Below are 42,429 nucleotides of genomic sequence, written 5' to 3' on the forward strand. Positions count from 1 at the left end.
GTCCGGCGGTCGCGGCGCCTCCAGCGCCCCGCCGCCCCCGCCCCCGGCGGGCCTGCGGCCCGGCGACGCCCCGCCCGCCCCGCCCGCCGCGCCCGCACCGGGCGCCGGTGTGGCGTACGAGCGCACCCAGCTGGCGGGCGCGATCGACCCGGCGCAACTCGGCGCCCCCGCCGACCCGGGCACCCCGCCGTCCGGCGGCCCCGCCGTCCCGCCGCCGCCCGGCGCGGGCGCGCCCGTCGACGGACCGGGGGCCGGTTACGGCTACCCGGGCGGCCCGGCCCCCGTCGGCCCCCCGGCGCCCGCCCCGGCTCCGGCCGCCCCTCCGGCGCCCGTGCCCGGGCCGCCGCCGGCCGCCCCGGTGCCGCCCGGCGTACCCGCCGTCGGCCCGGGCTACTTCGCCGCGCTCAGCTACCGGGGCCCGGACGGCTCGGAGCAGAAGCTGCTGCACCGCAGCGAGCCCGGCACCCCGCACCCGGAGTGGAAGATCCTCCAGGACCTGCGGCGGCTGAACGTGCCGCCGGAGCAGGTGCTGGAGCTCTACACCGAGCTGGAGTCGTGCGACCTGCCCGGCGGGTACTGCAACCGGATGATCGCCGCCTCCTGGCCGAACGTCCGGCTCACCCACACCGCCGACTACGGCCGCGACCACGACTCCCGGCAGGCCGGCATGGCCCAGCTGCTCGACCACCTGGACGAGCTGCACCAGCTGGCCTCCGGCCAGCAGCGGGTCCGGCCGTTCCGGGTGCCGCTGCCCGGGCCGGGCACCGTCCCGCCGCTGCCGCCGCTCGCCCCGCAGCAGCTCGCCTCGGAGCTCGGCCAGGCCTTCGGGCCGAACGTGTTCCGCTTCGAGCAGCGCGCGGTGGCCCGTCAGGGCGTGCCCGAGCCGGTGGCGCAGACGCTGATGTGGGCGGGCCTGCCGCGCGACTTCGGACCGTTCTTCTGGGCGCAGGCCCAGGAGGGCCGGCCGATCCCGACGCTCGCCGAGCTGGCCGCCGAGCGCGGTCTGCCGGGCGGCCCGGACTTCGGCGGTTACCTGGTGCTCGGCAACGACTACGGCCGGCAGCTCTGCGTGCAGTACGGCACCGCGCACGTGGTCGCGGTGGACCTGGAAGGAACCGGCGAGCCCCCCCGGTTCGTCAACACCGGTGTACCGGAGTTCGCCCGTTCGCTGGCCCTGCTGGGGCGGATGTGGCGGCTGCGGTACGGGCTGACCCCGGACCAGGCCGGTCGCTGGACGACCGACTTCCAGGCCCAGCTGGCCGCGATCGACCCGGCTGCGCTGCAGTCCGCGGACACCTGGTGGGCCGTGCTGCTGGAGCAGTTCTGGGACGGTCTGCTCTGAGCAGGCCGTGCCGGATCCGCGCAGGTGGCAGGGGGTCGTTCCGGTCTCCGGAACGGCCCCTTCGGCGTACCGGCGCGGCGGTGCCTCGTTGGGGTTTCGTCCAGATCCGCGCAAAATAGGTCAAGAGGATGGTCACTGTCGGCCATTCTCGACATGTTTCGATCCGCCCGACGCACGATTCCCGACCGGGTTCGCCGACCCGGTCCCCGAGCAGACCGATCCGTCCGATCATGGGCTCCGCAGCCCGCGACACGAGGGGAAGAGCCCATGAGCGACGCCGTCCCCCAGTACGGCTTCACCGTTGCCCGGCGCGGTTACGCGCCGGAGCAGGTCGACCGAGCCCTGACCGCGCTCACCGCGCAGCGCGACGAGGGGTGGGAACGGCTGAGCGTGCTCGGTGCCGGCCTCCGGGAGATGGAGCGCCGGCTGGCCGAGATCCAGCAGGCCGCCGCCGACGCCCCCGAGCCCGACTACCAGGTGCTCAGCGACGAGGCCGCCGGCCTGGCCCGGATGGCCGAGAACGAGGCCCGCGCCGTCCGCGACAAGGCCGAGCGGTTCGCCGAGGACCTCCGCGACGAGGTGTACGAGGCCGGCCAGGCACTCGACCGCGCCGCCAAGGAGTACGCCACCACCACCCGCACCGAGGCCGACGCCGCCGTGCGCCGCACCGACGAGCGCACCCGGGCCGAGGCGGAGACCATCCGGGCCGAGACCGACCGCGAGGTCCGGTCCGTCCGGGACGCCGCCACCGGGCACGCCGCCAAGGTCCGGGTCGCGGCCGCCGAGGCCTCCGAGCGGGCCGAGGCCAAGCTGGCCGAGCTGCGCCGCAAGGCCGACGAGATGTTCGCCGAGGCGCAGGCCGCGGCCGACGCCGAGGACTCGACGGTCTCCGCCACCGCCGAGCGGCGGGTCAAGGAGGCCGAGCAGTTCCGCGAGACGGTGCTCGGCCAGATCAAGCAGAGCGACGCCGAGGCGCAGGCCCGGGCGGACCAGCTGGTCGAGCAGGCCCGGCGCGAGGCCGAGCGGATCAACGCGGCCACCGAGCGCGAGCAGCGCGAGTACGCGACCAGGCTGGAGACGGTGCAGCAGCACCTCGACCACATCAAGGCGACGCTGGCCTCGCTCACCGGTGCCGCGGTCGGCGCGATCGAGCCCGCGGCGCTCGCGGCGGCCACCGCCGTCCCGGCCGAGGCCGTCCCGGCCGACCGCGCGCCGGCCGTCGGCGCGCCGGTGGACCGGGCGCCGGTGGTGGGCCGGGCACCGGTCGTGGACTCGGAGGCGGACACCGGGGAGATCCCGCTGCCGGTCCTCGCGGACCCGCGGGCCGACCTCCGCAAGGAGGCGCTCCCGGCGCCGGCGAGCGAGGCGGCCACGGCCGTGCTGCGGGTCACCCCGGGGCGGATCTCCCCGGCCCCGGCGGCCGCGGTCGCCACCGGCCCGGTGCCGCCGCGGCCGGCCACCCCGCCCCCGGCGCCGACGGACGCCGGGGAGGGCCCGGCCGCCCCGGCCGAGCGGCCGGCCGAGGAGGAGACCCGGATCATCCCGAAGATCGTGATCATCGACGACGGCAGTGACTACGCCACTCCGAACACGGTCGGCTACCACCGCCGCTGATCCGTTCCGCGGCCCGTCGGGCCCCGGGTGCCCTCCGGCGCCCGCGGCCCGACCCGTTCGCGACGGGTCCGTCCGGCGCCCCGGGGCTCACGGGGTGGGCCCGGCGTCCCCTTCGGCGAGCAGTCGGGTGAGCTTGGCGTCCTGGGCCCGGACGGCCTCGCGGTGGGCGTTCAGGGCCGGGCCGTTGCGGTCGATCTGCTGGCGCTGGTAGCCCGCCAGGACGGTGAACCAGATCCCGGCCAGGTTGCTGTCGGCGGTGCAGTCGGCGTCGGCCCGGGCGGCGGTCAGCTCGGCCGGGGTGGTCTCCGCCGCGGCGCGGAAGCGGTCCGGGAAGGTCGCCGGGTCGTCGGTCCGGAAGCCCGCGGCCGTCATGCAGGCGGCCCACCGCGCGGTCGCCGCCGTGACCCGTCCGTCCCGCCCGGTGGCGGCCATGGAGTCGGCGAAGAGCCGGCCGAGGAGGTCGGCCCCCGGCCCGGGCGGCGAGCCGATCCGTTCGGCGGCCTGCCGGTCGCAGTCGACCCGGGCGGTGTCGTAGGCCTCGCCGGCCCCGGCCGCCGGTCCGGTCACGACGCCGGGGACGTTCCGCCGGGGCGCGTGGAACCCCTGGGTGCCCGCGGCCTGCGCGCCGAGGTACCCCCAGGCGCCGGCCGGCAGGGCGGTGGCGTTGTCCGGCGGCCGGGCCTCCTGCAGACCGTCGCCGCCGAAGCCGGTGTAACCGGCCCGGCGCATGCACGAGACGACCAGCGCATTGCGGACCCGAATCTCCTTGACGGAGGCTTCGTCGTCGGCCTGATAAGCGGAAAGCGGAAGTCCGGTCATTCCGGCCCGGCCGGATTCCGGGGCTTTCGGTGCGTCGATCGCCGGCGGGGTCATGGTGGAATCCGCAGAACCTCCTCCGGAGGGTCCGGCGCAGCCTGTGAAAAAGGCCGATAAAACGACCGCCGTGGCGGTGGCGGTGAATCGTCCGAAATGCGGCGGGCGGGCCAAGCGGAAGCTCCGATCCTCAGGAACGGCAGGACTATTCGGACCCTAGCGCATGCCTGTGCGGAGCGGCCTGCCGGGTGTCGCGGCCGTGCGGCTTGGCCGGAAAAGAACTGTTCGGTCGTGCGGCGTCATGTCAGCCTCTGGAGTCGCAGCCGCTACCCCTTCGGAGGGTTTCCATGATTCGCCGCACAAGTCTTTCGGAACGTTCTTCCGGGCATCGTCCCGGAAATGTCCTGAGCCGCCGGATCGGCGCACTCGCCGTGCTCACCGCGGCGGCCGCGACGTTACTGCCGGCCGCGAATGCCGAGGCCATCAACCGGATCGATTGTGGAAACCGCAACGATTTCGCGAAGGTCTACAACTACGGTTACGGCGGCTCGCTCTGTTTCGCGAACGACGGGTGGATGGCGGTGCGCATCTACAACGTCGACCGGATCGACGCCGGGAACAACAAGGTCATCACGTACCTGGGCAGCGGCATGGGATCGTGGACCGTCTTCAACTGGGAGCAGTACGACTTCAACGGCCACGTGGGCCACGAGGTGACGATGTACGACATCAACCTCTCCCGCTGGTAGCGGCCGGGGGACGGGCCCCGCGGGGCCGCGCGGGCGAGGAGGCCCGCTGACCCGCGGTGCCGGGCGGGTGCGGTCGCCCGGCACCGTTCCGACGGGTCAGAGCACCTCGACCGAGGCCCCCGGGGCCAGCCGGCGCCGGCAGTCCAGTACGTACCGGGAATGGGCGGTGACCGCCTCGTAGTCGAAGTCGTCGTGGTCGGCGAGCAGCACCACCGCGTCCGCCGCCGCCAGCTCCTCCGGGCTCGCCTCCACCCGGCGGACCGCGCCGAACGGGTCCCCGTGCGGGTCGTGCTCGGCGGCGCGCTGGCCGGGGATCACCGGCTCGGGCACGTGCACCCCGACCACCACGTGCGGATCGGCGGCCCGGACCTCGGCGCCCATCCGGACCAGCAGCTCGGCGACCCGGGCGGCCGGCGTCTCCCGGGCGTCGCCGGTGTTCTTCTTGTACGCCAGCCCGAGCAGCAGTATCCGCGAGCCCTTGACCGAGCGCTGCCGCTCGTTCAGCGCCTCGGCGAGCCGGCGCACCACGTAGTCGGGCATGTGGCTGTTGACGTCGTTGGCCAGCTCGACGAACCGGAACGACTGGCCGAGCGCCCGCTCGACCCGCCAGGACAGGTAGGACGGGTCGATCGGCAGGCAGTGCCCGCCCACCCCCGGGCCGGGGGTGAACCGCAGATAGCCGAACGGCTTGGTGGAGGCCGCGTCGATGGCCTCCCAGACGTCGATGCCGAGGTCGTGCGCGAACATCGCCAGCTCGTTGACCAGCGCGATGTTCACATGACGGAAGGTGTTCTCCAGCAGCTTGGTGAGCTCGGCCTCCTTGCAGGAGGAGACCGGGACGGTCCGCTCGACCAGCCCGCCGTAGAAGCCCTCCACCGCCGCCAGCGACGCCGGGTCGACCCCGGAGACCACCTTCGGGGTGTTCTCCAGCCGCCAGGTCGGGTTGCCCGGGTCGATCCGCTCCGGGCTGTAGCCGAGGTGGAAGTCCCGCCCGGCGGTCAGCCCGGACCCCTGCTCCAGCAGCGGCGCGAGCAGTTCCTCGGTGGTGCCCGGGTAGGTGGTCGACTCCAGGACGACGCTCGCCCCGGGCCGCAGGTGCTGGGCGAGCAGGGCGGCCGAGGCCTCGATGAACGACAGGTCGGGCACGCCCTCGCGCAGCGGCGTCGGCACGGTGATCACCGCGATGTCGAAGCCCGCCACGTCGGACGGCTCGGCGGACGGCAGGTAGCTCCCGTTCTCCAGCAGCGGCCGCAGCCGCTCGGCCGGGATGTCCTCGACGTACGACTCGCCGACGGCCAGCCGTTTGATCCGGCGCTCGTCCACGTCGTAGCCGACCACCCGGTGCCCCACCTCGGCCGCGCGGACCGCGAGCGGCAGCCCCACGTAGCCCTGGCCTGCGATGACAACGCGCATGACGAAGAACCCCCTCCATCGCGACGCCCCCTGGCCCCTCCGGGCGTCCCCCACACGGTCTTCACATCAGGGTAGGGAGCGGGGCCCGACCGCGCGGGTTTTCCCGGGATTGCGCAAGCCGGGAGGCGCCGGGGAAGGGCCGGGGCGGGACCTTGGTGAGGGCGGCGGAGAGTCCGGACGCCGGCCGGGGAAGGAGCGCCGGGGAAGGAGCGCCGGGGAAAGAATGAGGCCGAGACCCGTGGCGTCCTCCAGGAAAGGACGCCACGGTTCCCGGCGCGTGGGCGGGCGCCCCCACCCAGGGTCGCCCGGCCTCGCACCCCCGACCCCCATCGGGTGTGCGACCGTGCCTTCCGCAGCCATCCCCCACGGTTGGGTGCGGCGGGCACATTCACCATGGTGCGCGATCTCCATGGACGGGCAGTGACAGGAGTATGTCCAGTTCGTGGCAGAACGCGACGGTCGGGAAACGGTCCGGCGAAACGAGCGGAGCGGCAGGCCGCGGCCGGTGGTTCGCCTGCGCCTGACCGCACCCCGCCCCGCCCCGGCCGTGTGCCGGGTGCGCGTCAGCCCCGCGGCGTACCCTGGAGACCCCCGGCCGCTCGGCGTGCCGGGCCGTTCGCGTTGCCCGGACGGGCCCCCGGCCCCAGGGCAGCACCAGCCACGGGACGAAGAAGAGACTCCAGATGAGCCTGACCGGACTGCTCGATGTCGTCGCGCGGGACGCGGCCCTCGCCGAGGCGATCGAGGCCGCGACCGCCACCGGTGCCGCGGCCGGCGGCCGCCGGCACCTCGACCTGGTCGGACCGCCCGCCGCCCGGCCGTTCGCGATCGCCGCGCTGGCCCGTGCGCTCGCCGGGCAGGCGGCCGGGGAGCGGGGCCGTCCGGTGCTGGCCGTCACCGCCACCGGCCGGGAGGCCGAGGACCTCGCCGCCTCGCTCCGTTCGCTGCTGCCGCCGGACGCGGTCGCCGAGTTCCCGGCCTGGGAGACGCTGCCGCACGAGCGGCTCTCGCCGCGCTCCGACACGGTCGGCCGTCGGCTGGCGGTGCTGCGCCGGATCGTCCACCCGCGCGCCGACGACGCCGCGGCCGGGCCGGTCCAGGTGATCGTGGCGCCGGTGCGCTCGGTGCTCCAGCCGCAGGTGAAGGGGCTGGCCGAGCTGGAGCCGGTGGCCGTCCAGCGGGGCGAGTCGCACGATCTTGAGGAGATCGCCCGCAAGCTTGCCGCCGCCGCCTACTCGCGGGTCGAACTGGTCGAGAAGCGCGGCGAGTTCGCGGTGCGCGGCGGCATTCTGGACGTCTTCCCGCCGACCGAGGAGCACCCGCTGCGGGTGGAGTTCTGGGGCGACGACGTCGAGGAGATCCGGTACTTCAAGGTGGCCGACCAGCGCTCGCTGGAGATCGCCGAGCACGGTCTGTGGGCGCCGCCCTGTCGGGAGCTGCTGCTGACCGACGAGGTGCGGGCCCGGGCCGCCGAGCTGGCCGCCGAGCACCCGGGGCTGGCCGAGATCCTGGACAAGATCGCCGAGGGCATCGCGGTCGAGGGCATGGAGTCCCTCGCGCCCGTCCTGGTCGACGACATGGAGCTGCTGCTGGACGTGCTTCCGCTCGGCTCGGTCGCCGTGGTCTGCGACCCCGAGCGGGTCCGCACCCGGGCCGCCGACCTGGTGGCGACCAGCCAGGAGTTCCTGCACGCCTCCTGGGTGGCGGCCGCGGCCGGCGGCGACCGCCCGATCGACCTGGAGGCGATCGACGTCTCGGCCGCCTCGCTGCGCTCGCTCGCCGAGGTGCGCGAGCACGCCGCCGAGATCGGCCTGCCGTGGTGGTCGGTCAGCCCGTTCGCGACCAGCGACGCCGCGGTCCACGAGGTGCTGGAGTTCGACGCCAACACGCTGACCCTCGGCATGCACGCGGTCGAGGCGTACCGGGGCGACACCGCGCGGGCGATCGCCGACGCCAAGGAGCGGCTGGCCGCCGACTGGCGGGTCGTCATGGTCACCGAGGGGCACGGCCCGGCCTCGCGCCTCGCCGAGGTGCTCGGCAACGAGGGCATCCCGGCCCGGCTGGTCGCCGACCTGTCCGAGGCACCGACCCGGGACGTCGTGCACGTCTCCTGCGGCTCGATCGAGCACGGCTTCGTCGACGAGGCGCTCAAGCTGACCGTGATCACCGAGACCGATCTGTCCGGCCAGAAGTCCTCCACCAAGGACATGCGGCGGATGCCGTCCCGGCGCCGCAACGCGATCGACCCGCTGGCGCTGGTGGCCGGCGACTACGTGGTGCACGAGGCGCACGGCGTCGGCCGGTACGTGGAGATGGTGCAGCGCACCGTGCAGGGCGCCACCCGCGAGTACCTGGTGCTGGAGTACGCGCCGGCCAAGCGCGGGCACCCCGGCGACCGGCTGTTCGTGCCGACCGACCAGCTCGACCAGGTCACCAAGTACGTCGGCGGGGAGGCCCCGACGCTGCACCGGCTCGGCGGCGCGGACTGGGCGAAGACCAAGCAGCGGGCCAAGAAGGCGGTCAAGGAGATCGCCGCCGACCTCATCAAGCTGTACTCGGCGCGGATGGCCGCGCCGGGCCACACCTTCGGCCCGGACACGCCGTGGCAGCGCGAGCTGGAGGACGCCTTCCCCTACGCGGAGACGCCGGACCAGCTGACCACCATCGCCGAGGTCAAGTCGGACATGGAGAAGTCCGTCCCGATGGACCGGCTGATCTGTGGCGACGTCGGCTACGGCAAGACCGAGATCGCGGTGCGCGCGGCCTTCAAGGCGGTGCAGGACGGCAAGCAGGTGGCGGTGCTGGTGCCGACCACGCTGCTGGTGCAGCAGCACTTCTCGACCTTCGCCGAGCGCTACGCCAACTTCCCGGTGAACGTGCGGGCGCTGTCCCGGTTCCAGACCGACAGCGAGGCCAAGGCCGTGTTGGAGGGGCTGTTCGAGGGCTCGGTGGACGTCGTCATCGGCACCCACCGGCTGTTCTCCTCGGAGACCCGTTTCAAGGACCTCGGGCTGGTCATCGTCGACGAGGAGCAGCGCTTCGGCGTCGAGCACAAGGAGCAGCTGAAGAAGCTGCGGGCCAACGTGGACGTGCTCACCATGTCCGCGACCCCGATCCCGCGCACCCTGGAGATGGCCGTCACCGGCATCCGCGAGATGTCCACCATCACCACCCCGCCGGAGGAGCGGCACCCGGTGCTGACCTTCGTCGGACCGTACGACGAGAAGCAGATCTCGGCGGCGATCCGGCGTGAACTCCTGCGCGAGGGCCAGGTGTTCTACATCCACAACCGGGTCGAGTCGATCGACAAGGCGGCCGCCCGGCTGAAGGACCTGGTGCCCGAGGCGCGGATCGCCACCGCGCACGGGCAGATGGGCGAGACCCAGCTGGAGAAGGTGGTCGTCGACTTCTGGGAGAAGGAGTTCGACGTCCTGGTGTCGACCACGATCGTGGAGTCCGGCATCGACATCTCCAATGCCAACACGCTCATCGTCGAGCGCGGTGACACCTTCGGCCTCTCCCAGCTGCACCAGCTGCGCGGCCGGGTGGGCCGGGGGCGGGAGCGCGGGTACGCGTACATGCTGTACCCGCCGGAGAAGCCGCTGACCGAGACGGCCCACGAGCGGCTGGCCACCATCGCCCAGCACACCGAGATGGGCGCCGGTATGTACGTAGCGATGAAGGACCTGGAGATCCGCGGCGCGGGCAACCTGCTCGGCGGCGAGCAGTCCGGGCACATCGCGGGCGTCGGCTTCGACCTCTACATGCGGATGGTCGGCGAGGCGGTGGCCGAGTTCCGGGAGTCGCTGGCGGGCGGCGGCGAGCCGGAGGAGGAGCCGCTGGAGGTGAAGATCGAGCTGCCGGTCGACGCCCATGTGCCGCACGACTACGCGCCGGGGGAGCGGCTGCGGCTCCAGGCCTACCGCTCGATCGCGGCGGTCAACTCGGAGGAGGACATCACCCAGGTCCGGGACGAACTGGTCGACCGGTACGGCAAGCTGCCCGAGCCGGTGGAGAACCTGCTGCTGGTGGCCGCGCTGCGGCTGTACGCGCGGCGGTGCGGCATCGCGGACATCACCCTGCAGGGCTCCAACGTCCGGTTCGGGCCGGTCGAGCTGCGGGAGTCGCAGCAGCTGCGGCTGAACCGGCTCTACCCGCGCAGCCAGGTGAAGGCGGCGACCCAGCAGCTGCTGGTGCCGAGGCCGTCCACCGGGCGGATCGGCGGCAAGCCGCTGGTCGGGCGGGAGCTGCTGGCGTGGTGCCGGGAGTTCCTGTCGACGATGTTCGACGACCTGGCGGGGGCCAAGAAGTAGCGGGCCCCCGGGGAGGGGTACGGCGGGAGGTGCGGCGGTTCCGGGCGATGAGCCCGGGACCGCCGTTGTCGTCGGTGGGCCGGTGGGCCAGTGGGATGGTGGGCCGGCGGGGCGTGTCGGCGGGCGTGCGGGCCGTGAACAGAGCCGTCAGCCGATCTTCCACTGGCCGACCTGGTCGGCGAAGCCGTTGTCCAGGGCGAACTGGACCTTGTCGAGCTTGGTGCCGTCGGGGACCTCGAAGACCACGAAGCCCTTGCCCGAATCGCCGGCGGCGATGTTGGTCGGGGTCTGGAAGGACGGGCCGGCCTTGGTCTCGGCGAACGTCGGGCCGTACGCCTGGCCCTGGTCGTCGATCAGCTTGGCGCTGCTCCACGGCGCCTCGCCGTACGCCTTGGAGCCGGTCGCCTTGATCTGGAACTGCACGGCGACGTAGTGCTTGCCGGCCGCCGCGGTGAGGTACTCGTTGCTGCTCGCGGCGGGGTCGACCACCTTCAGCGCGCTGACGTCGGCGGTGTTGCCCTTCTCCAGGGTGCCCTTGAGGGCGATGGTGTCGCCGACCTTGGCCGGGGCCTTGGCCGCCTCGGCGGGCTTGCTCTCGGCCGGCTTGCTCTCGGCGGGCTTGGCCGGGGTGCCGTCGCCGGTGGCCGCCGCGGCCGGGGCGGCGGCGGTCTGCTTGGCCTCGGTGGAGACGGAGGTGCCGCCGGTGGAGTCGCAGGCCGTCGCGGTGAGGGCGACGAGCGCGGCGCCGGCCAGCAGGACGGCGGTGCGGCGGGTGCGGCGGATGGTGGCGGACATGGCTGTCTCCTTGGTCTCTGCGAACGCGCGGTTCCCGGTGCCGACCTGGCGTGCTGTCGACAGGAGAGATCACACCATGAGCTGTGAACCGAGTCAACAGAAATTCGTGAAACCTCTCCGTTCACGTGTGAACTGTCCGGCGGAAGGCGCTGGCTATGCTGTGTGGTCACACCGATGCCGCCGCCGCGTCGTCCGCCGCCGTCGTCGCCCGCTGCCGCCGCCGAAGGAGCACCCCATGCCGGACCGTCCCGAGGTGACCGCCGTCGAGATCGCCCGTCTCGCCGGGGTGGGCCGCGCCGCCGTCAGCAACTGGCGCCGCCGCCACCCCGACTTCCCCCGCCCGGTCGGCGGCACCGACAGCAGCCCGACCTTCGCGCTCACCGACGTCGAGTCCTGGCTCCGAGCCCAGGGCAAGATCGCCGAACTGCCGCTGCTCGAACGGGTCTGGCGGCTCGTCGAGACCCTGCGCGACCCGGGCGGCCACCCGGCCGCCCCGCTGGTCCTGGCCGGCTCCGTCCTGCTGCTGCACCACCGCGCGCCGGAGCGCTGGGGCACGCTCGCCGACCAGCCGGACACCAGGCTCGCCACCGGGCTGCCGCGGGCCCTCGCCGACACCGCCCGCGCCGCGCTCGGCCCCGACGGCCCCGACGGCGCCGCCGGCCCACGACAGCCCGGCCTGCTCGGCTCCACCGAACTGGACCTCGCCCGCCTGCTCGCCGAACTCGCCGCCGCGGCCGGCCCGGCCGGCGCCTTCGAACAGCTCCTCACCCGCTACGCCGAGGCCAACACCCGCCAGCTCAGCCCCACCCCGCCGGAGGCCGCCGAACTGCTCGCCGCCGTCGCCGGCGTCCCCGCCACCGTGCTCGACCCCGCTGCCGGCCTCGGCGCGCTGCTGCTCGCCCTGCCGCCCACCACCGACCGCTACGGCCAGGACGCCGACCCGGTCACCGCCGCGCTCGCCGGGCTCCGGCTCGCACTGCGCACGCCCGCCGCCGACCCCGCCCCGCTCCCGGTCGAGCTCCGCCCCGGCGACGCCCTGCGCGCCGACGCCTACACCGGCCACACCTTCGACGCGGTGCTCTGCCAGCCCCCCTACAACGAGCGGGACTGGGGCCACGACGAGCTGCAGTTCGACCGGCGCTGGCCCGGCGGCCTCGTCCCGCCGCGCGGCGAGTCCGAACTCGCCTGGGTGCTGCACTGCCTCGCCCACACCCGCCCCGGCGGGCTGGCCGCCCTGCTGCTCCCGCCGACCGTCGCCGCCCGCCGGGCCGGCCGCCGGGTCCGGGCCGAACTGCTGCGCTCCGGCGCGCTGCGCGCCGTCGTCGCGCTCCCGGCCGGCGCCGCGCCCCCGTACGGGGTGCCGCTCCACCTCTGGGTGCTGCGCGCCCCCCGCCCCGGCGACGACTTCCGCCAGGTCCTGATGCTGGACGCGGCCTCCGCCTCGCCCGGCTCGGCCGAGGCCGCCGAGGGCGGCCGCGACAAGGTCCGCTGGCCCGAGCTGCGCCGCACCGTCCTGGACGCCTGGCGGGCCTTCGACCTCGCCGCCCGCGAGGGCCTGCCGCTGCCCGCGGACCGCCCCGGCCGGCACCGGACCGTGGCGGCGATCGACCTGCTCGACGACGAGACCGACCTCTCGCCCGCCCGCCACGTCCCGCCGGCCGCCCCGCTCGGCGGCGCCGCCGGACTCTCCCACCTCGGCGGCCGGCTGGCCGAGCTGCTGGCCGGCCTCGCCGACCCCGCGGCACTGCTGCCCGAGCCGACCGGCGAAGCGGGTGGCGGCGCGGGCAGCGGTGGCGGCGCGGTCGTCACGCTGGGCGAACTGGTCCGCTCCGGGCTGCTGGAGGTGCACTCCTCCGGCACCGGCGCGCCCTCCCGCCCGGCCGACGCCGACCCGGGCGGCACCCCCGTCCTCACCGAGCAGGACCTGCTCACCGGCAGCGCCCCCGAGGCCGTCCTGGACCGGACCGCCGAAGCCGCCGACACCGCCCCACTGACCCGCCCCGGAGACGTCCTCGTCCCCGCCCTCGGCGGCGGCACCGCCCGCGTCGTCGGCCCGGACGGCCCGCCCGCCGGCGCCGCCCTCGGCCGCCAGCTCCACCTGCTGCGCCCCGACCCGGCCGCGCTCGACCCGGAGTTCCTGGCCGGCCACCTGCGCTCCACGGCCGCCGCCCGCCGGGCCGCCAGCCACGCCTCCACCACCACCCGCCTCGACATCCGCCGGGTCGAGCTGCCGCGCCTGCCGATCACCGAGCAGCGCAGGCTGGGCGCCGCCTTCGCCCGGCTCGCCGCCTTCGACACCGCCCTGCAGCGTGCCGCCACCCTGGGCCGCACCCTCACCCAGGCCGCCACCGACGCCCTCGCCACCGGCACCGCCGAGCCCCCGTCGATGCCCTGACGCCCGCGCCGTAGGCCGGCCCGGCGGGCGTCTTCGCGGCCGGCCCGGCGGGCTCGGCCGGTGCTTCGGCGCTCGCCCCCGGAGGACGGCCCGGCCGACGCCCCGCGTCGCCGGGGCCGCCGAGCCTCCGTCAGTGCCCTGACGACCGCGCGGTGGGCCGGTCCGGTCGACGTCCCGTGCCGGGGTCGTTCGACAGGCACGGGCGGTACGGTGTGCGGGACCGATTCGGTGATCGGGACCGCCGTCGTCCTCACCCGCTCAGGAGCGCGCATGTCAGGGCAGTACCCCGGGCAGTTCGGCCCACCGCCCGGTGGCGCGCCGGCCGGCGGCATACCCGGCGCCGGACCGCAGGCCTACGCCCCGACCGTCGCCGTCCCGCCGCAGGGCCGTGGCCGGAAGCCCGGGCCGTACGGCGTGCTCGGCCGGATCCTGGTGGTCCTCGCGCCGGTGCTCTCCTTCGGGCTGCTCGGCATGGTCCCCTCGCTGCTGCTGGCGATCCGCCGCCGTCGGGGGTACGACATCCTGGGCGCGGTGGTCTACGCCGGGCTCTTCCTCACCTTCTTCATCTCCGCGGGGGTCGCCGGGAGTTACCCCAAGGGCGACGCTCCGACCGCCGACGCGGTCGGCACCACGATGATGCTGCTGCTGGCGTTCACCCCGCCGGTGCACTTCCTGCTGATGGACCGCCGGGCGGTCTGGTCGGCGGCCCGTTCCGGCCGGCAGCCCGTCCCGGCCGGCTCCTACGCGCCGCCGCCCGCCGGGTACGGCTACCCGGCGCCCGCCGCCCCCGTCCAGCCGTACCCGGTCGCCCAGCCGTACCCGCAGCCCGCGCAGCCCTATCCCGCGGCGCAGTCGTACGGGAGCGCCGCCCCGTACCCGGAGGCGGCCCGGGCCTACCCGGCCGCCGACTCCCACCCGTCGGCCATCTCGCACCCGCCGGTCCGCGCCGCGGGCCCCGGCGCCGTCGGCCCCGCCACTCCCGTCGGCCCCGCCACTCCCGCCACTCCCGCAGGCCCCGCCACTCCCGCCGGTCCCGCCACCTCCGACGAGCTGCGCGAACTCGGCGAGCTGCTGCGCCGTCAGGCCCGCAAGGACCGCCCGTGACCGCCGCCCGGGTGATCGGCGGCCGCTACCACCTCACCGAGAAGATCGGCCACGGCGGCATGGGCCAGGTCTGGGCCGGCCGCGACGAACGGCTCGCCCGCCCGGTCGCGGTCAAGCTGCTGCGCACCGACCACCTGCTCGCCGCCACCGGCGCCACCGGCCCCGCCCGCGCCGGACACCTCGGCCCCGGCGACGAACTGCGCCACCGCTTCCTGCGCGAGTGCCGCACCACCGCCGCCCTCGACCACCCGGGCCTGGTCACCGTCTTCGACGCGGGCGAGGACGGCGGCGAGCTGTACCTCGTCATGCAGCGTGTGCCCGGCGTCAGCCTGGCCGACCTCATCGCCGAGGACGCGCCGTTCCCGGTCGATCGGGCCGTCTCGGTGGCCGCCCAGCTGTGCGCCGCGCTGGCCGCCGTCCACGCCGTGCCCGTCGTCCACCGGGACCTCAAGCCCAGCAACGTGATGGTCCGTGAGGACGGCCGGACCGTGCTGCTCGACCTCGGGATCGCCACCGCGATCGACCCGACGGCCACCCGCCTCACCCTCACCGGCGCCCCGATCGGCAGCCCCTCCTACATGGCGCCGGAACAGGCGCTGTCCGCCACCGTCGACCCGCGCAGCGACCTCTACGCGCTCGGCTGCCTGCTGCACGAGATGCTGGCCGGCGAGGGGCCGTTCCGCGCCCCCACCGCCCTGGGCCTGCTGCGCCGGCACGTCGACGACCCGCCGGTTCCACTGCGCGAGCTGCGCCCCGAGGTGCCGGCGCCGCTGGAGCGGCTGGTCCTCGACCTGCTCGCCAAGCGGCCCGAGGACCGTCCGGCCGACGCGCAGGAGGTGTACGAGCGGCTGCTGCCGCTGCTGCCCGCCGCCGTCGCGGTGCCGCAGCCCCGGTACGGGTCGCTGCCCGACCCGGCCCGCCCGTACCGGCACCCCCTCCAGCCCCAGCCCCGCCCGGCGGGCGCCGCACCGGCGGCGTCGGCCCGGGTGGCGCCGCCGCCGTTCCTGATGGCCGCGGTGCCGAACCCACCCGCCGCCGCGCCGCCTCCCGCGGTGCCCGTCGCGGCGGGGGAGGACTTCGCGGCGTCCTGTGCCCGGCTCTCCGACCTGGTCGACGCGGGCCGACGGGCCGAGGTGCTCGACCTCGCCGCCCGGCTGCTGGCCCGCGGTCGGTCCGAACTCGGCGACGGGGCGGCGATGATCCGCACCGTCCGCACCATCTACGCCCGCACGCTGCTCCAGGAACGGCGCCACCACGAGGCCCTGACGGAGTACCGGCTGCTGGCGGCCACCGCCGAGGGCGGACCGCACGGGCGTGGGGTGCTGGAGCCGCGCTACCGGGCCGCCGAGTGCCTCGAACAGCTGGGGCGGGGCGCGGAGGCGCTCGCCGAGTTCCAGTCCCTGCACGCGGTGTGGCCGGAGAGCGAACCGGAACGCCTGCTGGACCTCCGTGAGCGGATCGGCGTCCTGCTGGCCTCGCTCGGCGAGACGGAGGCGGCCTGGTCGTGGCTGCTCCAGCTCCTCTTCGACCGCGAACGCCGCGAGGGCCCCCACCACCCGGCCGTCCGCCGTCTGCGCCAAACCCTCGACACCCTCCAACCCCACCACTCCACCACCTGGCCCCCCACGGACCACCGCCAGGCCTGACCCGCTCCGCCAACCACGGCGAGCCGTCCGCCGCCCGGCTGGATTGCGGACGTGGGCGGTCGGTGGGGCCGACTTCTCGTGCTGGTCGGGGGCGCTGCCAGGGTGGGCTGCGGGTATGACTTTCGACAGATCCGCCAGGTGGACGGGGGGCCGTAGGGCCGGGTGGGTGTGGCGAGAGCAGGGTTCGACCTGGACGATCGTCAGGGTTGACGCCCATGCCGAACCGTGCGCGACACCGGCACCGGCCCGCGGACCGGTGCGGGTAGGTTCGGGGTGTGACGACGAATCCTCCGGGCGCGAAGCTGATCCTCCTCATCACCACCCACCGGGTGGCCCCCGGCCTGCTGTCCTGGCCCGCCTGGGAGGCGCTGCGCTCGGCCGGCCGGGTGCTCGCCGCCGACCCCGCCCACCCGCAGCTGCCCGCCGTGGAGCAGGCCGGGGTCGAGGTCCGGATCGTGGCCCCCGGCTCGGCCCCCGCGCTGGCCCGGCTGCTCACCGGGGCCCCGGCCGAGCCGGGCGCCGGCGCCGGCCCGACGGTCTGGCTGGGCAGCCCGGACGGCGACCCCGGGCTGACCGACGCGCTGGCCCGCCTCGCCGTCGAGCACGCCGGCGAGGTGCCGGAGATCGAGGTGCTGCCCGGCTCCTACGACCTGCCGGGCGCGCGGCTGCTGGACCTGGTCTCCGTGATGGACCGGCTCCGCTCGCCGGGCGGCTGCCCGTGGGACGCCGAGCAGACCCACGCCAGCCTGGTGAAGTACCTGGTCGAGGAGGCCTACGAACTGGTCGAGGCGATCGAGGAGGGGGACCGCGACATGCTCCGCGAGGAGCTGGGCGACGTCCTGCTCCAGGTCTTCTTCCACTCCCGGATCGCCGAGGAGCACCCCACCGGCGCCTTCTCGATCGACGACGTGGCGGGCGACATCGTCGACAAGCTGATGTACCGCCACCCGCACGTGTTCGGCGACGCCGAGGCGAGCGGTTCGGCCGAGGTGGAGGCCAGCTGGGAGGCGCTCAAGGCGGCCGAGAAGTCGGAGCGCGAATCGGTGCTGGACGGCGTGCCGGCCGGGCTGCCCTCGCTCGCGTACGCGGCGAAGCTGGTGTCCCGGGTGCGCCGGGCCGGTTTCACGGGCGTGCCGGACGAGCCGTACGAGCTGCCCGCCGACCTCACGGCGGAGTCGGCGGGCCGGCTGCTGCTCGCGGTGGCGCAGCGCGCGCACGACGCCGGGGTCGACGTCGACGCCGCCCTGCGGGCCGCGGCCCGCGGCTACCGGGACGCGGTGCGCGCCGCCGAGGGTCTGAAGCCGGAGGAGTAGCGGTCACGCCCCCGGACGGTCCCACCCCGGACGGTCCCACCCCGGACGGTCCCACCCCGGACGGTCCCACCCCGGACGGCGACGCCTCAGACGACGGCGACGTCCTCCACCGGGCGGCGCTGCGCCGGGACGACGACCTCGCCGATCGCCTCGCCGACCAGGGCGACGAGTTCGGCGAGCCGCTCCAGGTCGAGGTGGTCGGGCAGGTCGGAGAGGGAGACGATCCGCTCGCCGTCCGGCCCGGCCACGCAGAACAGGTCGATCGGGCCCAGGTGCTTCTCGGCGGTGTCGACCAGCGCGGCGACGTCACTGGGACGGCGGACGTCGCCGCAGACGCCGACGACCGGGCAGCCCGGCCGGTCGAGTTCGGTGGCGAGGTCCTCGGCGACCCCGACCCGCTGGTCGGCGATCAGCACGCCGGCGGCGCCCGCCGCGGTGAGGCGGCGGGCGAGGTCCGCCCCCGACCCGCCGTCGAGGACGGTGATCACGACGACCGAACCGGTGACCCGCATGGCCTTGCTCCTCCCTGTGGGCGGCTCCGCACCGTCGCCCACGGACATCTTGCGGAGGATCGTAGGCAGGTCCTGACCCTCCGCAACAGGAATTACCCCTCAGGTGACCAGGCTCACGCCTGCCACGCGGAAGGGCTTCGCCCGGTGCCCCGAGCGCCCGTGTGCACGCCGTGCGGTCGCCGGGACACGCCCGGGATACCGTCGAGCCATGCCAGCTCAGCCCGCCTCCGCCCGTCCGCCCCTGTTCACCTGGGAGTTCGCCGCCGATCCGTACCCCGCGTACGCGTGGCTGCGCGAGCACGAGCCGGTGCACCGGACCACCCTGCCGAGCGGGGTCGAGGCATGGCTGGTCACGCGGTACGCGGACGCCCGGCAGGCGCTCGCGGACAGCCGGCTCTCCAAGAACCCGGTGCACCACAGCGAGCAGGCCCACCGCACCGGCCGGGTCGGCATCCCGGGCGAGCGCCAGGCCGATCTGATGACGCACCTGCTGAACATCGACCCGCCGGACCACACCCGGCTGCGCCGGCTGGTGTCCAAGGCGTTCACGCCGCGCCGGGTGGCGGCCTTCGAACCGCGGGTGCAGCAGCTGACCGACCGGCTGATCGACGGCTTCGCGGCGCGCGGCTCGGCCGACCTCATCCACGAGTTCGCCTTCCCGCTCCCCATCTACGCGATCTGCGACCTGCTCGGGGTGCCGGCCGAGGACCAGGACGACTTCCGGGACTGGGCCGGGATGATGCTGCGACACACCAAGCCGGGCCACGGCGGCGGCGGCCGCGGCGGGGTGGGGCGCGCGGTGAAGCGGATGCGGGCGTACCTGGCGGAGCTGATCCACCGCAAGCGGGCGGACCTCGGCGACGACCTGATCTCGGGGCTGATCCGGGCCAGCGACCACGGCGAGCACCTGACCGAGAACGAGGCCGCGGCGATGGCCTTCATCCTGCTGTTCGCCGGCTTCGAGACGACGGTCAACCTGATCGGCAACGGCGTGTACGCGCTGCTGCGCAACCCGGGCCAGCGGGCCCTGCTCCAGGAGTCCGTGGGGCGTGGCGAGAGCGCGCTGCTGGAGACCGGGATCGAGGAGCTCCTGCGCTACGACGGGCCGGTGGAGCTGGCCACCTGGCGGTTCGCGACCAGTCCGCTGACCATCGGCGGGGTGGAGATCCCGGTCGGCGACCCGGTGCTGGTGGTGCTCGCGGCGGCGGACCGGGACCCGGCGCGGTTCGCCCACGAGAACACCCTGGACCTGGCCCGCGCGGACAATCCGCACCTGGGCTTCGGGCACGGCATCCACTACTGCATCGGCGCGCCGCTGGCGCGGCTGGAGGGGCGGGCCGCGCTGGCCACCCTGCTGACCCGGCTGCCGGACCTGCGGCTGGCCGCCGACCCCGACGACCTGCGCTGGCGCGGCGGTCTGATCATGCGTGGACTCCGTGAGCTTCCGGTGGAATTCACGCCGGAGAATGCGCAGCTCGGAGCGGTTCCGGAGGTCGGCTCGGGAAGCTGACGAGCCGGCACAACACGCTGACGGGGGCTCTCCGTTGCCCATTTTCAGGGAGTCTGAACCACCCTCAATCCGGACATACCGCCTCGGTTGGTAGGCAATCAATCACATGACGTGATGTCCATGTGATATCTGCGATATGAGCTTGTGATTGCTCTGAAGATCTGTCTACTCTCCGTGGAGTTCGCAGCTGCGAGCCCCGTGCGCGGAACGCCGAGTCCTGCCCGCCGCACCACGGGAAACCGACCAGAACCCTGGGCAGGGGCGGGGGACCCAGGTTTTGCGCCGTCTCCCACGGCTAGGGGTGAAGCCGCCTCCGCGCGGCCGGGCCACCTCCCGGTCCGAACCCGACAGCTCACCTCGCAGGCGTGCGGAGAGGGACCTCTTCATGCTGTTCGTTGGAACCGGTCGTCACCGTCGCCGTACCCAGGCCGAGAAGGCCATCGCCGTCGCCGGTGTCGCCGGCGTCGGGCTGGCGATGCCGATCCTGAGCGCCACCGGCGCCTCCGCCGCCCCGGCCTCCACCTGGGACGCGGTCGCCCAGTGCGAGAGCGGCGGCAACTGGAGCATCAACACCGGCAACGGCTTCTACGGCGGCCTCCAGTTCACCCCCAGCACCTGGAAGGCGTACGGCGGCACCGCCTACGCGCCGCAGGCCAACCAGGCCTCGAAGGGGCAGCAGATCTCGGTCGCCGAGAAGGTCCTCGCCTCGCAGGGCCCGGGCGCCTGGCCGGTCTGCTCCCAGAAGGCGGGCCTGACCAAGGGCGGCGCCCCGGCGGCGGTCGACACCTCGACGGACGCCAAGCCGGCCGCCCCGAAGCCGCAGGCCCAGCAGCAGACCCCGAAGCCCGCCGCCCCGAAGCCGGCCGCCACCCCGCAGGCCCAGCCGCAGCAGCAGGCCGCCAAGCCGCAGGCCCGGCAGTACGCGCCGCAGAGCGCCCAGCAGACCCAGCAGGCCCCGCAGCAGACCCAGCAGCAGGCCCCGCAGGCGCCGGCCTTCTCCGGCAAGGCCGGCTGGGACGCCGACGCCAAGGTGTACTGGTACCAGAACAACGGCGCCTGGTACTGGACCAGCCACCAGAGCGTCTACCAGCAGTACGCCGGCCAGCCGGCCGCCCAGCCCGTCCAGAGCGCCCCCGCCGCCCAGCAGCAGCCGGCCGGCCAGGGCTACACCGTCCGCTCCGGCGACACGCTCGCCGGGATCGCCACCGCCCAGGGCGTCTCCGGCGGCTGGCAGGCGCTGTACGACGGCAACCGCGGCACCGTCGGCGGCGACCCGAACCTGATCGTCCCGGGCCAGGTCCTGACCCTCGGCTGACGGCCGGTCCGATCCCACGGACGGGCGGAGGGGGCCGATCGGTCCCCTTCGTCCGCATCCGGCCCCCGCGGGTCGGGCAACCAGGTGAACTACCGGTGGGTAGCACGGCCACACGCTGAGACGGAACCGAGGTCGACGTGGCCCGGACAGCCCGTGCGGTTAGGCTCTGGTCGTAACGACTCCGCAATCGTCCGGCCGACTGCACCCCACCGTCAGCCGAACCTGCTTCCGCTAGGAGATGCCTCGTGCCGTCCATCGATGTCGTCGTCGCTCGTGAGATTCTCGACTCGCGCGGCAACCCCACGGTCGAGGTCGAGGTCGGCCTCGACGACGGCAGCACCGGCCGTGCCGCCGTCCCGTCGGGTGCTTCCACCGGCGCCTTCGAGGCGCTGGAGCTCCGCGACGGTGACAAGAACCGCTACTTCGGCAAGGGCGTGGAGAAGGCCGTCCTGGCCGTCATCGAGCAGATCGGCCCCGAGCTGGTCGGCTACGACGCCACCGAGCAGCGCCTGATCGACCAGGCCATGCTCGACCTGGACGCCACCCCGGACAAGTCCTCGCTCGGCGCCAACGCCATCCTGGGCGTCTCGCTGGCCGTCGCGCACGCCGCCTCCGAGGCCAGCGACCTGCCGCTGTTCCGCTACCTGGGCGGCCCGAACGCGCACGTCCTGCCGGTCCCGATGATGAACATCCTCAACGGCGGCTCGCACGCGGACTCCAACGTCGACATCCAGGAGTTCATGATCGCCCCGATCGGCGCGGAGTCCTTCTCCGAGGCCGTCCGCTGGGGCGTCGAGGTCTACCACACCCTCAAGGGCGTGCTGAAGGAGCGCGGTCTGTCGACCGGCCTGGGCGACGAGGGCGGCTTCGCCCCCAACCTGGACTCCAACCGCGAGGCCCTGGACCTCATCGTCGAGGCCATCCAGAAGGCCGGCTACGTGCCGGGCAAGGACGTCGCGCTGGCCCTGGACGTCGCCTCCTCCGAGTTCTACGAGGACGGCGCCTACCAGTTCGAGGGCAAGGCGCTCTCCTCCGCCGAGCTCATCGAGTACTACGCCGGCCTGGTCGCCGCCTACCCGCTGGTCTCCATCGAGGACCCGCTGGACGAGTCGGACTGGGACGGCTGGAAGGCCATGACCGAGAAGCTGGGCGACAAGGTCCAGCTGGTCGGCGACGACCTGTTCGTCACCAACCCGGCCCGCCTGGCCCGCGGCATCGAGAGCGGCACCGCCAACGCGCTGCTGGTGAAGGTCAACCAGATCGGCTCGCTGACCGAGACCCTGGACGCCGTCGAGCTGGCCCAGCGCAACGGCTACCGCTGCATGATGTCGCACCGCTCCGGCGAGACCGAGGACGTCACCATCGCCGACCTGGCCGTCGCCACCAACTGCGGCCAGATCAAGACCGGCGCCCCGGCCCGCTCCGAGCGCGTCGCCAAGTACAACCAGCTGCTGCGCATCGAGGAGATCCTCGACGACGCCGCCGAGTACGCCGGCCGCGGCGCGTTCCCGCGGTTCAAGCACGAGGGCTGAGCCCGACCGGCGGCGCCCGGCCGGTATCGCCGGGACGCCAGGTAGCGCACGCCTGACCGGTGCCCCGCCGTTCACCCCGTAGGGTGGACGGCGGGGCACCGTCGCGACCAGGAGGGGACACCGCAGATGGCAGGCTGGAGGATCCCGGGCTTGGCGGCCCGGCCTCGGTTCACGAGCCGGGCGACCGTCCTCGTCCTGGTGCTCTGCTCCCTGGTGGCGATCCTCGCCTACCCGACGCGGCAGTTCATCTCGCAGCGTTCGGAGATCTCGGCGCAGCGCGCCCGGGCCGAGCACGCCCGGCAGCAGGTCGAGCAGCTGCGCCGGGAGAAGGCCCGCTGGCAGGACCCGGAGTACGTCAAGGCGCAGGCCCGCACCCGGCTGCACTACGCGATGCCGGGGGAGACCCCGTACATCGCGGTGGACCCGGCGGCCCGGGACGCGGCCGGGTCCGCGCTGGGCGCTCCGGCGCCCGCGGCGGGCCCGGCGGCCGGTCCGGCCGAGGCGGCCCGGCCCTGGTACGCCAGCGTCTGGGACTCCGTGGACGCCGCCGCCGCACCCCTGGCCGCTCCCGCGCCGGTGGCCCCCGCCACCCCGGGGCAGCCCGCCCCTCCCTCACCACCCGCCCCCGCCCCCGCTGGAGACAGCTCCTCCCATGACCACTGAGAACCACCCCACCGTCTCCGACGAGGACGTCGCGGCGATCGCCGCGCAGCTCGGCCGGGTCCCGCGCGGTCTGCGCGGCGTGGCCCACCGCTGCCCGTGCGGCAACCCGGACGTCGTGGAGACGGCCCCCCGGCTGCCGGACGGCACGCCGTTCCCGACGCTGTACTACCTGACCTGCCCCAAGGCCGCCTCGCTGATCGGCACCCTGGAGGCGGACGGCGTGATGAAGGAGCAGAGCGCCCGGCTCGCCGAGGACCCCGAGCTGGCCGCGGCGTACCAGAAGGCGCACGAGGACTACATCGCCCGCCGGGACGCCATCGAGGTGCTGGAGGGCTTCCCGAGCGCCGGCGGCATGCCGGACCGGGTCAAGTGCCTGCACGTGCTGGTCGGCCACTCGCTGGCGGCCGGCGAGGGCGTCAACCCGCTCGGCGACGAGGCGCTCGGCATGCTGGAGGACTGGTGGGCCAAGGGCCCCTGCGTCTCCGCCGCCGAGGTCGCCGAGGCCGGTGAGCGGGTGGCCCGCAACCGGGCCAAGGAGCAGGACCACGCGGCCGTGATCGCGGCCAAGGAGCAGAAGACCGCCGATCGCGCCGCCAAGCGGGCCGCGCAGGAGTCGGACGAGGCGGACGAGGCGGGGGAGGCCGGCGCATGAGCACCACCCGGGTGGCGGCGATCGACTGCGGGACCAACTCGATCCGGCTGCTGGTCGCCGACCTGGACCCGCGGACCGGGGAGATCACCGATCTCGACCGGCGGATGATCATCAACCGGCTGGGCCAGGGCGTGGACCGCACCGGGCGGCTGCACCCGGACGCGCTGGAGCGCACCTTCGCCGCCTGCCGGGAGTACGCCGAGGTGATCTCCGGCTTCGGGGTGGGCCCCGAGCGGATCCGCTTCGTCGCCACCAGCGCCTCCCGGGACGCCGAGAACAGCGCCGAGTACGTCGACGGCGTGCGGGCGGCCCTGGGCGTGGAGCCCGAGGTGGTGAGCGGCGAGGAGGAGGCGCACCTGTCCTTCACCGGCGCCACCAAGGAGCTCACCGGCGGTCAGTTCCCCGCCCCCTACCTGGTCTTCGACCTGGGTGGCGGCTCGACCGAGTTCGTGCTCGGGGCCGAGGACGTCCGGGCGGCGCGCTCGGTGGACATCGGGTGCGTCCGGCTGACCGAGCGGCACTTCGGCGGCGCCGAGCTGCCGTCGGACGAGCAGGTCGCCGAGGCCCGGGCACACGTCCGGTCCGAGCTGGACCGGGCCGAGGAGGTCGTCCCGCTGACCGGCGCGGCCACCCTGGTCGGCCTGGCCGGCACGGTCACCACCATCTCGGCGATCGCCCAGGACCTGCCCCGGTACGACTCGGAGGCGATCCACCACTCCCGGATCTCCCGCGAGCGGGTCGCCGAGATCGCCGACCGGCTGCTGCACGCCACCCACGCGGAGCGGGCGGCGATCCCGTCGATGCACCCGGGCCGGGTGGACGTGATCGCGGCGGGCGCGCTGGAGCTGCTGGAGATCATGGAGCGCACCGGCGCCGCCGAGGTGGTCGTCAGCGAGCACGACATCCTGGACGGAATCGCCTGGAGTATCGCCCGCTGAGCAGGCGTGGGACTTACCGCCCCGGCCCCGGCAGCCCCCCCTGGGGCTCCGGGGCCGGGGCGCGCGCGGGCGCCGCGGGAATGTTCGTGAATTTCTTCACATGAGGATCCAGTCTTTCGGCGTGCCCGGCGGTCCGGTCCGTCCGATATGTGGGACCGAAGGCTCGCTGGGCGTGACAGCCGCTGGATCGCAGGTTCTGAGCCGCTGGAGGTTTGAAATTCGAAATCTCATGCGGGAACCGGGCCGCACCATGGATCGTTGCTGCTCAGCGGGGCCGTCCGAACGGGCGTGCCCACCGGGGGGTCGTGCCGGCCGCGAGGGGGTGGGCGGGGGGCCGAAACGGGGGCGCGCAGTGTAGCAGAAGGTCCCCATAAGCTTGTGAGTGGGCTCACGAAGACTGCTCCGAGCGGTGCTGGATACTTTCGGATATGAGCACCACGGAGCGTCCTCGCATCCTCATTGTCGGCGGTGGTTACGTCGGCCTGTATGCCGCGATGCGCATCCTCAAGAAGATGCGCTACGGCGAAGCGACCGTCACGGTCGTGGACCCGCGGTCGTACATGACGTACCTGCCCTTCCTCCCCGAGGCGGCCGGCGGCAACGTCGCGCCCCGTAACCTCGTCGCGCCCCTGCGCACCGCGCTGAAGAACGCGGAGGTGCTCACCGGTGCGGTCACCGGTGTGGACCACGAGCGCAAGATCGCCACGATCCAGCCCGCGGCCGGCGACTCGTACGAGCTGCCCTTCGACTACCTGGTCGTCGCGACCGGTTCGGTCTCCCGCACCTTCCCGATCCCGGGTCTGGCCGAGAACGGCATCGGCATGAAGACCGTGGAGGAGGCCATCGCCCTCCGCAACCACGTCATGGCGCAGCTGGACAAGGCCGAGTCCACCACGGACGAGGCGATCCGCCGCAAGGCGCTGACCTTCGTCATCATCGGCGGCGGCTTCGCCGGCGTCGAGACGATCGCCGAGATCGAGGACATGGCGCGCGACGCCTCCAAGATCTACAAGACCGTCAGCCGTGACGACATGCGCTTCGTCGTGGTCGAGGCCGCGAACCGGATCCTCCCCGAGATGGGCCCGGACCTCGGTCTGTGGACCAAGGAGAAGCTCGAGGAGCGCAACATCGAGGTCTACATCGAGACCTCGATGGACTCCTGCGTCGACGGCCACGTCGTGCTGAAGAACGGCATGGAGATGGACGCCTCCACCATCGTGTGGACGGCCGGCGTGAAGCCGAACCCGGTGCTGACCAAGTTCGGTCTGCCGCTGGGCCCGCGTGGCCACGTCGACACCGCGCCGACCCTCCAGGTCCAGGGCTTCGACTACGTCTGGGCCGCCGGCGACAACGCCCAGGTGCCGGACCTCGCCGCCGGCGAGGGCGCCTGGTGCCCGCCGAACGCGCAGCACGCCGTGCGCCAGGCCGCCGTCCTCGGCGACAACGTGATCTCCGGCATGCGCGGCTTCCCGCAGCAGGAGTACAAGCACAAGAACCTGGGTGCGGTCGCCGGTCTCGGCCTGCACAAGGGTGTCGCGATCCTCTTCGGCAAGTACAAGCTGAAGGGCCGTCCGGCCTGGTGGTTCCACCGCCTGTACCACGGCGCCATGGTCCCCACCTTCAACCGGAAGGTCCGGGTCTTCACCGACTGGACCCTCGCCATGTTCCTGAAGCGCGAGATGGTCGGCCTGTCGCAGATGGAGAACCCGTACCAGCCGATCCAGGAGGTCACGGCCCCCACCAAGCCCGCCGTCGAGGCCGCCAAGCCGGCCGCCGACAAGGAGCTCGCCAGCAAGTAAGCGACTGCGGACCCCGGTGTGGGAGCACCGGGGTATGAGTCGGAGGCCCTCCGCCCGGCAGTGCTGCCGGACCACGACCTCCGTGGTGCTCAGCCGGCTGTGCGAGTCGGGCGGAGTACAGAAGTGCGAAGAAGGCCCCTGCCGAAACCCTCCGGCAGGGGCCTTCGCTGTGACTCGCCCGCTCGCGGCGGGCGCCGTCCGACGGTCAGTCGGTCTTGATGCTGTCCAGGATGTCCAGCCTGGAGGCCCGGCGGGCGGGCCAGAAGGCGGCCACCAAGCCGACCACGCCGGCCAGGGCCAGGAAGAGCAGCAGCTGGCCGTAGGGGACGACGGTGGCCATGTCCGGGAGGCTGGACTTCAGGGTGCCGTTGATCGCCCAGGCGGTGAAGCAGCCGAGCAGGACCCCGATACCGGCGCCGAACACCGAGATCACCACGGACTCCAGACGGACCATCCGCTTGATGCCGGAGCGGTCCAGGCCGATCGCCCGCAGCATGCCGATCTCGCGCTTGCGCTCGAAGACCGACATCGCCAGGGTGTTGATCACACCGAGGACGGCGACGATCACGGACATCGCCAGCAGGCCGTACATCATGTTCAGCGCGAAGGTGATGCTCTGGCTGAAGCCGTCCCGGACCTCCTGGCGCGACTGCACCTCGATCACCGGGTTGGAGCCGGTGGCGTCCTTCAGCGCCTGCTTGAGCGCCTCGGTCTCCCCGCCGGTGCCCTTGACCAGGACCTGGTTCAGGTAGGGCTGCGGGTCGTGCTTGAGGATCTCGCTGTTGGCCAGCACCGCCCCGCCGAGCATGCCGCCCTGCTCGTAGACGCCGCCGACGGTCAGGGCGCCCTTGGAGCCGTCGCCGTAGGTGACCTCGACGGCGGAGCCGGTGGTGGCGCCCAGCTTCTTGGCGAGGTCTTCGTCGACCAGCAGCTTCCCCTGGGCGACGGAGGCCATCGAGCCGCTCTTCATGGTCACGTCGACCAGCTTGTCGAGGCTGTCCGCGTTCAGGCCGACGATGTCCCGCTTGGCGCCGTTGAGCTGCCAGGTCACGAGCGTCGCCGGCGAGGAGGCGGCGACCCCGGGGGCCTTGGCGATCGCGGCCGGGACCTCGTCGGAGAGGGTCATCCGGTTGACGGCGGCCACCCGGTAGTCGGCCTTCATCGAGCTGGTGACGGCCCGGTCCACGGTGTCGGTGAGCGAGGATCCGATCACCGTCAGACCGCTGACCAGGGTCAGGCCGATGGTGAGCGCGGCGGCGGTCGCGGCGGTGCGGCGCGGGTTGCGCACCGCGTTCTGCCGGGCCAGCTTGCCGGGCGTGCCGAACAGCCTGCCGAGCACCGGGCCGACCAGCGCGATCACCGGACGGGAGAGCAGCGGCAGCAGGACGAAGACGCCCAGGACGGCGAGCAGCGCGCCGAACGCGACCGGCATCCGGCCGTCGGAGTTGCCCTTCGAGGCACCGAAGGCGACCAGGGCGATGCCCGCGGCGGCCAGCGCCGAGCCGATCGCGTTGCGGACCATCAGGGACTTGTGGCTGGTGGGCTGGTCGCCGCTGCTCATCGCGGCGACCGGGGCGATCCGCGCGGCGCGCACGGCCGGCAGCAGGGCGGAGAGCACCGTCACCAGGACGCCGACCAGCAGGGTGACCAGCACGGTCAGCGGCTTGATGACCAGCGACCCGGTCGGCATGCCGTCGTCCAGCGAGGCGACCAGGGACTGCAGCCCGGCGCCGACGCCGACCCCGGCGGCCAGGCCTGCCCCGGCCGAGACGATGCCGACGGCGAGCGCCTCGACCAGCACCGAGCCGGTCACCTGCTTGCGGCTGGCACCGATCGCGCGGAGCAGCGCCAGCTCCTTGGTGCGCTGGGCGATCAGCATGGTGAACGTGTTGGCGATGATGAAGATGCCGACGAAGAGCGAGATCCCGGCGAACGCGAGCAGCATGGTGCGGATGTTCTCGGAGCTCTTGGTGATCAGCCGCTCGTCCTCCGCCTTCAGCTCGGCGCCGGTGCGGACCTCGATCTGCTGCTCGGGGTGGAGCTTCTGGTTCACCTGGGAGAGCAGGGTGTCCTCGCTGGTGCCGGGCTTGGCGGCGAGCACGATGCTGCTGTAGCGGCCGGGCTGCAGCAGCAGCTGCTGGGCGGTGGCGCGGTCGAACAGGGTGAGCGTGCCGCCGCTGTTGACCACCGGGTCGTCGGTGGTGAACACGCCGGTGAGCTTCGCCTCCAGGACCGGGCCGTTGGAGCCGACCCGGACGGTGTCGCCGACCTTGTAGCCGCCCTTGTCGGCGGTCTTCCGGTCGAGGGCGATCTCCTTGCCGTTCTTCGGGCCCTGGCCCTCGACCATCGGGTAGCGGGCGTCCTTGCCGTCCGGGCCGGGGGCGAAGTTGGCGCCCCGGGCCGTCCAAGCCTGGCCGATCAGACCGCCCTTCTTGTCCGCGACGCCGGTGAAGCCGCCGACCACGCCGCGGACGCTCGCGGTGCCGGGCAGCGCGGTGAGCTGCTGGACGGTGGCGTCGGTCAGGGTGATCGGGCGCTTCTCGCTCTTGGACTCGGGGGAGGCGGTGGCGCCGGCGGCGGTGTCGATGACCTGGACCGCCACGTCCGAGTAGCTCGTGGAGTTGTTCTCCCGCATGGCCTTGCCGAAGGTGTCGGAGAAGACCATGGTGCCGGCCACGAAGGCGGTGCCCAGCATGACGGCCAGCGCCGTCATCAGCAGTCGGCCCTTGTGGGCCAGCACATTGCGCAGTGCGGTGCGATACATGGGGTGTCCTGGGGTCCTTGGGTCTGCGAAGGGTCGGGCGGCGGACGCGCGGCGTCAGCTGGTGCGGCCCTTGGCGTCGAAGCGGCGCATGCGGTCCAGGACGGCGTCGGCGGTCGGCTGGGCCAGTTCGTCGACGATGCGGCCGTCGGCGAGGAAGACGACGCGGTCGGCGTAGGCGGCGGCGACGGGGTCGTGGGTGACCATGACGACGGTCTGGCCGAGTTCGCGCACGGAGTTGCGCAGGAAGGAGAGGATCTCGGCGCCGGAGCGGGAGTCGAGGTTGCCGGTCGGTTCGTCGGCGAAGATGATGTCGGGCTTTCCGGCGAGGGCGCGGGCGCAGGCGACGCGCTGCTGCTGGCCGCCGGAGAGCTGGCTGGGGCGGTGCGAGAGGCGGCCGGAGAGGCCGACGGTCTCCACCACCTTGTCCAGCCACTGCTTGTCGGCCTTGCGGCCGGCGATGTCCATCGGGAGGGTGATGTTCTCCAGGGCGGTGAGGGTGGGCAGCAGGTTGAAGGCCTGGAAGATGAAGCCGATGTGGTCCCGGCGCAGCTGGGTGAGCTGCTTGTCCTTGAGGCCGACGAGTTCGGTGTCGCCGATGGTGGAGGAGCCGGAGGAGACGGTGTCCAGGCCGGCCATGCAGTGCATGAGGGTGGACTTGCCGGAGCCGGAGGGGCCCATGATCGCGGTGAACTCGCCCTGGGGGAAGGTGACGCTGACGTTGTCGAGGGCGACGACGCGGGTCTCGCCCTCCCCGTAGACCTTGTTCAGGCCGGTGGCGCGGGCGGCCGCCCGGCCGGTGCGGACGGCGGTTGCGGTCGACGTGCTCACGGGGGTGCTCCTCGGGTTCTCGGCAGGCAGAGTGGCGCGCGCCGGTGGTGCGGCGCGGAAGGGTGTGGGACGGCCGGGCCCTTTCAAGGGGTGTCCGGACGTACCTCCATGCTCCGCCGGATGATCATGGTTTCTCGTCGCTCCGCCGGACGGTTGGCCTGACCGCCGTTGGGTGTACACCCAGGTGGCACCCTCCTCCTGCGGTATGACACCGACCCTGAACGGGAGGGCGGTGGCCGGATCGAGCGGGTTCGGTGGCCAAATCACGAACAGTTCGTCAGATGGCAAGGAAACATGACAACTTCCCCGCCTCGGAACATGCGAAAGGGGAGGCCGGGAGACTAGGCTCAGGGGTGGTCCGCACGGGCGGCGGAGCGCTGCTCTCCGCTCCGTCGGCGGGGCCGGGTCCGCAGGACGCCCAGATGGTGGAACGCAGACACGGGCAGCTTAAAACTGCTTGGCCGAAAGGCCGTGCCGGTTCGAGTCCGGCTCTGGGCACGTACTTGCCCGCGGGGACGCCCTCCGGCGTCCCCGCCGGAGGTCAGCGGCCGAATCCTTCTCGCGGCGGATGCCGATTTCTTTGCCAAGCCATTACCCTGGTGCTTCGGGCGGTGCAGTGCCGCCACGGAGGGAATGAGCAATGAGAAGCAGCAACCCGGTCTTCTCGCGGGAGGGGTCCTTCACCCGCGAGTCCGGCTACGCGGGTTTCGGGACCACCCAGACCCCGCCGGCCGGGGGCCAGTACGCCACCAACCCGTACGGCAACAACCCGTACGCCAACAGCCCCTACGCCCAGCAGCCGCAGGGCCAGCAGCCGCTGACCGACGAGCAGCTCGTCGAGATGTACAACGCGCCGTCCGCCGGTCCGCTGGCGACCGGCCGGATGACGCTCGACGACGTCGTCGCGCGCACCGCGATGACGCTGCTCACCCTGGTCGCCGCCGGCGGCCTGGCCTGGTTCGCGCTGCCGGACCGCAACTTCGGTCTGGCCCTCGGCGCCTCGCTGGTCGCCTTCGTGGTCGGCCTGGTGATCTCCTTCAAGCGGAGCGTCAGCCCGCCGCTGATCCTGCTCTACGCGGGTCTGGAGGGCTTCGCGCTCGGCGCGATCACCAAGGTGTTCAACACCATCTGGCCGGGCATCGCGATCCAGGCGGTGCTGGGGACCGCGGCGGTCTTCGCGGCGATGCTGATCGCCTACAAGACCGGCCGGATCCGGGTCACCCCGCGCTACACCCGGATCGGCATCGCGATCGCCATGGGCTTCGTGCTGCTGATGCTGGTCAACATGGTCGCCTCCATGGTCTTCGGCGCCGACATGGGGCTGCGCTCCGGCCCGCTCGGCATCGTGGTCGGCCTGGTCGGCATCGGCCTCGGCGCGTTCTTCCTCTCGCTGGACTTCGCGGCCATCGAGGAGGCGATCGCGCACGGCGCCCCGCAGAAGGAGTCCTGGCGGGCCGCCTTCGGGCTCACCCTGTCGCTGGTCTGGATCTACGTCGAGATGCTGCGGCTGATCGCGATCCTGCGCGGCGACGACTGATCCTCCGTCGCGCCATCACTGCCGCCGGGCCCCGGAGCACCTGCTCCGGGGCCCGGCGGCTTTGGCCTGCCGGTGCCCCGTATGCTCGCGGCATGTCCGAGACGCCCGATGAGAAGACCCTGGTGGAAGCCGTCGACGCGCTGGCGGACCGGTTCCGCGCGATGCCGCAGAGCCGGCTGCTGGGCGCCGTTGCCGGGCACCCCTCGCGGGCGGCGGCCGGGCTGACGCTGGCCCGCCGGCTGGCGGCCGCGGCGCAGGCGGCCGAGGCGGCGCGGTCGGGCGGCGGGGCGGGCGGGCCGCTGCGCGAGCTGCCGGACGCCGGGGCGTTCGCCGTCGGCGACCAGCTCGCGGTGGTCGGGCACGATCTGGCGGTGGCGCTGGACGCGCTGCCCGCGGACGCCGTGGTGGCGCAGGCCGACGGATCGGCGGCGACGGCGGCGGCGGTCCGGGCGCGGGCCCTGCGGTGGCTGGCGGAGACCGACGCGGCCGTCTGACCGGCCGACGGTCCGGCAATCGAGAGCCGGAGCGGTCGAGGGCCGGAGCAGCACAAAGCCCGGGGGCCGGCCGGATCGGTAACCCCTTGATCCGGCCGGCCCCCGGGCCGTTCCGCTGCTCGGGCCGGATGCCGACCGCTCAGGTACCGGCCGCTCAGATACTGGCCACCACCCGGTCGGCGAGCACGTAGACGGCGTCCTCGTCGGTGGAGAAGGTCAGCGAGTAGGAACCGGAGAACCGGGAGCCGCCGAGCAGCCGGACGTTCTCGCCGGCCCGGACGGCGTCGATCAGCCGGTACGCGGCCTCGCGGTCGCCCGGGGCCACGCAGAGCGTGGTGCCGTCGGCGAAGGCGTAGACGTCCAGGGTGCCGAGCGGGCCGGGGCGGACGTCGACCAGGGCGGTGCCCTCCTCGGCGAGCGCGCTCAGCCGGGTGTCGGTCCACTCCCGGGACGGTGCCTGGCTGGGGACGAAGTCGGGGTGCGAGGGGTGGCGGCGCGGGTCGGGCGCGGCGACCGGGGCCTCCTCGACGGCCGACTCGGCGTCGAGCAGCCCGGCCTCCAGGCCGGTGGCCAGCAGGTCGGCCTCGCGGCGGGCCCGGGCGTCGCCGGCGGTCTCGGCGGCCGGGGCACCGGCCGGGTGGCCGGGGCGCAGCGGGGCGCCGCCCTCGGGCTCCGGCTCGGCCGGGCGGACGCCGCCCTCGTTGATGAGGTCCTCCAGCGCGGAGCGCAGCGCCTCGCCGAACTCCGGGTCCATGGTGCCCGCGTTGTCGGCCGCCTCGCTCGGTCCGGTCGGGCGGGGGAAGAAGAGCGGCCACTCGTCGGTGGTGTTGAAGACACTGGCGAACGGGGAGTCGAACAGTGGGGCGTCCTCGGCCGCGCGGGCCTCCTGCTCGGCCCAGAACGCCCGGGCCTCCGTGATCTCCCGCTCGCGGTCGGCCGCGAGGGCGTCGGCGACGGCCCGGCGTATCGCCGCCTCGTCGACGGCCGGGGCGGCGGCGGCCCGCTCGTCCAGCCGGCGGGAGATTCCCCGGAGGTGGAGCAGCACGGCGGTCGACACGGCGATCAGGATCAGCAGCAGGATGGTGTAGACGGCGCTCACGGAACGTACTCCTAGCGAGGAGCGGAACGGGGTTACATCTCCACACTGCCGCATCCGGCCCCGTTACCGCAGTGGCGAATGTCCACTTTGTCGCCGACTTTCGTTCTTGTCCCCAAATTGTTAGGTAGTCCCGCTCTACGCTGCGGAGTTGATCCGCTCCGCACCGTCGATTTCCGGACCGGAAACGACGCGGAAGAGGGCCGGATCGACCTCGCGGTGTGATCCGGCCCTCAATTACGCTGCGTCACTCCAAATGGGTGGTCTGGACCCTTCGGAGTTGACGGGGGAAGGGTCGTCCGGGCTCAGCTGAGCCGCTCGATGACCATCGCCATGCCCTGGCCGCCGCCGACGCACATGGTCTCCAGGCCGAACTGCTTGTCGTGCCACTGGAGGGAGTTGATCAGGGTGGTGGTGATCCGGGCGCCGGTCATGCCGAAGGGGTGGCCGACGGCGATCGCGCCGCCGTTGACGTTCAGCCGGTCCAGGTCGACGCCGAGGTCGCGGTAGGACGGGATCACCTGGGCGGCGAAGGCCTCGTTGATCTCGACCAGGTCGATGTCGCCGATGCTCAGGCCGGCCCGCTTGAGCGCCTGCTTCGAGGCCTCGACCGGGCCGTAGCCCATGATCTCGGGGGAGAGCGCGCTGACGCCGGTGGAGACCACCCGGGCGAGCGGGGTGATGCCCAGCTCACGGGCCTTGGTGTCGGACATGACGACCAGCGCGGCGGCGCCGTCGTTCAGCGGGCAGCAGTTACCGGCGGTCACCGTGCCGTCCGGGCGGAACACCGGCTTCAGGCCGGAGACGCCCTCCAGCGTGACGCCCGCGCGCGGGCCGTCGTCCTCGCTGACCACGGTGCCGTCCGGCAGCGTGACCGGGGTGATCTCGCGCTGCCAGAAGCCGGCCTCGATGGCGGCCTCGGCGAGGTTCTGCGAGCGCACGCCGAACTCGTCCTGCTCGGCGCGGGTGATGCCCTTGAGGGCGGCCAGGTTCTCGGCGGTCTGGCCCATCGCGATGTAGGCGTCCGGCAGCAGCCCGTCCTCCCGCGGGTCGTGCCACTCGCCGCCACCTTCCTCCGCCCGCTTGGCCGTGCGGCCCCGGGCCTCGTCGAACAGCGGGTTCATGGTGCCCGGCATGCCGTCCGAGGTGCCGTGGACGCTGCGCGAGACGGTCTCCACGCCGGCCGAGACGAAGACGTCGCCCTCGCCGGCCTTGATCGCGTGCAGCGCCATCCGCGTGGTCTGCAGCGAGGAGGAGCAGTAGCGGGTGATGGTGGCGCCGGGCAGGTAGTCCATGCCCATCTGCACGGCCACGACGCGGGCCAGGTTGTGGCCCTGCTCGCCGCCGGGCAGGCCGCAGCCGAGCATCAGGTCGTCGATCTCGCGCGGGTCGAGCTGCGGCACCTTGGCGAGGGCGGCCCGGATGACGTGCGCGGTCAGGTCGTCCGGGCGGACGTCCTTCAGCGAGCCCTTGAAGGCCCGGCCGATCGGCGAACGGGTGGCGCTGACGATGACGGCTTCGGGCATGGCGGGCTCCTCGCTGAGTGGCGGCGGACAGGCGTCCGGGAGGAAAGTTACCGTCTGGTAGGTCAGTCGTCACCCGCCTCGGTGTGTGAGCTGGCCGACGTGTTCCGGGGGCCCGGAGCACCCCCCGCGGGCGGTTCCCCGGAGGCCGGGGAACCCGGCAGACCGGCCCGCAGCCGGTGTCGCAGCAGCGCCCAGCGGCCGGCCGCGCCGGCCTCGCCGCCGACCGCCGCCACCTCGGAGCCGGACCGTCCGGCCGCGGCGGCCGCGGCCACCTCCACCGGCAGCACCGCCTCGCCCGGGGCCTGCCCGTCCGGCCGGTCCTCCTGCGGCCAGAGGTCCAGCACGGTGCAGACCGAGGGCAGCACGGCCATCGCGGCCGTCGCGTAGCCCTGGGCCGAGGGGTGGTAGCGGTCGGCGGCGAACATCTCCGGCCGGGCCGCGAACTCGGGCCCGAGCAGCGAGCCGAGCGAGACGGTCCGCCCGCCCGCCTCCACCACCGCGATGGTCTGCGCGGCGGCCAGCCGGCGGCTCAGCCGGCGGGCCACCCAGCGCAGCGGCGGGCGGACCGGCTTGATCGTCCCGAGGTCGGGACAGGTGCCGACCACCACCTGGCAGCCGGCGGCGCGCAGCGCGGCGACCGTCGCGCCGAGCTGGCGCACCGCGAGCTCGGCCGGGCTGTGCCGGGTCACGTCGTTGGCGCCGACCATGATCACGGCGATGTCCGGGCGGTGCGCCAGGGCCTGGTCCAGCTGGCCGGCCAGGTCGGCGGAGCGGCCGCCGGAGAACGCCACGTTGACCAGCCGGACCGGGCGCTCGGCGACCGAGGCGAGCCCGGCGGCGAGCAGCGCGCCCGGCGTCTCGCGGGCCCGCAGCACCCCGAGGCCGGCCGCGGTGGAGTCGCCGAGGAAGGCCAGCACCAGCGGCGGCTGCGGCGCGGCGGAGGTGTCGGCGAAGGCCTCGCCGTAGACGCCGTCGGCCTTGGGCGGGTCGCCGTCCAGGATGCCGATGGCCTGGACGGCCAGCTTGCTCTCGGTCAGCAGCAGGCCCACCAGGCCCACGCCCAGTACGCCGAGTCCGCCGCCGCCGTACGCCGCGGCGGTGGCGATCCGGCGGGCCACCCGGGCCCGTGACCCCTGTGCCGTTGACATCCGGTGCCCCCTTCGCGTCCTCGTGCCACCCGGTGAAGGGCCGCTCCCGATGCGTGTACACCCCTAGTACCCGCGAACGCCCCGGCCTACGACGGGGGTGGGCCGTTCGTGGTGCGCACGGGCCCTCCGGGGCTGCTGGTACGGCCTACGCTTTGCAGTACCGAAAGCCACTGCATGCCCACAGACCGGGAGGACCCCCGTGCGGTACCACAACTCGATCATCGACCTGGTCGGCAACACGCCGCTGGTCAAGCTGAACAAGGTCACCGAGGGGATCAGCGCCACGGTGCTCGCCAAGGTCGAGTACTTCAACCCCGGTGGCTCGGTGAAGGACCGCATCGCGATGCGCATGATCGAGGCGGCCGAGGCCTCCGGCGCCCTCAAGCCCGGCGGCACCATCGTCGAGCCGACCTCCGGCAACACCGGTGTCGGGCTGGCGATCGTGGCCCAGCAGAAGGGCTACAAGTGCATCTTCGTGTGCCCCGACAAGGTCTCCACCGACAAGATCAACACGCTGCGCGCCTACGGCGCCGAGGTGGTCGTCTGTCCGACCGCCGTCGCGCCCGAGCACCCGGACTCGTACTACAACGTCTCCGACCGCCTGGTCCGCGAGACCCCGAACGCCTGGAAGCCGGACCAGTACTCCAACCCGGACAACCCGGCCTCGCACTACCACTCCACCGGTCCGGAGCTGTGGGAGCAGACCGAGGGCCGGATCACCCACTTCGTGGCGGGCGTCGGCACCGGCGGCACCATCTCCGGCACCGGCAACTACCTGAAGGAGGTCTCCGGCGGCAAGGTCAAGGTGATCGGCGCGGACCCGGAGGGCTCGGTCTACTCCGGCGGCACCGGCCGGCCGTACCTGGTCGAGGGCGTCGGTGAGGACTTCTGGCCGACCGCCTACGACCGCGGCGTCGCGGACGGGATCGTCGCCGTCTCCGACAAGGACTCCTTCCAGATGACCCGCCGCCTGGCCAAGGAGGAGGGCCTGCTGGTCGGCGGCTCCTGCGGCATGGCGGTCGTCGCCGCGCTGGAGGTCGCCCGGGGGCTCGGCCCGGACGACGTCGTCGTGGTGCTGCTGCCGGACGGCGGCCGCGGCTACCTGTCGAAGATCTTCAACGACGACTGGATGGCCGACTACGGCTTCCTGCCGTCCGCCACCGACGAGGCCCACATCGGCGAGGTGCTGGCCCGCAAGGACGCCATCGAGCACGAGGGCATCCCGCAGTTCGTCCACATGCACCCCAACGAGACGGTCTCCGAGGCGGTCCGGGTGCTGCGCGAGTACGGCGTCTCGCAGATGCCGGTGGTCTCGCCGGGCGCCGGCCACCCCGACATCATGGCCGGCGAGGTGATCGGCTCGGTGGTGGAGAAGCTGCTGCTGGAGGGCGTCTTCGCGGGCGACATCCAGCTGACCGACACGCTGGACAAGGTGATGTCCAAGCCGCTGCCGGTGGTCGGCTCGGGCGAGACCGTCACCAACCTGATGACGGTGCTGGAGAAGGCCGACGCCGCGGTGGTGCTGGTGGAGGGCAAGCCGGAGGGCATCGTGACCCGCCAGGACCTGCTGGGCTTCCTGACCGGCAGCCGCGCCGGTCACTGAGTCCGGGGCACGGCCGCCGACCCCGACCCGGCGGCCGCGGACCTGCGGGGCGGAGGTTCCGTTTCCGGGCGAACTGGTACACCGGCGTCATCTCCGTGCAGCACGGGCTTAACACGGCTGCGGCATCGTTGTGCTCACGGCAAGACGCCGAGCGAGACGGCGGTGACCGACCGGGAGCGGCTCCCCGGCGGCGCGGCCCGTCTCGGGCACGACGGCCGGTCCTGATCCGGTCGGTGGTGTCCCTGCCCGCGGAGGCGCCGTCGTCCCGCCCCGGTCCGGCTCCGGCCGGCTGCCAGGGGGTGGCGGCTCCCGGGCGACCGCGCCGCTTGGCGCGTCTCCGCGGCTCCCGGGTGGGGGAGCCCCGCGGAGGCGGCGGGCCCGGTCCCCTCTCCGGAGGGGGCCGGGCCCGCCCACGTCCGCGCCGTCGGCAGGGCCGGTTTCCCGTAGTCTCACTGACATGACCAGCACTGACACGACCGGCCAGGACAACGCGCGCTACGTCCGGCTCAGCATCGAGCTCATCGCCGAGATCACCGACGAGGGCGCCCTCAAGACGGCGGCCCTCCAGCAGGTGGCCGATGACGAGTACCTCGACGACGAGGAGCGCGCGCAGTCCGTCGAGGCCATCGAGGTGGACCCGTCCGGCTCGCTCGCCCACTTCATCGACCCGCTGGCGCTGCTCGGCGACGTCCCGGGGGTCGAGCTCGCCTCGGCGACCTGGGAGTCGGCGAAGACCGACTTCGACCCGGAGAGCGACGAGTGGGACGAGTACGCGGTGGAGGAGTCCGCCGAGTAGGGGGCGCCCGTCACCGCCCGTGAATGCCCGGTTCCGCATGCGAACCGGGCATTTGTCCATATTTGGCGCCGCGTTTCGGATTCTCGTACGATCGCAAGCCGTTGGTGATGGAACCGTGAACGCACAAAGTGCGTTTCTGTATCCGTAATGCCCGGATGATCAGCAGGGAGTGGGCGACGTGACGGCACGGGAAGGCCAGGGTCGAGGGACCGGCAGCAACTGGAGCCGGCGCGGTGTGCTGGCGGGCCTGATCGGCGCCCCGGTCCTGCTGCTCGCGGCCTGCAACGACACCAAGAGCACCACCACCGGCGCCGGCAGCGGCCCCGGCACCGGCGGCAATGGCGGATCGGGCGGATCGGCCGGCACTGGCGGCGACACCGGCGGTGCCGGCGGCACGGCCACCGGCAGCCCGCAGCCCACGCCCAGTGCCACCAGCACCCCCAGCTCGACCCCCACCCCGACCCCCAAGGTCTCGGCCGCCGTGATCACGGTGACCCCGGCCGACGGCGCCGGCGCCGCCAGCTTCAGCGAGCCGGTCCGGGTCGCCGTCGCCGGCGGCACCTTCAGCACGGTCAAGGTCACCGACTCCACCGGCAAGGCGCTGGCCGGCCAGCTGTCCGCCGACGGCACCCTGTGGACCTCCGCCGCCGCCCCGGCCAGCGGTACCAAGTACAGCGTGTCCGCGGTCGCCTTCGACAAGGAGAAGCTGGAGGCCGACGCCAACGCCGTCTTCACCACGGCGACCCCGGCCAACACCTTCGTCGGCTACTTCACCCCCGAGGACGGCTCGGTCGTCGGCGTGGGCATGCCCGTCTCGATCAACTTCAGCAAGCCGGTCACCGACCGCAAGGCCGTCCAGCAGGCGATCACCGTGATAGCCGAGCCGGGCGTCGAGATCGTCGGCCACTGGTTCTCCAGCACCCGCCTCGACTTCCGGCCGCAGCAGTACTGGGCCAAGGGCACCAAGGTGACCGTCAAGCTCCGGCTGAAGGACGTCCAGGGCGCCAAGGGCGTCTACGGCACCCAGTCCAAGGACGTCCGCTTCACCATCGGCCGGGCGCAGACCAGCGTCGCCGACCTCGCCGCCAAGAAGCTCACCGTCACCACGGACGGCCAGGTCAGCGCCGTCTACGCGATCTCCGGCGGCTCGCCCGAGTTCCGCACCTGGGGCGGCAAGATGGTGATCACCGAGCAGTACCAGCAGACCCGGATGAACTCGCAGACCGTCGGCCTCGGCAGCGAGTACGACATCCCCGACGTGCCGCACGCCCAGCGGCTCAGCACCTCCGGCACCTTCATCCACGGCAACTACTGGTCCCCGGCCTCGACCTTCGGCAGCCAGAACACCAGTCACGGCTGCGTCGGCCTGCGCGACGTCAAGGGCGGCCAGGACGCGAGCGCGGACGGCTACAAGTTCTTCAAGAGCTCGATGATCGGCGATGTGGTCGAGGTCGTGAACTCCGGCGACAAGACCGTGGTGCCGTCCAACGGCCTCAACGGCTGGAACATGGGCTGGGCCGACTGGAAGGCCGGCAGCGCGATCTGACGCCTCCTGCCGGGCCGCCGTGGGGTCCGGCGCGATTCCTGCTGCGGTCCCGAGCGGAACTCCCGCCGGAACTCCCGCACGGGGCGACAGAACCTCCGCCGCCCCCCGAGGAGTCAGGGGGGTGTGAAACGCGAGCAGAGAGAGCGCCTGGATGCGGAGTTCAGCGCCTTCGTGGTCGGCGTCGGACCCCAGCTGAGCAGGCTGGCCGAACTGCTGACGGGTGACCCGCACCGGGCCCGGGACATCGTGCAGTCCGCGCTGGAACGTGCCTACCTGCACTGGCCCCGGATCACCGCGAACGCGGACGACCCGGCCGCCTACGTGCGGCGGATCGTGGTCAACCAGCACCGCGACTGGTGGCGGCGGCTGCGCAACCGCGAGTTGCCCACCGACCGCGCGCCCGAGCGGCCGGAACCGGTGGACCTCGCCGAGCAGCAGGCCCAGCGGGCGCTGCTGCACCAGGCGCTCGCCACCCTGACTCGGCGCGAGCGGACCGTCGTGGTGCTGCGGTACTACGCGGACCTGAGCGAGGCCGAGACCGCCGCCGAACTGGGCATCGCGCCCGGGACGGTCAAGTCCACCCTGTACCGGGCGCTGTCGAAGCTGCGTGCACGCCCCGAGCTCGCCGACCGCACCGGCGGTCCGGCGGGCCACGACCCGAGTGACATCGAGGTGGCGGTATGAGCGACGGCACGAGTTTCGAACGGCGGCTCGACGAGCTGCTCAAGCAGGAGGGCCGGACGGCTGCTCCCGAGCCGGTGGCGGTGATCGCCGGGGCGCGCCGGCGCGGGGCCCGGCGCAGGGTCGGCGCGGGGGCGGCCGCGCTGGCCGTGGCGGTGATCGTTGGCGGCACGACGCTGACGCTGGGGGACGGTCGGCCGGGCGGGGTGGTGACGGCGGGGGCACCGACGGCCGTCGGGCTGCCTGGCGTCAGCCCTCTGCCTGACCTGGGCACCCCCATCCCGGTCGACGGGCCGGCTCCCGCACGTGTGTTGCCCGTCGCGCCGGAGGCGTCCGCGCCCGGCGAGCAGCCCGGTGCCCGGCCGAGGCGCTGGCCGGACTCGCCGGTCAAACGGGTGGCGCCCGGCGAGCAGGTCGCCATCGTCGACGACTTCCGGATGAGCGTCACCGCGACCGAGTCCTGCGTCGAGCAGGGGGAGAGTGTCGTCGGTGCGGGGGGCAGACCGATCGGCTGCCGAGACGCGACCAGTGACAACCTTGACCACAGCCGGCCCAACATCACCGCGCAGAGCGCCGGTGGCACGGAACTGACCGTGGTGACCGGAATGTACCTGGGCCCGGTGGCGCCGGCCCGGATCGTGGTCGAACTCAAGGGCACGCAGGTCACCGCCACCCTGGTCACCACTCCCGGGATGAAGGGCTGGACCGCCTACTACGCGGTTGTCCCCGGCGTCGTCCTCTCGTCCTCCGGTCCAAACGGGCCCGGCGGTTCCGCCGCCGTCGCGGCGTGGGCGGCCGACGGGACGAGGCTCGCGGACCTGACCGATCCACGCAGGCCGGACCCCTGGGCCAGCGTCGGCAGCGGGACGGGTACGCCGTCCGCGGGCTGACAGCCCGGGGCGAACGCGATGGCCGAAATCCGCCGGACTCGTGGTGGCCCGGGCGGGAGGGTGGGGGCATGACGACAACCTCCACCGCCCCGTCCGTGCTCACCGTCCGGCCGATCGACCCGGCCGTCCACCGCGATCTGCTGGAGCGCGACGACGCCGGGCGTGCGCCCGTGCGCTCCGTCGACGAGGAGGGCGGCGCCCCGCTGCGCTGCTGCCTGACCAGGGCGCGGGCCGGGGAGCGGATCGCCCTGGTGAGCTACGCGCCGCTGCGGCGCTGGGCCGCCGGGACGGGGGCCGAGCCCGGCCCGTACGACGAGGTCGGCCCGGTCTTCGTGCACGACGGGCCGTGCGCCGGCCCGGCCGCGGAGGGCTGGCCGGAGGGCTTCCACAGCGGTCGGCGGGTGGTGCGCGCGTACAGCCGGCGCGGGAACATCCTCGGCGGCGAGCTGGTCGTACCGGAGACCGCCGAGGCGGTCGCGGCGCGGCTGCTCACCGATCCGGAGGTGGCCGTGCTGCACGTCCGGGCGGTGGAGTTCGGGTGCTTCATGCACGAGGTCCGGCGGGGCTGACCGCCGCCGGCCGCGTGCTCACGAGCGCCGGGCGTAGTCGCCGAAGCCCTGCCAGTCCACGACGACCATCGGCTCGTCGCCGATCACCCAGGCGTCGTGGCCGGGCGGGCAGAGCATGAAGTCGCCGGGACCGAACTCGGCCGCCTCGCCGTCGTCCATGACGATCTTCATGCGGCCGGAGACGACGTAGCCGACGTGCGCCGCCTGGCAGCTGTCGGTCTTGGCGATCGGCTTGACGTGCTCGGACCACTTCCAGCCGGGCTGGAAGACCGCCCGGCCGACGGCTCCGCCGTCCAGGTTGACCAGGCGCAACTCGCCCTTGTCCGCCTCGAACGGGCGGATCTCCTCGGGATCGGTGTCGAAGTTCCTGCGGATGAGACCGGCCATGAGGTGCTCCTCGGGACAGGGGCGGCCGCGTCACCACGGGGGGGGGCCGGGCCGCGCGAACCGGCGGTACCGTAGGCGCCCGCGGGGGGCGGGGGGGGGGGGGGGGGGGGGGGGGCGGCGGGGGGGGGGGGGGGGGGCGGCCCGGG

The 42,429-nt window shown here is 73.6% G+C and carries 32 protein-coding genes, 1 tRNA gene, 1 pseudogene and 1 riboswitch; of the genes and pseudogenes, 24 read left to right on the plus strand and 10 right to left on the minus strand.

Features of this window, described 5'->3' with window-relative positions; translation table 11 throughout:
* A partial coding sequence (locus tag ACFVVU_RS36665; protein WP_387794154.1) for an SUKH-4 family immunity protein occupies positions 1-1,342 on the plus strand: 1,342 nt, incomplete at its 5' end.
* 267 nt (positions 1,343-1,609) lie between these two features.
* On the plus strand, positions 1,610-2,956 hold the full coding sequence (locus ACFVVU_RS36670) for a hypothetical protein (protein WP_387794155.1): 1,347 nt from the start codon (positions 1,610-1,612) through the stop codon (positions 2,954-2,956).
* Positions 2,957-3,043: 87 nt separating this feature from the next.
* On the opposite strand, the gene ACFVVU_RS36675 is transcribed toward ACFVVU_RS36670, so the two are convergent.
* Positions 3,044-3,685: a hypothetical protein gene (locus ACFVVU_RS36675; protein ID WP_380684055.1), complete on the minus strand. Its 642-nt coding sequence runs from the start codon at positions 3,683-3,685 to the stop codon at positions 3,044-3,046.
* Positions 3,686-4,116: 431 nt separating this feature from the next.
* Here ACFVVU_RS36675 and ACFVVU_RS36680 point away from each other — a divergent pair, with 431 nt between their 5' ends.
* Complete coding sequence (locus tag ACFVVU_RS36680) at positions 4,117-4,518, plus strand: beta/gamma crystallin domain-containing protein (protein ID WP_387794156.1); 402 nt, start codon at positions 4,117-4,119, stop codon at positions 4,516-4,518.
* A gap of 96 nt (positions 4,519-4,614) precedes the next feature.
* Here ACFVVU_RS36680 and ACFVVU_RS36685 read toward each other — a convergent pair whose 3' ends face one another.
* A complete protein-coding gene (locus ACFVVU_RS36685) occupies positions 4,615-5,931 on the minus strand; it encodes a nucleotide sugar dehydrogenase (protein ID WP_380684053.1) in 1,317 nt (438 codons plus the stop codon).
* Between the two features lie 683 nt (positions 5,932-6,614).
* Here ACFVVU_RS36685 and mfd point away from each other — a divergent pair.
* Positions 6,615-10,244, plus strand: coding sequence for a transcription-repair coupling factor (gene mfd, locus ACFVVU_RS36690; protein ID WP_387794157.1), 3,630 nt, complete (start codon positions 6,615-6,617; stop codon positions 10,242-10,244).
* 147 nt (positions 10,245-10,391) lie between these two features.
* On the opposite strand, the gene ACFVVU_RS36695 is transcribed toward mfd, so the two are convergent.
* A complete protein-coding gene (locus ACFVVU_RS36695) occupies positions 10,392-11,039 on the minus strand; it encodes a DUF4352 domain-containing protein (RefSeq protein ID WP_387794158.1) in 648 nt (215 codons plus the stop codon).
* A 235-nt stretch (positions 11,040-11,274) separates the two neighbouring features.
* Here ACFVVU_RS36695 and ACFVVU_RS36700 point away from each other — a divergent pair, with 235 nt between their 5' ends.
* The 4 genes from ACFVVU_RS36700 (at position 11,275) to ACFVVU_RS36715 (ending at position 17,497) form a co-directional block, all read left to right on the plus strand.
* Positions 11,275-13,434: an N-6 DNA methylase gene (locus ACFVVU_RS36700; RefSeq protein ID WP_380684050.1), complete on the plus strand. Its 2,160-nt coding sequence runs from the start codon at positions 11,275-11,277 to the stop codon at positions 13,432-13,434.
* Positions 13,435-13,704: 270 nt separating this feature from the next.
* Positions 13,705-14,538: a hypothetical protein gene (locus ACFVVU_RS36705; protein ID WP_387794159.1), complete on the plus strand. Its 834-nt coding sequence runs from the start codon at positions 13,705-13,707 to the stop codon at positions 14,536-14,538.
* The gene (locus ACFVVU_RS36710; protein ID WP_380684048.1) at positions 14,535-16,184 is read left to right on the plus strand and encodes a protein kinase; all 1,650 of its coding nucleotides are present in this window, start codon (positions 14,535-14,537) and stop codon (positions 16,182-16,184) included. Before ACFVVU_RS36705 ends, ACFVVU_RS36710 begins: the two co-directional genes overlap by 4 nt.
* A 275-nt stretch (positions 16,185-16,459) precedes the next feature.
* Positions 16,460-17,497 (plus strand): MazG family protein, encoded by a 1,038-nt coding sequence (locus tag ACFVVU_RS36715; protein WP_380684047.1) that lies wholly within the window; start codon positions 16,460-16,462, stop codon positions 17,495-17,497.
* A gap of 86 nt (positions 17,498-17,583) precedes the next feature.
* On the opposite strand, the gene ACFVVU_RS36720 is transcribed toward ACFVVU_RS36715, so the two are convergent.
* Positions 17,584-18,009: an SDR family NAD(P)-dependent oxidoreductase gene (locus tag ACFVVU_RS36720; protein WP_387794160.1), complete on the minus strand. Its 426-nt coding sequence runs from the start codon at positions 18,007-18,009 to the stop codon at positions 17,584-17,586.
* Between the two features lie 208 nt (positions 18,010-18,217).
* Between ACFVVU_RS36720 and ACFVVU_RS36725 the strand changes: the two genes are divergently transcribed.
* From ACFVVU_RS36725 to ACFVVU_RS36755, 7 genes and pseudogenes are all read left to right on the plus strand, one after another.
* Positions 18,218-19,519, plus strand: coding sequence for a cytochrome P450 (locus ACFVVU_RS36725; protein WP_380688058.1), 1,302 nt, complete (start codon positions 18,218-18,220; stop codon positions 19,517-19,519).
* Between the two features lie 231 nt (positions 19,520-19,750).
* A riboswitch (cyclic di-AMP (ydaO/yuaA leader) is annotated at positions 19,751-19,899 on the plus strand.
* 5 nt (positions 19,900-19,904) lie between these two features.
* Positions 19,905-20,834 carry a transglycosylase family protein gene (locus tag ACFVVU_RS36730; protein ID WP_380688060.1) on the plus strand — a complete coding sequence of 310 codons (930 nt, stop codon included), beginning with the start codon at positions 19,905-19,907 and terminating at the stop codon, positions 20,832-20,834.
* A 245-nt stretch (positions 20,835-21,079) separates the two neighbouring features.
* Complete coding sequence (gene eno / locus ACFVVU_RS36735) at positions 21,080-22,366, plus strand: phosphopyruvate hydratase (protein WP_387794161.1); 1,287 nt, start codon at positions 21,080-21,082, stop codon at positions 22,364-22,366.
* 150 nt (positions 22,367-22,516) lie between these two features.
* Complete coding sequence (locus ACFVVU_RS36740) at positions 22,517-23,029, plus strand: septum formation initiator family protein (RefSeq protein WP_380690069.1); 513 nt, start codon at positions 22,517-22,519, stop codon at positions 23,027-23,029.
* A pseudogene (locus ACFVVU_RS36745) lies at positions 23,001-23,528 on the plus strand (DUF501 domain-containing protein); the annotation flags it as partial. The gene ACFVVU_RS36740 and the pseudogene ACFVVU_RS36745, both read left to right, overlap by 29 nt.
* Before the next feature lie 149 nt (positions 23,529-23,677).
* Positions 23,678-24,619: an exopolyphosphatase gene (locus ACFVVU_RS36750; RefSeq protein ID WP_380690071.1), complete on the plus strand. Its 942-nt coding sequence runs from the start codon at positions 23,678-23,680 to the stop codon at positions 24,617-24,619.
* Positions 24,620-25,047: 428 nt separating this feature from the next.
* Positions 25,048-26,418, plus strand: coding sequence for an NAD(P)/FAD-dependent oxidoreductase (locus ACFVVU_RS36755; RefSeq protein ID WP_355375650.1), 1,371 nt, complete (start codon positions 25,048-25,050; stop codon positions 26,416-26,418).
* Between the two features lie 205 nt (positions 26,419-26,623).
* Here ACFVVU_RS36755 and ACFVVU_RS36760 read toward each other — a convergent pair whose 3' ends face one another.
* Both ACFVVU_RS36760 and ACFVVU_RS36765 read right to left on the minus strand, forming a co-directional pair.
* Complete coding sequence (locus ACFVVU_RS36760; protein WP_387794162.1) at positions 26,624-29,182, minus strand: ABC transporter permease; 2,559 nt, start codon at positions 29,180-29,182, stop codon at positions 26,624-26,626.
* A gap of 54 nt (positions 29,183-29,236) precedes the next feature.
* A complete protein-coding gene (locus tag ACFVVU_RS36765) occupies positions 29,237-30,010 on the minus strand; it encodes an ABC transporter ATP-binding protein (protein ID WP_380714705.1) in 774 nt (257 codons plus the stop codon).
* 416 nt (positions 30,011-30,426) lie between these two features.
* Between ACFVVU_RS36765 and ACFVVU_RS36770 the strand changes: the two genes are divergently transcribed.
* The 3 genes from ACFVVU_RS36770 (at position 30,427) to ACFVVU_RS36780 (ending at position 32,041) form a co-directional block, all read left to right on the plus strand.
* A tRNA-Leu gene (locus ACFVVU_RS36770) sits at positions 30,427-30,508 on the plus strand.
* Positions 30,509-30,650: 142 nt separating this feature from the next.
* Positions 30,651-31,547 carry a Bax inhibitor-1/YccA family protein gene (locus ACFVVU_RS36775; RefSeq protein ID WP_380690243.1) on the plus strand — a complete coding sequence of 299 codons (897 nt, stop codon included), beginning with the start codon at positions 30,651-30,653 and terminating at the stop codon, positions 31,545-31,547.
* 92 nt (positions 31,548-31,639) lie between these two features.
* Positions 31,640-32,041: a hypothetical protein gene (locus ACFVVU_RS36780; RefSeq protein WP_387794163.1), complete on the plus strand. Its 402-nt coding sequence runs from the start codon at positions 31,640-31,642 to the stop codon at positions 32,039-32,041.
* 154 nt (positions 32,042-32,195) lie between these two features.
* Here ACFVVU_RS36780 and ACFVVU_RS36785 read toward each other — a convergent pair whose 3' ends face one another.
* From ACFVVU_RS36785 to ACFVVU_RS36795, 3 genes are all read right to left on the minus strand, one after another.
* Complete coding sequence (locus ACFVVU_RS36785; protein ID WP_380684046.1) at positions 32,196-33,140, minus strand: hypothetical protein; 945 nt, start codon at positions 33,138-33,140, stop codon at positions 32,196-32,198.
* A gap of 302 nt (positions 33,141-33,442) precedes the next feature.
* Positions 33,443-34,663 (minus strand): acetyl-CoA C-acetyltransferase, encoded by a 1,221-nt coding sequence (locus ACFVVU_RS36790; protein WP_387794164.1) that lies wholly within the window; start codon positions 34,661-34,663, stop codon positions 33,443-33,445.
* A gap of 62 nt (positions 34,664-34,725) precedes the next feature.
* Positions 34,726-35,811 (minus strand): SGNH/GDSL hydrolase family protein, encoded by a 1,086-nt coding sequence (locus tag ACFVVU_RS36795; protein WP_380684044.1) that lies wholly within the window; start codon positions 35,809-35,811, stop codon positions 34,726-34,728.
* 199 nt (positions 35,812-36,010) lie between these two features.
* On the opposite strand from ACFVVU_RS36795, the gene ACFVVU_RS36800 reads away from it, so the two are divergent.
* The 6 genes from ACFVVU_RS36800 (at position 36,011) to ACFVVU_RS36825 (ending at position 41,896) form a co-directional block, all read left to right on the plus strand.
* Positions 36,011-37,414, plus strand: coding sequence for a cystathionine beta-synthase (locus tag ACFVVU_RS36800; protein WP_380684043.1), 1,404 nt, complete (start codon positions 36,011-36,013; stop codon positions 37,412-37,414).
* A gap of 457 nt (positions 37,415-37,871) precedes the next feature.
* Positions 37,872-38,210: a hypothetical protein gene (locus ACFVVU_RS36805; protein WP_380684042.1), complete on the plus strand. Its 339-nt coding sequence runs from the start codon at positions 37,872-37,874 to the stop codon at positions 38,208-38,210.
* Positions 38,211-38,379: 169 nt separating this feature from the next.
* Complete coding sequence (locus ACFVVU_RS36810) at positions 38,380-39,756, plus strand: Ig-like domain-containing protein (protein WP_387794165.1); 1,377 nt, start codon at positions 38,380-38,382, stop codon at positions 39,754-39,756.
* Between the two features lie 123 nt (positions 39,757-39,879).
* Positions 39,880-40,440, plus strand: coding sequence for a SigE family RNA polymerase sigma factor (locus ACFVVU_RS36815; protein WP_387794166.1), 561 nt, complete (start codon positions 39,880-39,882; stop codon positions 40,438-40,440).
* Positions 40,437-41,327 carry a hypothetical protein gene (locus ACFVVU_RS36820; RefSeq protein WP_387794167.1) on the plus strand — a complete coding sequence of 297 codons (891 nt, stop codon included), beginning with the start codon at positions 40,437-40,439 and terminating at the stop codon, positions 41,325-41,327. The genes ACFVVU_RS36815 and ACFVVU_RS36820 overlap by 4 nt, the downstream gene beginning before the upstream one ends.
* A 68-nt stretch (positions 41,328-41,395) precedes the next feature.
* Entirely contained in the window at positions 41,396-41,896 is a 501-nt protein-coding gene (locus ACFVVU_RS36825) for a DUF1203 domain-containing protein (RefSeq protein ID WP_387794168.1), read from the plus strand.
* A gap of 18 nt (positions 41,897-41,914) precedes the next feature.
* Here the strand turns inward: ACFVVU_RS36825 and ACFVVU_RS36830 are convergent, their stop codons facing one another.
* Positions 41,915-42,283: a cupin domain-containing protein gene (locus tag ACFVVU_RS36830; RefSeq protein WP_355375068.1), complete on the minus strand. Its 369-nt coding sequence runs from the start codon at positions 42,281-42,283 to the stop codon at positions 41,915-41,917.
* Positions 42,284-42,429 lie beyond the last annotated feature (146 nt).

Source organism: Kitasatospora sp. NPDC057965, assembly GCF_042887135.1.
GTDB lineage: Bacteria > Actinomycetota > Actinomycetes > Streptomycetales > Streptomycetaceae > Kitasatospora.

Excerpts from the sequence above, each read along its gene's own strand:
- ACFVVU_RS36670 (WP_387794155.1), top strand. The coding sequence starts at position 1,610 with ATGAGCGACGCCGTCCCCCAGTACGGCTTCACCGTTGCCCGGCGCGGT.
- ACFVVU_RS36675 (WP_380684055.1), bottom strand. The coding sequence starts at position 3,685 with ATGCGCCGGGCCGGTTACACCGGCTTCGGCGGCGACGGTCTGCAGGAG.
- ACFVVU_RS36680 (WP_387794156.1), top strand. The coding sequence starts at position 4,117 with ATGATTCGCCGCACAAGTCTTTCGGAACGTTCTTCCGGGCATCGTCCC.
- ACFVVU_RS36685 (WP_380684053.1), bottom strand. The coding sequence starts at position 5,931 with ATGCGCGTTGTCATCGCAGGCCAGGGCTACGTGGGGCTGCCGCTCGCG.
- mfd (WP_387794157.1), top strand. The coding sequence starts at position 6,615 with ATGAGCCTGACCGGACTGCTCGATGTCGTCGCGCGGGACGCGGCCCTC.
- ACFVVU_RS36695 (WP_387794158.1), bottom strand. The coding sequence starts at position 11,039 with ATGTCCGCCACCATCCGCCGCACCCGCCGCACCGCCGTCCTGCTGGCC.
- ACFVVU_RS36700 (WP_380684050.1), top strand. The coding sequence starts at position 11,275 with ATGCCGGACCGTCCCGAGGTGACCGCCGTCGAGATCGCCCGTCTCGCC.
- ACFVVU_RS36705 (WP_387794159.1), top strand. The coding sequence starts at position 13,705 with ATGTCAGGGCAGTACCCCGGGCAGTTCGGCCCACCGCCCGGTGGCGCG.
- ACFVVU_RS36720 (WP_387794160.1), bottom strand. The coding sequence starts at position 18,009 with ATGCGGGTCACCGGTTCGGTCGTCGTGATCACCGTCCTCGACGGCGGG.
- ACFVVU_RS36725 (WP_380688058.1), top strand. The coding sequence starts at position 18,218 with ATGCCAGCTCAGCCCGCCTCCGCCCGTCCGCCCCTGTTCACCTGGGAG.
- ACFVVU_RS36730 (WP_380688060.1), top strand. The coding sequence starts at position 19,905 with ATGCTGTTCGTTGGAACCGGTCGTCACCGTCGCCGTACCCAGGCCGAG.
- ACFVVU_RS36750 (WP_380690071.1), top strand. The coding sequence starts at position 23,678 with ATGAGCACCACCCGGGTGGCGGCGATCGACTGCGGGACCAACTCGATC.
- ACFVVU_RS36755 (WP_355375650.1), top strand. The coding sequence starts at position 25,048 with ATGAGCACCACGGAGCGTCCTCGCATCCTCATTGTCGGCGGTGGTTAC.
- ACFVVU_RS36760 (WP_387794162.1), bottom strand. The coding sequence starts at position 29,182 with ATGTATCGCACCGCACTGCGCAATGTGCTGGCCCACAAGGGCCGACTG.
- ACFVVU_RS36775 (WP_380690243.1), top strand. The coding sequence starts at position 30,651 with ATGAGAAGCAGCAACCCGGTCTTCTCGCGGGAGGGGTCCTTCACCCGC.
- ACFVVU_RS36780 (WP_387794163.1), top strand. The coding sequence starts at position 31,640 with ATGTCCGAGACGCCCGATGAGAAGACCCTGGTGGAAGCCGTCGACGCG.
- ACFVVU_RS36790 (WP_387794164.1), bottom strand. The coding sequence starts at position 34,663 with ATGCCCGAAGCCGTCATCGTCAGCGCCACCCGTTCGCCGATCGGCCGG.
- ACFVVU_RS36795 (WP_380684044.1), bottom strand. The coding sequence starts at position 35,811 with ATGTCAACGGCACAGGGGTCACGGGCCCGGGTGGCCCGCCGGATCGCC.
- ACFVVU_RS36805 (WP_380684042.1), top strand. The coding sequence starts at position 37,872 with ATGACCAGCACTGACACGACCGGCCAGGACAACGCGCGCTACGTCCGG.
- ACFVVU_RS36820 (WP_387794167.1), top strand. The coding sequence starts at position 40,437 with ATGAGCGACGGCACGAGTTTCGAACGGCGGCTCGACGAGCTGCTCAAG.
- ACFVVU_RS36825 (WP_387794168.1), top strand. The coding sequence starts at position 41,396 with ATGACGACAACCTCCACCGCCCCGTCCGTGCTCACCGTCCGGCCGATC.
- ACFVVU_RS36830 (WP_355375068.1), bottom strand. The coding sequence starts at position 42,283 with ATGGCCGGTCTCATCCGCAGGAACTTCGACACCGATCCCGAGGAGATC.